This is a genomic window from Exiguobacterium sp. UBA7533, assembly GCF_002479335.1.
In the GTDB taxonomy this organism is placed as follows: domain Bacteria; phylum Bacillota; class Bacilli; order Exiguobacteriales; family Exiguobacteriaceae; genus Exiguobacterium_A.
The window spans coordinates 264158-321828 of the sequence record NZ_DLMP01000001.1 but is presented as its reverse complement, the minus strand read 5'-3'; the positions used below and the strand labels follow the sequence as shown (position 1 = coordinate 321828).

At 46.1% G+C, this 57671-nt stretch carries 53 protein-coding genes, 1 other RNA gene, 1 pseudogene and 3 other annotated features (1 of these 58 cut by a window edge); of the genes and pseudogenes, 47 read left to right on the top strand and 8 right to left on the bottom strand.

Going from position 1 to position 57671, the window contains the following annotated elements; all coding sequences use genetic code 11:
* The 14 genes and pseudogenes from queA to B2U10_RS01590 all read left to right on the top strand — a co-directional run.
* A protein-coding gene (gene queA, locus B2U10_RS01655; RefSeq protein ID WP_290751785.1) for a tRNA preQ1(34) S-adenosylmethionine ribosyltransferase-isomerase QueA crosses the window boundary here: on the top strand, nt 1-154 show its end. 887 nt of this gene lie to the left of the window's left edge; only the last 154 of its 1041 coding nucleotides appear in the window; its start codon lies off the left edge, out of view; it ends in the stop codon at nt 152-154.
* Nucleotides 154-1299 carry a tRNA guanosine(34) transglycosylase Tgt gene (gene tgt / locus B2U10_RS01650; RefSeq protein ID WP_035406513.1) on the top strand — a complete coding sequence of 382 codons (1146 nt, stop codon included), beginning with the start codon at nt 154-156 and terminating at the stop codon, nt 1297-1299. Before queA ends, tgt begins: the two co-directional genes overlap by 1 nt.
* Before the next feature lie 71 nt (nt 1300-1370).
* On the top strand, nt 1371-1664 hold the full coding sequence (yajC, locus tag B2U10_RS01645) for a preprotein translocase subunit YajC (protein WP_056062498.1): 294 nt from the start codon (nt 1371-1373) through the stop codon (nt 1662-1664).
* Nucleotides 1665-1820: 156 nt separating this feature from the next.
* A pseudogene (gene secD, locus B2U10_RS01640) lies at nt 1821-4029 on the top strand (protein translocase subunit SecD).
* Between the two features lie 72 nt (nt 4030-4101).
* Complete coding sequence (gene recJ / locus B2U10_RS01635) at nt 4102-6411, top strand: single-stranded-DNA-specific exonuclease RecJ (RefSeq protein WP_290785234.1); 2310 nt, start codon at nt 4102-4104, stop codon at nt 6409-6411.
* Nucleotides 6390-6908: an adenine phosphoribosyltransferase gene (locus tag B2U10_RS01630; RefSeq protein ID WP_035406521.1), complete on the top strand. Its 519-nt coding sequence runs from the start codon at nt 6390-6392 to the stop codon at nt 6906-6908. Before recJ ends, B2U10_RS01630 begins: the two co-directional genes overlap by 22 nt.
* Before the next feature lie 141 nt (nt 6909-7049).
* Nucleotides 7050-9248, top strand: a complete 2199-nt coding sequence (locus tag B2U10_RS01625) for a RelA/SpoT family protein (protein ID WP_056062492.1) — start codon at nt 7050-7052, stop codon at nt 9246-9248.
* A 14-nt stretch (nt 9249-9262) separates the two neighbouring features.
* A complete protein-coding gene (gene dtd, locus B2U10_RS01620) occupies nt 9263-9712 on the top strand; it encodes a D-aminoacyl-tRNA deacylase (RefSeq protein WP_290751773.1) in 450 nt (149 codons plus the stop codon).
* 45 nt (nt 9713-9757) lie between these two features.
* Nucleotides 9758-9979: a binding site (T-box leader), on the top strand.
* 42 nt (nt 9980-10021) lie between these two features.
* Nucleotides 10022-11302 carry a histidine--tRNA ligase gene (gene hisS, locus B2U10_RS01615; protein ID WP_035406530.1) on the top strand — a complete coding sequence of 427 codons (1281 nt, stop codon included), beginning with the start codon at nt 10022-10024 and terminating at the stop codon, nt 11300-11302.
* Nucleotides 11299-13065, top strand: a complete 1767-nt coding sequence (gene aspS, locus B2U10_RS01610) for an aspartate--tRNA ligase (protein ID WP_035406533.1) — start codon at nt 11299-11301, stop codon at nt 13063-13065. The genes hisS and aspS overlap by 4 nt, the downstream gene beginning before the upstream one ends.
* 62 nt (nt 13066-13127) lie before the next feature.
* Nucleotides 13128-13712 carry a DNA-3-methyladenine glycosylase gene (locus B2U10_RS01605; protein ID WP_035406536.1) on the top strand — a complete coding sequence of 195 codons (585 nt, stop codon included), beginning with the start codon at nt 13128-13130 and terminating at the stop codon, nt 13710-13712.
* Between the two features lie 289 nt (nt 13713-14001).
* The gene (locus tag B2U10_RS01600) at nt 14002-15186 is read left to right on the top strand and encodes a DASH family cryptochrome (protein WP_290785232.1); all 1185 of its coding nucleotides are present in this window, start codon (nt 14002-14004) and stop codon (nt 15184-15186) included.
* Nucleotides 15187-15259: 73 nt separating this feature from the next.
* Nucleotides 15260-15449, top strand: a non-coding RNA gene (ssrS, locus tag B2U10_RS01595) — 6S RNA.
* A 93-nt stretch (nt 15450-15542) separates the two neighbouring features.
* Nucleotides 15543-16307, top strand: a complete 765-nt coding sequence (locus tag B2U10_RS01590; protein ID WP_023468920.1) for a tRNA threonylcarbamoyladenosine dehydratase — start codon at nt 15543-15545, stop codon at nt 16305-16307.
* A gap of 12 nt (nt 16308-16319) precedes the next feature.
* Here the strand turns inward: B2U10_RS01590 and B2U10_RS01585 are convergent, their stop codons facing one another.
* Entirely contained in the window at nt 16320-17657 is a 1338-nt protein-coding gene (locus B2U10_RS01585; protein ID WP_290751758.1) for a replication-associated recombination protein A, read from the bottom strand.
* A 60-nt stretch (nt 17658-17717) separates the two neighbouring features.
* Between B2U10_RS01585 and cymR the strand changes: the two genes are divergently transcribed.
* From cymR to B2U10_RS01565, 4 genes are read left to right on the top strand one after another with little or no spacing between them, the layout of a single operon-like run.
* Complete coding sequence (cymR, locus tag B2U10_RS01580) at nt 17718-18125, top strand: cysteine metabolism transcriptional regulator CymR (RefSeq protein WP_056062801.1); 408 nt, start codon at nt 17718-17720, stop codon at nt 18123-18125.
* Between the two features lie 13 nt (nt 18126-18138).
* Nucleotides 18139-19266, top strand: coding sequence for a cysteine desulfurase family protein (locus tag B2U10_RS01575; protein WP_035406543.1), 1128 nt, complete (start codon nt 18139-18141; stop codon nt 19264-19266).
* 16 nt (nt 19267-19282) lie between these two features.
* Nucleotides 19283-20404, top strand: a complete 1122-nt coding sequence (mnmA, locus tag B2U10_RS01570) for a tRNA 2-thiouridine(34) synthase MnmA (RefSeq protein ID WP_029342234.1) — start codon at nt 19283-19285, stop codon at nt 20402-20404.
* A gap of 13 nt (nt 20405-20417) precedes the next feature.
* On the top strand, nt 20418-21083 hold the full coding sequence (locus B2U10_RS01565; RefSeq protein WP_058703823.1) for a tetratricopeptide repeat protein: 666 nt from the start codon (nt 20418-20420) through the stop codon (nt 21081-21083).
* A 47-nt stretch (nt 21084-21130) separates the two neighbouring features.
* Here B2U10_RS01565 and B2U10_RS01560 read toward each other — a convergent pair whose 3' ends face one another.
* A complete protein-coding gene (locus tag B2U10_RS01560) occupies nt 21131-21679 on the bottom strand; it encodes a VOC family protein (RefSeq protein ID WP_290785229.1) in 549 nt (182 codons plus the stop codon).
* A 116-nt stretch (nt 21680-21795) separates the two neighbouring features.
* On the opposite strand from B2U10_RS01560, the gene B2U10_RS01555 reads away from it, so the two are divergent.
* The 15 genes from B2U10_RS01555 (at nt 21796) to B2U10_RS01485 (ending at nt 37956) form a co-directional block, all read left to right on the top strand.
* Nucleotides 21796-24021, top strand: coding sequence for an ATP-dependent RecD-like DNA helicase (locus tag B2U10_RS01555; RefSeq protein ID WP_290785227.1), 2226 nt, complete (start codon nt 21796-21798; stop codon nt 24019-24021).
* 42 nt (nt 24022-24063) lie between these two features.
* Nucleotides 24064-24274, top strand: a binding site (T-box leader).
* Between the two features lie 57 nt (nt 24275-24331).
* Nucleotides 24332-26974 carry an alanine--tRNA ligase gene (gene alaS, locus B2U10_RS01550; protein WP_290785225.1) on the top strand — a complete coding sequence of 881 codons (2643 nt, stop codon included), beginning with the start codon at nt 24332-24334 and terminating at the stop codon, nt 26972-26974.
* Nucleotides 26975-27008: 34 nt separating this feature from the next.
* The gene (locus B2U10_RS01545) at nt 27009-27278 is read left to right on the top strand and encodes an IreB family regulatory phosphoprotein (RefSeq protein ID WP_029342229.1); all 270 of its coding nucleotides are present in this window, start codon (nt 27009-27011) and stop codon (nt 27276-27278) included.
* Nucleotides 27275-27697: a Holliday junction resolvase RuvX gene (gene ruvX, locus B2U10_RS01540; protein WP_056062458.1), complete on the top strand. Its 423-nt coding sequence runs from the start codon at nt 27275-27277 to the stop codon at nt 27695-27697. The genes B2U10_RS01545 and ruvX overlap by 4 nt, the downstream gene beginning before the upstream one ends.
* Before the next feature lie 15 nt (nt 27698-27712).
* Nucleotides 27713-28000 carry a DUF1292 domain-containing protein gene (locus B2U10_RS01535; RefSeq protein ID WP_023468909.1) on the top strand — a complete coding sequence of 96 codons (288 nt, stop codon included), beginning with the start codon at nt 27713-27715 and terminating at the stop codon, nt 27998-28000.
* Nucleotides 27987-28280: a DUF1292 domain-containing protein gene (locus tag B2U10_RS01530; protein ID WP_023468908.1), complete on the top strand. Its 294-nt coding sequence runs from the start codon at nt 27987-27989 to the stop codon at nt 28278-28280. The genes B2U10_RS01535 and B2U10_RS01530 overlap by 14 nt, the downstream gene beginning before the upstream one ends.
* A 78-nt stretch (nt 28281-28358) precedes the next feature.
* The gene (mltG, locus tag B2U10_RS01525; RefSeq protein WP_035406563.1) at nt 28359-29507 is read left to right on the top strand and encodes an endolytic transglycosylase MltG; all 1149 of its coding nucleotides are present in this window, start codon (nt 28359-28361) and stop codon (nt 29505-29507) included.
* Nucleotides 29508-29578: 71 nt separating this feature from the next.
* Nucleotides 29579-30217 (top strand): O-methyltransferase, encoded by a 639-nt coding sequence (locus B2U10_RS01520; protein ID WP_081780346.1) that lies wholly within the window; start codon nt 29579-29581, stop codon nt 30215-30217.
* Between the two features lie 16 nt (nt 30218-30233).
* Nucleotides 30234-30881, top strand: coding sequence for a uridine kinase (gene udk / locus B2U10_RS01515; protein WP_035406565.1), 648 nt, complete (start codon nt 30234-30236; stop codon nt 30879-30881).
* A 56-nt stretch (nt 30882-30937) separates the two neighbouring features.
* Nucleotides 30938-31411: a transcription elongation factor GreA gene (gene greA / locus B2U10_RS01510; RefSeq protein WP_029342224.1), complete on the top strand. Its 474-nt coding sequence runs from the start codon at nt 30938-30940 to the stop codon at nt 31409-31411.
* A 52-nt stretch (nt 31412-31463) separates the two neighbouring features.
* Nucleotides 31464-32162: a 5'-methylthioadenosine/S-adenosylhomocysteine nucleosidase gene (mtnN, locus tag B2U10_RS01505; RefSeq protein ID WP_029342223.1), complete on the top strand. Its 699-nt coding sequence runs from the start codon at nt 31464-31466 to the stop codon at nt 32160-32162.
* 106 nt (nt 32163-32268) lie between these two features.
* Entirely contained in the window at nt 32269-33213 is a 945-nt protein-coding gene (locus tag B2U10_RS01500; RefSeq protein ID WP_290785222.1) for a beta-ketoacyl-ACP synthase III, read from the top strand.
* Between the two features lies 1 nt (nt 33214).
* Nucleotides 33215-34453: a beta-ketoacyl-ACP synthase II gene (fabF, locus tag B2U10_RS01495; protein ID WP_035406574.1), complete on the top strand. Its 1239-nt coding sequence runs from the start codon at nt 33215-33217 to the stop codon at nt 34451-34453.
* A gap of 97 nt (nt 34454-34550) precedes the next feature.
* Nucleotides 34551-36107 (top strand): peptide ABC transporter substrate-binding protein, encoded by a 1557-nt coding sequence (locus tag B2U10_RS01490; protein ID WP_290785220.1) that lies wholly within the window; start codon nt 34551-34553, stop codon nt 36105-36107.
* A gap of 205 nt (nt 36108-36312) precedes the next feature.
* The gene (locus B2U10_RS01485; RefSeq protein ID WP_035406580.1) at nt 36313-37956 is read left to right on the top strand and encodes a peptide ABC transporter substrate-binding protein; all 1644 of its coding nucleotides are present in this window, start codon (nt 36313-36315) and stop codon (nt 37954-37956) included.
* 100 nt (nt 37957-38056) lie between these two features.
* Here the strand turns inward: B2U10_RS01485 and trpS are convergent, their stop codons facing one another.
* Both trpS and B2U10_RS01475 read right to left on the bottom strand, forming a co-directional pair.
* Nucleotides 38057-39058, bottom strand: a complete 1002-nt coding sequence (gene trpS / locus B2U10_RS01480) for a tryptophan--tRNA ligase (protein ID WP_290785218.1) — start codon at nt 39056-39058, stop codon at nt 38057-38059.
* 51 nt (nt 39059-39109) lie between these two features.
* Nucleotides 39110-39316 (bottom strand) — a binding site (T-box leader).
* A 56-nt stretch (nt 39317-39372) separates the two neighbouring features.
* Nucleotides 39373-39753: a DUF3899 domain-containing protein gene (locus B2U10_RS01475; RefSeq protein WP_290772597.1), complete on the bottom strand. Its 381-nt coding sequence runs from the start codon at nt 39751-39753 to the stop codon at nt 39373-39375.
* Between the two features lie 272 nt (nt 39754-40025).
* On the opposite strand from B2U10_RS01475, the gene B2U10_RS01470 reads away from it, so the two are divergent.
* The 5 genes from B2U10_RS01470 (at nt 40026) to B2U10_RS01450 (ending at nt 45989) form a co-directional block, all read left to right on the top strand.
* On the top strand, nt 40026-41639 hold the full coding sequence (locus B2U10_RS01470) for a peptide ABC transporter substrate-binding protein (RefSeq protein ID WP_290785216.1): 1614 nt from the start codon (nt 40026-40028) through the stop codon (nt 41637-41639).
* Nucleotides 41640-41972: 333 nt separating this feature from the next.
* Nucleotides 41973-42899, top strand: coding sequence for an oligopeptide ABC transporter permease (gene opp3b / locus B2U10_RS01465; RefSeq protein ID WP_035406592.1), 927 nt, complete (start codon nt 41973-41975; stop codon nt 42897-42899).
* On the top strand, nt 42899-43930 hold the full coding sequence (opp3C, locus tag B2U10_RS01460) for an oligopeptide ABC transporter permease (protein ID WP_035406596.1): 1032 nt from the start codon (nt 42899-42901) through the stop codon (nt 43928-43930). Before opp3b ends, opp3C begins: the two co-directional genes overlap by 1 nt.
* A gap of 32 nt (nt 43931-43962) precedes the next feature.
* Nucleotides 43963-45036: an ABC transporter ATP-binding protein gene (locus B2U10_RS01455; RefSeq protein ID WP_035406599.1), complete on the top strand. Its 1074-nt coding sequence runs from the start codon at nt 43963-43965 to the stop codon at nt 45034-45036.
* Entirely contained in the window at nt 45036-45989 is a 954-nt protein-coding gene (locus B2U10_RS01450) for an ABC transporter ATP-binding protein (RefSeq protein WP_035406602.1), read from the top strand. Before B2U10_RS01455 ends, B2U10_RS01450 begins: the two co-directional genes overlap by 1 nt.
* 46 nt (nt 45990-46035) lie before the next feature.
* Here B2U10_RS01450 and B2U10_RS01445 read toward each other — a convergent pair whose 3' ends face one another.
* The gene (locus tag B2U10_RS01445) at nt 46036-46569 is read right to left on the bottom strand and encodes an HD domain-containing protein (RefSeq protein WP_035406605.1); all 534 of its coding nucleotides are present in this window, start codon (nt 46567-46569) and stop codon (nt 46036-46038) included.
* 223 nt (nt 46570-46792) lie between these two features.
* Here B2U10_RS01445 and B2U10_RS01440 point away from each other — a divergent pair, with 223 nt between their 5' ends.
* From B2U10_RS01440 to mecA, 3 genes are all read left to right on the top strand, one after another.
* Nucleotides 46793-46930: a hypothetical protein gene (locus tag B2U10_RS01440; protein WP_023468890.1), complete on the top strand. Its 138-nt coding sequence runs from the start codon at nt 46793-46795 to the stop codon at nt 46928-46930.
* Nucleotides 46931-47102: 172 nt separating this feature from the next.
* Nucleotides 47103-47501 (top strand): transcriptional regulator SpxA, encoded by a 399-nt coding sequence (gene spxA, locus B2U10_RS01435; protein WP_012370920.1) that lies wholly within the window; start codon nt 47103-47105, stop codon nt 47499-47501.
* A 171-nt stretch (nt 47502-47672) separates the two neighbouring features.
* On the top strand, nt 47673-48299 hold the full coding sequence (gene mecA / locus B2U10_RS01430; protein WP_035406608.1) for an adaptor protein MecA: 627 nt from the start codon (nt 47673-47675) through the stop codon (nt 48297-48299).
* 62 nt (nt 48300-48361) lie between these two features.
* On the opposite strand, the gene B2U10_RS01425 is transcribed toward mecA, so the two are convergent.
* On the bottom strand, nt 48362-49084 hold the full coding sequence (locus tag B2U10_RS01425; protein ID WP_290751705.1) for an SDR family NAD(P)-dependent oxidoreductase: 723 nt from the start codon (nt 49082-49084) through the stop codon (nt 48362-48364).
* 70 nt (nt 49085-49154) lie between these two features.
* On the opposite strand from B2U10_RS01425, the gene cls reads away from it, so the two are divergent.
* From cls to pepF, 3 genes are all read left to right on the top strand, one after another.
* Entirely contained in the window at nt 49155-50666 is a 1512-nt protein-coding gene (gene cls, locus B2U10_RS01420; RefSeq protein WP_035406614.1) for a cardiolipin synthase, read from the top strand.
* An 18-nt stretch (nt 50667-50684) separates the two neighbouring features.
* Complete coding sequence (locus B2U10_RS01415) at nt 50685-51635, top strand: competence protein CoiA family protein (RefSeq protein WP_290751698.1); 951 nt, start codon at nt 50685-50687, stop codon at nt 51633-51635.
* Between the two features lie 64 nt (nt 51636-51699).
* Nucleotides 51700-53502, top strand: coding sequence for an oligoendopeptidase F (gene pepF, locus B2U10_RS01410; RefSeq protein WP_035406619.1), 1803 nt, complete (start codon nt 51700-51702; stop codon nt 53500-53502).
* A gap of 212 nt (nt 53503-53714) precedes the next feature.
* Here the strand turns inward: pepF and B2U10_RS01405 are convergent, their stop codons facing one another.
* Entirely contained in the window at nt 53715-54506 is a 792-nt protein-coding gene (locus tag B2U10_RS01405) for a DsbA family protein (protein ID WP_035406622.1), read from the bottom strand.
* Between the two features lie 94 nt (nt 54507-54600).
* Nucleotides 54601-55182, bottom strand: a complete 582-nt coding sequence (locus tag B2U10_RS01400) for a CYTH domain-containing protein (RefSeq protein WP_290785213.1) — start codon at nt 55180-55182, stop codon at nt 54601-54603.
* Nucleotides 55183-55278: 96 nt separating this feature from the next.
* Here B2U10_RS01400 and B2U10_RS01395 point away from each other — a divergent pair, with 96 nt between their 5' ends.
* The 3 genes from B2U10_RS01395 to B2U10_RS01385 are packed head-to-tail and all read left to right on the top strand — an operon-like array spanning nt 55279 to nt 57647.
* Nucleotides 55279-55923, top strand: coding sequence for a GTP pyrophosphokinase (locus tag B2U10_RS01395; protein WP_035396676.1), 645 nt, complete (start codon nt 55279-55281; stop codon nt 55921-55923).
* 10 nt (nt 55924-55933) lie between these two features.
* Entirely contained in the window at nt 55934-56737 is an 804-nt protein-coding gene (locus tag B2U10_RS01390) for an NAD kinase (RefSeq protein WP_035406625.1), read from the top strand.
* Between the two features lie 25 nt (nt 56738-56762).
* Nucleotides 56763-57647 (top strand): RluA family pseudouridine synthase, encoded by an 885-nt coding sequence (locus tag B2U10_RS01385; RefSeq protein ID WP_035406628.1) that lies wholly within the window; start codon nt 56763-56765, stop codon nt 57645-57647.
* The last annotated feature ends 24 nt before the right edge of the window (nt 57648-57671 follow it).

The window sequence follows — 57671 nt, the reverse complement described above, 5'->3', positions numbered from 1 at the left end:
CTTCCACTTACCGAAATCAACATTGATCATGCTCGTGTCCGCGTTATCGACACGGGAACACATTCTGCATGCCTACGAAGAAGCTGTAGCGAATGGCTATCGTTTCTTTAGCTTCGGTGATGCGATGTTCTTAACGAGAGAGGAACGAAACTAATGACAAAACACGCGGTAACATACGAACATATCAAAACATGTAAACAATCCGGAGCGCGGTTAGGAATCGTCCATACGCCGCACGGTAGTTTTGAGACACCGGTCTTCATGCCGGTCGGAACACAAGCGACGGTCAAGACGATGGCACCAGAACAAATCAAGGATATGAACGCGAACATCATCCTCGCGAACACGTATCACCTATGGGTGCGTCCTGGACACGATGTCATCAAGGAAGCAGGCGGTCTGCATAAATTCATGAACTGGGATGGCGCGATTCTCACGGATTCAGGTGGCTTCCAAGTCTTCTCACTCGCTGATCTCCGGAATATTTCGGAAGAAGGCGTTCATTTCCGTAACCATTTAAACGGTGACAAACTGTTCTTATCACCGGAAAAAGCAATGGAAATCCAAAACGCACTCGGTTCAGACATCATGATGGCGTTTGATGAGTGCCCCCCATATCCTGCTTCTCACGAGTACATGAAAGCATCTGTCGAACGAACAAGCCGCTGGGCAGAACGTTGTCTTGCAGCGCACGAACGTCCGCAAGACCAAGCACTGTTCGGAATTATCCAGGGTGGCGAATACGAAGACTTACGTCGCCAAAGTGCGAAAGATCTCGTAGCGCTTGATTTCCCAGGGTACGCGGTCGGTGGTCTCTCGGTTGGTGAACCGAAAGATGTCATGTACCGAGCACTCGAATTCACGACACCACTCATGCCAGAAGATAAACCACGTTATTTAATGGGCGTTGGTTCACCGGATGCATTGATTGAAGGCGCGATTCGTGGAATCGATATGTTCGACTGTGTCTTACCGACACGGATTGCACGCAATGGTACATTGATGACATCACAAGGACGTCTTGTCGTCCGAAATGCAAAATATGCACGTGATTTCCGTCCACTCGATGAGAAATGTGATTGCTACGCATGTAAGAATTACTCGCGTTCGTACATCCATCACTTGATCCGCGCGCAAGAAACGTTCGGACTACATCTTTGTTCGACACACAATCTTCACTTCCTCGTCAAGTTGATGGAAGGCGTTCGCCAAGCGATTCGTGAGGATCGTCTGCTTGATTTTAAAGAAGAATTTTTCGAAGAATACGGTTACAATTTACCGAACGCAAAGAATTTCTAACAAATCGTCTGACAAATCAATCCTTTCACGGTATAATGAACGTGATTTGAATGATAAAGGAGTTGGTACAAATGGGAAGTAATATCCTTGCATTCCTCCCGATGATCTTGATCTTCGTGGTGTTCTATTTCTTGTTGATCCGTCCACAGAACAAACGCCAGAAGCAAGTGCGTCAGATGCAAACTGAACTTTCACGCGGCGATTCGATCGTAACGATCGGTGGTCTTCACGGGGTTGTCCAAAAAGTTGACGACACGACGGTGACATTGAAGTCAGGAAACGCACAATTGACATTCAACCGAAGTGCTGTGGCAGAAGTGACGAAAAAATCAACAACTGTCATGGGCGACGAAACGGTCGAATAAGGCATTGAAAAGACGCTTTCCGGATTCCGGAGCGTCTTTTCTGTTTATATATGAGAAAAACGTTTGCTAAGATTACCATTTCTTTTGTAAGCTAGGGTAGGAGAACAAAGTTGTCTGAAAATATACTGGGAACTAGAGAAAGGACAATGTAGCATGATCAAGAAAGGGAAACTTGCCACATTCTTCATCGTCGTCATCGCGTTGCTCGTGCTGATCGGTACGACATCGTCATGGTTGCTGAAGGATACGAAGCTTGGCCTTGACCTTAAAGGTGGCTTCGAAGTCTTGTATGAAGTACAACCACTGAAAGAAGGAGACGTCATCGACCAAAATGCGATGAGTGCCACATTGACGGCAATTGAGAACCGTGTCAACGTTCTCGGTGTCTCTGAACCGGATATTCGGATCGAGGGTAACAACCGGATTCGTGTTCAACTTGCTGGCGTCAAGGATCAGACGGAAGCGCGTCAAATCCTATCTTCGACGGCACAATTGTCATTCCGTGACATCAACGATAAGTTGTTGCTTGACGGTTCAGACTTAAAAGCTAAAGGAGCAAAAGTCGGATATGATCCGAATACGAATGAACCACTCGTCGAATTGACGATGAAGTCAAAACAGAAATTTTATGAAGTAACTCAAAAAGTCTCACAAATGCAAGCACCGGCGAACCGCCTTGTCATCTGGCTCGATTACGAAAAGGGTGATACGTACGAAAAAGAGATTCAAAAGAAGAATTCGAAAATCGTTTCGGATGCATCGGTCACTCAACCAATCAACTCGGATAAGGCAATCATTTCCGGTGGCGATATCGATGCCGAGTATGGTAAACAATTGTCCTCAATCCTTAACGCAGGAGCACTGCCGGTCAAACTCGAGGAAATCTACTCGACGTCGGTCTCGGCTGCTTTTGGACAGGATGCACTTGATCAGACACTTTTCGCGTCAGCTATCGGTGTAGCTGCTGTCTTCTTGTTCATGCTAGTGTTCTACCGGATCTCTGGATTAGTTTCGATTATTACCTTGTTGTTCTACATCTATCTCGTCATGATTTTCTTTAACGGGATTAATGCCGTCCTTACATTACCGGGGATTGCGGCACTCGTTCTTGGTGTCGGTATGGCGGTTGATGCGAACATCATCACTGCAGAGCGGATCAAGGACGAATTACGAAGTGGCAAATCCGTCTTATCCGCATTTAAAGCCGGAAACCGTCGTTCGTTCGGTACGATTCTTGATGCCAACTTAACGACATTGATTTCTGCTGGTGTCTTGTACTACTTCGGTACAAGCACGGTCAAAGGATTCGCCATCATGTTGATGGTCTCAATCGCCGTCACTTTCGTCACGAATGTCTTTGTCTCACGTTACCTGATGCAACTCCTTGTCAGTAGCCGATGGTTCGATAAGAAGAAATCATGGTTCGGTGTAAAGGAGAGTGAAATCCGTGAGCTTTAATCCTACGAAATTCGATTACGTCAAACATCGCAAAATCTATTTCGCGATCACGATTGCCCTCGTCATCATTTCGGTACTTTTGCTGTCGTTCCGCGGTCTTAACCTTGGGATCGACTTCTCGCAAGGTACACGCGTCGAGATTTCTTCTGAGAATCAAATCAAGGAAGCCGATGTCCGCTCTGTCATTGAAGAGTCAGGCATTGATGCTGCGGAAATCGATGGCATCCAATTTGCTCAAGGTGGAAAACTAGCGAACGTCACGTTCGTTGGGGAATTCAGCCAAGATCAAATCTCTAAAATGAAACAAACGATTGAAACGGAATATAAGAAAGAACCGAGTATCTCGACGGTTTCGGCGCAAGTTGGTCAAGAAATCGCGCGTAACGCGATTTATGCGGTCTTACTCGCGTCACTTGGGATCGTCATCTATGTCTCGTTCCGATTCCAACCGTTATACGGGATTGCGACAGTGCTTGCACTATTGCATGATGCGTTAATGATCGTCGCCTTCTTCTCGTTGTTCCAAATTGAGGTCAACTTGTACTTCATTGCAGCGATCCTGACGATCATCGGGTATTCTGTCAACGATACGATCGTTACGTTCGACAGGGTTCGAGAAAATCTCGGACTTGCCGAAAAAGGGGGACGAAAAGTTTCGTTCGATGAGTTGGCGCATATCGTCAATGAATCGATTCAACAAACAATCGTCCGTTCGATCAACACCGTCGTGACGGTCATCATGACGGCAGCAGCGCTCTACATCTTCGGTAGCGAAGCGATCCGTGGATTCAGTCTTGCGTTGCTCGTCGGGTTGATCATGGGGATGTTCTCTTCGATCTTCATCGCTGCTCAGCTCTGGCTCGTCATGAAGGGTCGGACACTTGGTCGGACAAAACGTGCTTCCTAAAAGAGTATCCGCATCAGCTATCGCTGATGCGGATTTTCAATTATAATGGGGAAGTTGATTGGAGGGTTTGAGATGTACCATGCTAAAAAAACATGGCTTGATAAAGTCATTGATCCAGAACAAATCGAACAATTGACGGCGGATGGCTCGATCTCTCCGCACGTCGCACAACTACTTGTCCAACGGGGGTTCACAACACGTGAAGCAGCCCGTGAATTTCTAGAAACCGATCAAATGGCATTCCACGATCCATTTGCTTTTAAAGACATGCCGAAAGTCGTTGAACGGATTCAACGTGCCGTCAACGAAGGTGAGATGATTTTAATTTACGGTGATTATGACGTCGATGGTGTGAGTTCCGCGGCGATTCTCTGGCACGCCTTGATTGAAATCGGAGGGATGGCAGAGTGTTATATCCCAAACCGATTCACAGAAGGCTATGGACCGAATGAAGCAGCATTTCGCTGGGCAGCGGAAGAAGGGTTTAGTCTCGTCATCACCGTCGACTGTGGGATTTCCGGTATCCACGAAGCAGATGTCCTGAAAGAACTCGGGGTCGATTTAATCATCACCGATCATCACGAAGCAAAAGAAACGTTACCCGATGCCTTTGCCTTGATCCATCCAGGTGTCGATTCGGCGTATCCGTTCTCGAAACTCGCAGGCGCAGGAGTTGCCTTTAAAGTCGCGCATGCTCTTCTTGATCGTGAACCAGTCGAATTACTCGATCTTGCCGTGCTCGGAACGATTGCCGATCTTGTTCCGCTCGTCGGCGAAAACCGCTTGCTTGCGATTCGTGGCATCGAAGCACTGAACGCAAGTGAACGTCCAGGTATCCTTGCGTTACGTGACGTCTGCAGTTTAACTGAGGACGAACTAACGGAAGAGTCGGTCGGATTTGCGTTCGGTCCACGGATCAATGCAGCAGGTCGTCTTGATTCTGCGATGCCAGCGCTCGAGATGTTGTTAGCAGAAAGTAAAGATGAAGCACTTCATCTCGCGAAACAGCTCGACCAACAAAATAAGCAACGTCAAGATATCGTCAAGCAGATTGCGGAAGAAGCAACGGCGCTTGTCGAGGAACGCTTCAAGGATGACCGCGTCCTCGTCGTCGATGCGGCAGACTGGAACCCAGGTGTCGTCGGCATCGTCGCCTCGCGACTCGTTGAAAAATATCATCGCCCCGTCATCATGCTGTGTCATGATGCTGAAAAAGGAACAGCCAAAGGTTCTGGGCGATCGATTCCAGCCTTTGACCTCTTCGCTGAACTGACGAAATGTGAAGATATCTTACCGCATTTCGGCGGACATCCAGCTGCGGCTGGGATGACTTTATCTTCTGATGACGTTGAGACGTTACGTCAACGCTTGAATGAACAAGCGAGCACGTTACCGGATGACGCGTTCATCGCGACAATCGATGTCGACCTACGTCTACACGTCAGTGATGTCTCGATTCAGTTGATTGAAGACATTCAGCGACTGGCACCGTTCGGGATGGGAAACCCCGCACCACGGATCGTCATTGAGCAGGCGAAGATTCGCGATATGAAACGGATCGGTCGTGATCTGACGCATGTCAAGGCACTCCTATCAGGCGACGGGAAGGAACTCGATGCAATTGGCTTCGGCTTCGGCGACCTCGTCGATGAAGTTTCAACCTTATCGGAGATTCACTTGATGGGCAGTCTGAACATCAATGAATGGAATGGTTTCCGTAAACCACAATTGATGATTCAAGACGTCGCTGTCGAAGATGTTCAAGTGTTTGATTACCGTGGAGGTAAGCGGCCGCTGAGCGATCTATTCGCCTTACCGCACGAGACGACGACATTCGTCGCCTTTACCGATGAGATGAAGGAGAAATACACTGAACGTTCGTTAAATGGTCCGATTCGACAAAACATCGTCTTTCTTGACCTGCCGGAAGAGGAAGCAGCATTTTATCCATATGTGCAACAGGCAGAGCGGATTTATTGTGCCTTTAAGGATGAAGGCTATTATTTCGAGACGATTCCATCTCGTGAGGACTTCAAACAGTACTTCCAGTATTTTGCGAAATGTCCACGGGATGAGCTCCGGATGGGTCTCGTACGTTTGTCGAAATCGCGAAAATGGACGAAACGATCGATTAACTTTATGCATTCGGTATTCTCGGAACTTGATTTTCTTGTTACAATGGAGGACGGGCTGCCGGGTGTGAACCCAAATGCTGCAAAACGAGATCTGACGGAAGCACCGACGTACCAGCGTCATGAAGCGCGTCAAGAGCTCGAGCAACAATACATTTATTCGTCACTCGCTCAGTTGAAAGAGCGTTTTGATACTTTGGTAGAAGCGGCGAAGCAGGAGGAAAAGACATGGAGTTCAAACAGCATATAAAAGAGGTCGAGAATTGGCCGAAAGAAGGAATCAGTTTCAAGGACATCACATCACTCATGCAAAACGGACCGGCGTATAAACAATCGGTCGATGCGCTCGTTGAGTATGCACGTAGTAAAGGCGCAGATGTCATCGCAGGTCCAGAAGCACGTGGATTCGTCGTTGGTTGCCCAGCAGCTTACGCGATGGAAATCGGATTCGTTCCTGTTCGTAAAGAAGGAAAATTACCGCGCGAGACAGTCCGTGTCGAGTATGGTCTTGAGTACGGAAAAGACGTCTTGACGATGCACGAAGATGCAATCCAACCGGGACAACGCGTCGTCATCCTTGACGATTTGCTTGCGACAGGTGGTACGATTGAAGCAACGATCCAAATGATCGAAAAATTAGGCGGAACAGTTGCCGGAATCGGATTCTTAATTGAACTCGATGGTCTTGGCGGACGTGAGAAACTCGAAGGATATGACATTCTTTCATTGATTCGCTACGAAGACTGAAGACACTATACTCTCTTGGTACTTGATGACCAAGGGGGTATTTCTTTTTATTTTGACATCTTCTCAAGATTTCACGATAATAAGAATTATATATTAGGGATTCCGTTGCAGACGATCCCGGGGACTGGGTGAGGAAAAGGGATGACAAATAAACAAATCGTAAATGTAGAAGACCTTCTCGCTCGATGTGCGGAATACATGACGCAAGTTGAAGTCAAAGACATCGAACGTGCTTACCAATTCGCGAAAGACGAACATGATGGGCAATTCCGCCGTTCAGGGGAACCGTACATCATTCATCCGGTACAAGTTGCCGGTATCTTAGTCGATATTGGTTTGGATGCAACGACGATCGTCGCTGCGCTTCTTCATGATGTCGTCGAAGATACGGACATTACACTCGAAGAATTATCCGAACGATTCGGATCTGACGTTGCGATGCTCGTCGATGGCGTCACGAAACTCGGGAAAATTAAATATAAATCGAAGCGCGAAGAGTTAGCTGAGAACCATCGGAAGATGTTCATCGCGATGGCGGAAGACATTCGTGTCATCTTGATCAAACTGGCTGACCGTTTGCACAATATGCGGACGTTGCAACATATGGTCAAGGAAAAGCAAGTGCAAAAAGCAGAAGAGACGCTTGAAATCTTCGCGCCACTTGCGCATCGTCTCGGGATTTCGACGATCAAATGGGAACTCGAGGACATCAGTTTGCGCTACATCAATCCGCAACAATACTACCGGATCGTTTCGATGATGAAACAAAAACGGACGGAACGAGAAGCGCTCGTTAGTTCGGTTATTGAAGAGGTCAATGAAGTACTCGATGATGTACAGATTGCAGCGGAAGTCGATGGACGTCCGAAGCATATCTATTCCATTTATAATAAGATGCAAAACTCGAAAAAAGAGTTCAGTGAAATCTATGATTTGATGGCTGTTCGCATCATTGTTGACTCAATCAAAGATTGTTACGCTGTACTCGGAATCATTCATACGCAGTATAAACCGATGCCGGGACGTTTCAAGGATTATATCGCGATGCCGAAGCCGAACATGTATCAATCGCTGCATACGACGGTCATCGGACCGAAAGGCGAGCCGCTCGAGGTCCAAATTCGGACGCGAGACATGCATTTCATTGCCGAGTACGGGATTGCCGCTCACTGGGCGTATAAAGAAGGTAAGGAACAGGAAGCAAAATCTGGGTTTGAGGATAAGATTGCTCACTTCCGCGAGATTTTGGAGTTACAGAAGGACACGGCAGATGCCGAGGAATTCATGGAATCGGTCAAAGTCGACTTCTTCAGTGACATGCTGTACGTCTTCACACCAAAAGGTGACGTCATCGAGTTGCCGAAAGGTTCTGTTCCGATTGATTATGCCTACCGAATTCATACGGAAATTGGTCACCGGACGATCGGAGCGAAAGTCAACGGACGGATGGTACCGATCGACTATAAGCTAAAGACAGGTGACATCATCGAAATCGTCACGTCGAAGCATAGTTATGGTCCAAGTAAGGATTGGCTCAAGATTTGTGTGTCGAGTCAGGCGAAAAATAAAATCCGTCAATGGTTCAAACGTCAGCAACGCGAAGAGAACGTCTCAAAAGGACGGGAACTGATCGAAGCAGAAGTGAAGAAGCTTGGCTTTGAGCCGAAAGAAGTCATCAATGAGAAGACGCTCGAAGACGTGACGCGGAAGTTCAACTTCTCGCAAGAAGAAGACATGTACGCTGCCGTTGGCTATCATGGTCTGACTGCTGCCCAAGTCGCGCATAAATTAACGGAAAAATTACGCAAAGACAAAGAATCCAAAAATCTAGAACTGAACGAAGCAATCAGTGAGATGAAGACGTTCGATCGTCCGAAAAAGGAAAATCCGGAAGGGGTTCGGGTCAAAGGCATCGATAACATGCTCGTTCGCATGAGTCGTTGTTGTAATCCGGTTCCAGGGGACGATATCGTCGGATATATCACGCGTGGGCGTGGCGTCTCAATTCACCGGACGGACTGTTTGAACGTCATTCACGAACAAAATCCGGAACGTCTGCTCGAAGTCGAGTGGGAACATGAAGGTAAAGCCGTCAAGAGTTATAACGTCGAAATCGAAATTTCTGGATTTGACCGGGCAGGATTGTTGAATGATGTCTTGCAGTCGGTATCTGCAACGAATACGAACATCGTCGCTGTCAGTGGGAAGGGCGACGACAGTAAACAAGCCAAAATCACGATGACGATTGCGATCAATAATGTCAATCATCTACAAAAAGTCGTCGATCGAATTAAACAAATCTCTGACGTGTATGCTGTACATCGCGTCATGATGACGTAAGGAGCGGATCCGTCGTGCGAGTTGTATTACAACGAGTCAAAGAAGCAAGTGTCACAGTCGATCAAAAAATCATCGGTCAAATCAAACAAGGATTTCTTTTGCTCGTCGGTGTCACGCACGAAGACACGATCGATCAGGTGAACTGGTTAGCTGATAAAATCGCAGGACTCCGTGTGTTTGAAGATGAGGAAGAACGGATGAATCGCTCGTTACAGGATGTCGACGGTCAGATTCTATCCGTCTCGCAGTTCACGCTGTATGGTGATGTCAAAAAAGGACGTCGTCCAGCCTTCACGGAAGCGGCGAAACCGAATGTTGCCAATGAGTTGTATGAAGCGTTCAATGAACGTCTTCGTGCGCAAGGACTGACGGTCGAGACAGGTCAGTTCGGTGCCATGATGGATATCGCGCTCATTAATGATGGGCCTGTAACGTTGATTCTTGAAAAAGAAGCAAACGCTTGACAGGAACCGAGAGACGAGGCAATATTAGACGTAACCAAATGATTCATACGACCGAAGACGAAGAGGAGTAATCAAGACCTCGTCTGCTTAGAGAGTCGCCCCTTGGCTGAAAGGGCGAACAGACGAACTCGATGAAAGACCCTTCCGAGGTATCTTCCTGAACCGATAGTAGGGAAGGTCGTACGCAGGCGTTAACTGCACCGAGTGGTCAAATGTGATTTGACAACCAGGGTGGTACCACGGGATCTTCAAGTTCTCGTCCCTTTGCGGACGAGAACTTTTTTGTATTCAAAAAAGGAGGAATTTGAGATGAAATTACCACGCGGTACGTTTGATGTCCTTCCAGGAACAGTCGAACGTTGGCAGTACATCGAACAACAATTACGTGAAATTAGTAAGCGTTACAACTATAAGGAAATCCGGACGCCGATTTTTGAGGAGACAGAACTCTTTAAACGTGGCGTTGGTGAGACGACGGATATCGTTCAAAAAGAGATGTTCATGCTTGAGAAACGCGGAAAAGACCAGTTGACGTTACGCCCGGAAGGAACGGCTGCCGTCGTTCGTTCATTCGTGACAAACAAACTATTCGGTTCACCGAACCAACCAACGAAATTATTCTACATCGGCCCGATGTTCCGTTATGAACGTCCGCAAGCAGGACGTTTCCGTCAGCTCCACCAATACGGAGTTGAAGCACTCGGAAGTGAACAACCGGCCATTGATGCGGAAGTAATCAGTCTCGCGATGAGCATCTACCGTTCATTCGGATTGAAGCATCTTAAACTGGTCATCAACACGCTCGGGGATAACGAAAGTCGCGCCGCACACCGGGCAGCACTCGTCGAACACTTTAAGCCAGTCGTTCACGAATTATGCCAGGACTGTCAAAATCGTCTCGAAACGAATCCTCTTCGTGTCCTCGATTGTAAGGTCGACCGCGATCACCCGAGCATGGCAACAGCACCATCGATTCTCGATTACTTAAACCCGGCATCAAAAGCGTACTTCGACGAAGTGTTGCTTCACTTAGATGCACTCGGTATCGAGTACGTCGTTGATCCAACGCTTGTTCGCGGAATCGACTATTACAATCACACGGCTTTCGAAATCATGTCAGAAGCAGAAGGTTTCGGAGCAATCACGACACTATGTGGTGGTGGTCGTTACAACGGTCTCGTCGAACAGATCGGCGGACCGGCAACACCGGGAATCGGATTCGGAATCGGTATCGAGCGTTTATTGATGGCGCTTGAAAATGAGAACGTCTTACCAGCAGTCGACGATCAAATCGATGTCTTCATCGTCGCGCAAGGCAGTGACGAAGTCGAAAAGACAGCGACACGACTCCTACAATTAATGCGTCTTGAAGGACTTGTCGCGGATCGGGATTATCTCGGTCGGAAGTTCAAAGGACAATTTAAGGCAGCAGATCGCTTGAAAGCACGTTACACGGTCATCCTCGGGGATGAAGAAGTCGAGCGTGGTGCAGCTGCCCTCAAAAACATGGCTACAGGGGAACAGACGGACGTTCCGTTATCAGCAGTCGCTGATACGATCGTCGCGAAATTAAAGGAGGAAGCACAATGATCGGACGCACGCATATGAACGGACAGGTGACAGAAGAAGTCATCGGACAACACGTTCAACTTAAAGGATGGGTTCAAAAACGACGTGACTTAGGAGGATTGATCTTCCTTGATCTCCGTGACCGTAGTGGCATCGTCCAAATCGTCTTCCAACCGGAAAACGAGCAGGCACACCGTCTTGCCGAATCGATTCGTTCGGAATATGTCCTCGATATTAAAGGACATGTCATCGCACGTGAGAATCCGAACCCGAACATCCCGACTGGACAAGTCGAGGTCGTCGCGGATGAAGTCGTCATCTTAAACGCAGCGAAGATGACACCGTTTCCGATCAGTGAAGAAGCGGAGCAGACGTCAGAAGATTTACGTCTCAAATACCGTTACCTCGACTTGCGTCGCCCATCGCTCCAAGAGACATTCCGTCTTCGTTCGAAAGCATCGAACATCATGCGGAACTTCCTCGATGAGCAAGACTTCCTGGAAGTCGAGACACCGATCTTAACGAAATCAACGCCAGAAGGCGCACGTGACTATCTCGTCCCAAGCCGGGTTCACCCGGGCGAGTTCTACGCCTTGCCACAATCTCCACAATTGTTCAAACAATTGCTGATGGTGTCTGGTTTTGAGCGGTACTTCCAAATCGCACGTTGTTTCCGTGATGAAGACTTACGGGCAGACCGTCAACCTGAATTCACGCAAGTCGACATCGAGACAAGCTTCATGGACATCGAAGACTTGTATGCCATGATGGAGTCGATGATGACACGCGTCATGAAAGAAACGCTCGGAAAAGATATCGTGACACCATTCCCACGGATGCCGTATGCAGAAGCAATGAGCCGGTATGGTTCGGATAAACCGGATACACGCTTCGGTCTCGAATTGATCGATGTCGCGGATGCCGTCAAAGGAGCAGGATTCAAAGTATTCGATATGGCACTTGAAGCAGGTGGAGAAGTCAAAGCATTGAACGTCAAAGGTGCAGCTGAACGCTTCTCACGAAAAGACATCGATAAGTTACAAGAATTTACGGCGATTTACGGTGCAAAAGGTCTCGCATGGGTCAAAGTGACAGCGGACGGATTGAATGGTCCAATCGCGAAGTTCTTCGACGAAGAAGCAACCGCTCGCTTGACAGCGGCGACAGATGCGGAAGCAGGCGACTTGTTGTTGTTCGTCGCAGCAAAAGCATCGATCGTAGCAGACAGCTTAGGTGCGCTCCGTCAGAAGTTGGCGAAGGAACTCGACTTAATTGATGAGTCGGTCTTCAACTTCCTTTGGGTGACAGACTTCCCACTTGTCACGTACGAAGAAGAAGATGGTCGTTTCTATGCGAACCACCACCCGTTCACGATGCCGCGTCGCGAGGATCTCGAATTGCTCGAGACGGATCCTGGCAAAGTCCTCGCAGTCGCGTATGACCTCGTCTTAAACGGATATGAGCTCGGCGGTGGATCACAACGGATTTATGAACGGGATATCCAGGAGCGGATGTTCAAGTTGCTTGGCTTCTCAGAAGAAGAAGCAAACGAGCAATTCGGCTTCTTGATGGAAGCATTCGAATACGGAACACCACCACATGCGGGGATCGCACTTGGTCTAGACCGTCTCGTCATGTTACTCGCAGGGCGTTCGAACTTGCGTGATACAATTGCCTTCCCGAAAACAGCATCAGCAAGTGATCTGTTGACGGCAGCACCAAGCCCAGTCTCGGATGCGCAATTGAATGATCTCTCAATTCGTACAGCAGTCAAACAATCTTAAGTCACGACAAGCGAATCTTCCGGTATGGGAGGTTCGCTTGTTTCATGAAGGAGGGCGAACGGATGGAACGACACTTTTTTGAACGGTCTCCAGTTGAAGTCGGGCCAGACTTCTTAGGAACACACATCACGGTCGATGAGGTAACGATGCGAATCGTCGAGGTCGAAGCCTATCTCGGTCCTCACGATCAAGCGGCACACTCGTTTTCCGGTAAACCGACGAAACGAACGGCACCGATGTTCGGTCCACCCGGACATTTATATGTTTATTTCACGTATGGTATGCATCACTGTATGAATATCGTTTGTGGACATGAAGGGGAAGGATACGGACTGCTGTTACGAGGTGCCGAAATCATCAGTGGGCACGATCTTGTCGCTGAACGCCGTTTCGGTTGTTCCTACGCAGAATTGACTGCGATTCAACGACGAAATCTCGTCAATGGACCGGCAAAATTGTGCCAAGGATTCGGTCTAACGACTGCTGATTCAGGTCAGGATCTTTATCAAGACCGGTTTCGACTCGTTGCCGACCCAGTCGATGCAATCGTCCAGACGACACGCATTGGTATTCCAAATGCTGGAGAAGCGACGGCCTATCCATGGCGTTTTTATGTCGACGCGAGTGAAGGTGTCAGTAAACGTTAAAAAATGGACGCTCCGATCAGGAAGCGTCCATTTTTTATTTAGGATTGTTGATTGATTTTTTAGCTTGTTGTTTTTTATAGAATTTATAAACGATTGGTCCAACCGTCGTTACAAGCGTCACTAATGTTCTGAGTTTACCGCGTTTTGCAGCCATTGATCCATTCACTCCTCTGATTTGTTGTAGTAATCATATTCCACGAAAACAACGTCTTAAAACCTCGTCGGCACATCCATTGGTTTTCTAAGTCCCTTGGTCGGGTCATAGTATAAGAGAAGGGAGCCGATCAATATGGGAGCAGTCGTCTGGTACCGCAATGATTTGCGTGTCGATGATCATGAAGCACTTCGGAGCGCATGCGAAGAACAAGATACGATTCGGGCAGTATACGTTAAAAATCATAAGGAACAGCTGTTTGAAAGAGGCGCACAACAAACGAAATTCGAAGAAGAAACATTAGTGAATTTAGCCGATCATTTGTCTCAAATCGGAATTGCATTAGATATTTTAGAGGGGAAGGTGAATGAGGCACTTGATTCTTATCTACAAACGGATGATACAGTCTATTTCCATAAGATGACTGGAACAGAAGAAGCGGCAAGTGAGCAGTATGTCAAAGACAGATATACAGTCCGTTCTTTTGAGACACAGACACTACATCGCCGGGAAGATATCGGAAGTGACGAACTGAAGCGCGTCTTTACAGCGTTTCGAAAACGTGTCGAGGCGAAAGGAACCTTCTACGATCCACTTGATCCACCAACGGGTATTCGATTAATAAGGGAGGAATCAGTCAAAGCGGATCCAGAGATTGCGTTCCCGTTCCGTGGTGGAGAATCAGCGGGGAGAGCACGTCTTCAAGAATACTTTGCTGAGCCTGTATTCACCTATAAAGAAACACGTAATGGTTTTTTGCGAGATGATTCTTCGAAGTTATCTGCCTGGCTAGCGAACGGATCGCTGTCACCGCGTCGCGTCATGACTGAATTGCAGAAAGCCGAGCGAAAAAAGGGAGCAAATGAATCGACGTACTGGTTGTATTTCGAACTGTTGTGGCGTGACTTTTTCCATTTAACGATGCGTGAGACAGGAAGTCGTCTGTTTCGATCGAATGGATTAAAGGAAGGACAATACACGTGGAAGACGGATCAGCTAGCTGTCGAACGTTGGATAAAAGGAAAGACCGGTGTACCGTTCGTTGATGCCTTTATGAACGAGATTCGCGAGACGGGATGGATGTCGAACCGGGGCAGGCAGATCGTTGCGAGTTATCTCATTCATGAATTAAAACAGGACTGGCGCATCGGAGCACAGTATTTTGAACAACAATTGATTGATCATGACGTCGCTTCGAACTATGGCAACTGGGCATTCATCGCAGGGGTCGGGAATGCGACACGGACGCCACGATTCGATCCCGTGTTCCAGCAACAACGATATGATCCGAACGAAGACTTCACGAAACGTTGGACTTAAAAAAGCATCTTTTTCTGGAGTGGGAAGTAGTTGCATTTCAGAGGGGAGGATGCTATATTAAATGCATCAGATGGGGTTCCTGAATTGTACGAGAGCCGCCTTTTATCTTTGAGCCACTCTTTTTTGATAGGGAGTTTGACGTTCCAACTAGTAGTACATGCCTCGTAACACAGCAGGAGGACGTACGAATAGGAATCGGATAAGACACCCACCTGCACAGCAGGTTCAAAAATAAGGTATCGACACGGCACTTCGGGTCCCATCGTCTTATTATTTTATTGTTTGACACGTCGCATGACGTTTTTTTTTATGATATAATTCCGAGTAAAACAGTATGAGTATTGTGAGGTTATGAGATGTTACATCAATTTTCGCGTAATGAACTAGCAATCGGTAAAACTGGACTTGACGCATTGGCATCCAAGTCTGTCGCTATTCTGGGAATCGGTGGTGTTGGATCGTTCTCGGCAGAAGCGCTTGCCCGTAGTGGTGTAGGTCGTTTGATTCTCGTTGATAAGGATGATATCGACATCACGAACGTCAACCGACAAATTCATGCCTTGCTTCCGACGGTCGGTCAGCCGAAGGTCGATGCGATGGCTGAACGTCTTGCGTTAATCAATCCAGACCTTGAAATCGTTCGTTTAAAGATGTTCTACAATGAAGAAACATTCGAGTCGTTCTTTGAACAGCAGCCGGATTATGTCATTGATGCATCGGACACGGTCTCGTTCAAAATTCACCTGATTCAAGAATGTAAGAAACGTAACATCCCGATTATCTCGAGCATGGGGATGGCGAACAAAATGGATCCGACACGCATCAAGATCGTTGACATCAAAGATACAAGTTATGATCCATTAGCGAAGGTCATTCGGACGAAACTCCGGAAAGCCGGCATCCATAAAGGTGTTCCTGTCGTCTTTTCCGATGAACCACCCGTTAAGATCATTGAAGAAGTCCGCCAAGTCGTCGGAAACGATGCCGCTGCGATTCGTAAAGCGAAGATGCCACCGAGTTCGAATGCATTTGTTCCATCTGTCGGTGGACTGATTGCAGCGAGCTACGTCATCAATGAGATTGTCCGTGAAGCTGGCGTGACGATCGAACGCGTTCGTTAAAAAAAAGCGACCTTATGGTCGCTTTTTCTGATGTGTGGCTGTTTGTTTGTTCCAAAAATCAAGTCGAGCTTGCAGTTGTTTCTCAAAACCGCGCGGGCTCGGGCGATAAAAGACCGGCTTTGTTCGGGCCAGGTTCTCGGGCCAGTAATTTTGTGGCACATAGGCATGCTCGAACTCATGAGGATATTGATAAGTGACACCATTCCCGAGCGCCGCTGCCCCCGGATGATGAGCATCGCGCAAGTGCGGCGGGACGGGTCCGCCGTCCGAACGACGAACGAGCGTCAATGCTTGATCGATTGCTGAGATGACAGCATTCGATTTCGGTGCCGTCGCGAGATATAAGACCGTTTCAGCAAGCGGGATCCGTGCTTCCGGGAAACCGACGTACTCGCACGCGCGTGCGCAGGCATCGACCATTAATAACGCTTGCGGATCAGACAGACCGATGTCTTCTGCCGCATGGACGTAGAGACGACGGACGATGAAACGTGGACTTTCGCCCGCTTCAATCATGACGGCGAGCCAGTAGAGAGCGGCGTCGGGATCGGAACCGCGAATCGATTTGATGAAGGCGGAGATGACATCATAATGACGATCGCCGTCCTTATCATACTTCAATGCCTTTTGCTGAATCGATTCCTCGGCGACAGCGAGGTCGATCGTGATTTGACCATCGATTTCCGGTGTCGTCAAGACGGCGAGTTCGAGCGCATTCAATAATGCCCGGTAGTCGCCGTCTGACAATTTGACGTAATGATCGATTGCTTCATCCGTGATCGTGATTGGATATTTGCCAAGACCACGCTCCGTGTCCTTCAGGGTCCGATCGAGGACGATCCGTAAATCATCTGCCGTCGGGGGTTCAAAACGAAAGACTGTTGCCCGCGATAAGAGAGCGGCGTTGACCTCAAAACTCGGATTTTCCGTCGTCGCCCCGATCAATGTGATCGTACCCGCTTCAAGCGCTGGCAGTAAGGCGTCTTGCTGCATCTTATTGAACCGATGGATTTCATCGAGAAAAAGGATCGTTTTTTGATCCTCGAACTGAAGACGAGCTTCGGCTGCTTTTAGAATTTCCCGTAATTGTTCCAGTTTCGCCGTGACCGCATTCAATTGCTCGAATGCTGATTTCGTATAACTGGAGATGACACGTGCGAGCGTCGTCTTACCGGTACCGGGTGGACCGTAAAAAATGACGGTTCCGAGACGATCGGCTAAGATGGCACGCCGCAGGAGCGTTGTCTCTCCAATCAGATGACGTTGTCCGACGATTTCATCCAGATTCTGCGGACGCATTCGATTCGCGAGCGGTCCGGCAGGAGACTGGGATTCAAATAAATGTGCCATACACATACGCTCCTTCCACTTTTAGCTACTACTATACTAGAAAGGATGATCCTTCGCATGATGAAAATCTCGACGAAAGGGCGATATGGTCTGACGATCATGATCGCACTCGCGAAAGAAGCTGAATCTAAACCATTGTCCTTAAAAAAAATCGCGCAGATGTATGACTTATCTGAACACTACCTCGAGCAATTGATCGCACCACTTCGTAATGGTGGTCTCGTCAAAAGTGTCCGCGGCGCTTATGGCGGGTATAAGCTCGGTCGTGAAGCACAAAGCATTACGGCGGGTGAAATCATCCGCCTGCTTGAAGGACCACTCGTCGTCGTTGAAGGTGATGCGTGTGACGAGGTCACGAAACGCAAACTGTGGGATAAAATCCAACAAGCAGTCGATCAAGTACTCGATTCAACGACGCTACAAGACTTAGCGGAAGAAGACGATACAGGATACATGTTCTATATTTGAGAGGTGAAAACGAATGAATTACTTTGACCATTCGGCGACGACGCCGATGCGTCCGGAAGTCCTTGAGGCGATGACGCCTTATTTGCTCGAACAGTATGGTAACCCATCGAGTGTCCATGCGGCTGGTCGGTCTGCTCGTGCAGCGATTGACAAAGCACGGCGGCAGATCGCACAAGAATTGAACGCGAAACCAACCGAACTGATTTTCACAAGTGGTGGAACGGAGTCGGATAACTATGCCATCTTCGGTGCGGCAGAGGCAGCGCGTGAAAAAGGACGTCATCTCATTACGACACGTTTTGAGCATCATGCCGTGCTCCGCGCCTTCGAAGAGCTCGAAAAACAAGGCTATGACGTCACGTATCTTGATGTACCAACGACAGGCGTCGTCTCATTGGATGCCTTGCAAGAAGCTGTCCGGGAAGATACGACACTTGTCTCGATCATGTTCGGCAACAATGAAGTCGGGACGATCCAGCCGATTGCGGCAATTGGTCAATTCTTACGGGAACGCGGTATTTTGTTCCATACGGACGCGGTGCAAGTGTTCGGAAAACAAGCAATTGATGTCGAAGCGTTACAGGTCGATCTTTTATCCGCGTCTGGTCATAAAATCAATGGTCCAAAAGGAATCGGGCTATTATATGTACGGACAGGTGTGAAATTAGCGACGCAGACGTATGGCGGAGAACAGGAACGCAAGCGTCGCGCTGGTACGGAGAACGTACCAGGAATCGTCGGTTTAGCGAAAGCGCTCGAACTGATGATCGCAGAGCGCGATCAACAGCAGGACCACATCAAACAACTGCGTAGCGTTTTGCTAACACGCTTGGATGAAAGTGGCGTCACTTACGAAGTCAACGGTGTTGAAGGATTGCCGAATGTCCTCAATCTTTACTTCCCGCAAATTGAAATCGAACCGTTCTTGATCATGCTTGATATGCGCCAGATGGCTGTATCGAGCGGGAGTGCATGTACGGCAGGATCCGTCGAGCCTTCGCATGTCTTGTCGGCGATGTATGGTGAAGATGAACGGACACGGGCATCGGTTCGGATCAGTTTTGGTCACGGAAATGAGCTCGCGCAAGTCGAACTACTCGCACAAGCCTTGCAAGATGTCGTAAAATCGTTTCAGAATTAACTAAGAGGTGAAATGAATGAATACACGAGCGAAAGCCCCGAGTGAAACGACAGTCGTCGTTGGGATGTCGGGCGGTGTCGATTCGTCTGTGACGGCTCATTTATTAAAAGAGCAAGGCTATAACGTCATCGGGATCTTCATGAAAAACTGGGATGACACGGATGAGAACGGCTTTTGTACGGCGACGGAAGATTATGAAGACGTCATCGCCGTAGCCAATCAAATCGGCATTCCGTATTATGCGGTCAATTTTGAAAAAGAGTACTGGGATAAGGTCTTCACGTACTTCCTCGATGAATATAAACTCGGTCGGACACCGAATCCAGACGTCATGTGTAACAAGGAAATCAAGTTCAAAGCCTTCCTCGATCACGCGATGCGTCTTGGTGCCGATTTCGTCGCGACAGGCCATTATGCACGTGCTGTTTATGAAGATGGAGAACATAAATTGCTTCGTGGTGTCGATGCAAACAAGGATCAAACGTATTTTTTGAATCAATTGTCGCAAGAGCAAATCGCGAAGGCGATGTTCCCAATCGGTCACATGGAAAAATCAGAAGTGCGCCGGATCGCAGAAGAAGCGAACCTTGCAACAGCTAAGAAAAAAGACTCGACCGGTATTTGCTTCATTGGCGAGCGGAATTTTAAACAGTTCCTCGGTCAATACCTACCGGCACAACCCGGTGAGATGCGGACGCTTGACGGCAACGTCATGGGTCGTCACGATGGATTGATGTACTATACGATGGGGCAACGCCACGGGCTTGGTATCGGTGGCGACGGAGAACCTTGGTTCGTCGTCGGAAAAAACCTAAAAGAGAACATTCTCTATGTCGATCAAGGATTCCATAACGAATTATTGTATTCGGAAGGATTACTTGCTTCAGATGTCAGTTGGACATCTGAACGTCCAGTCGGTGAGACATTCCGTTGCACAGCGAAATTCCGTTACCGTCAACAAGATACAGCCGTCACGGTTCGTGTCCTTGAAGATGGACTCGATGTTTCGTTTGACGAACGTCAACGGGCGATCACACCAGGACAAGCGGTCGTGTTCTATGATGGAGACATCTGCCTCGGTGGTGCGACAATCGATGCAGCCTATAAAGCAGGCGAACGCCTCGCTTATTTAGCGTAAGGAGCAAAAGAAGATGAACTATAATGAAGTAGGGTTCCGGCATCTGGAAGCTGGAAATTATGAATTAGCAGCGCAAGCTTTTAATGATGCGATCGAACAAAACCCAAAAGATCCGACAGCGTACGTCAATCTTGGAACATTACTCCAATCGATGAACGACGCTGATCGTGCCCTTCGTTTTTATGACCGGGCACTGATGATTGATAATACGTTTGCGAGTGCCTATTATGCGAAAGGCGCTCTGTTCTTTGCTGCAGATCAACTCGTCGAAGCAGAGGAATCATTGCGCGCGGCGTTATTGTACGGACTTGACGACGCGGATCTCCATTTCATGCTAGGGATGACGTATCAAAAACTCGGTGATCCAGTCCGCGGGTTGCCCCGTTTACAGCGTGCGTCAGAACTAAACGGTGTAGATATCGAGATCGCATTCCAATACGGACTTGCCTTAGCGCAAAACGAGAAGTTGGAAGAAGCGGTCGAGATGTTCGAGCACGTCTTGATGCTTGACGAAACGCATACAGATGCACGATACAATTATGCGATTGCTCTTGCCTTCCTCGGTCAACAGGAAGCCTGTTATGCAGAACTTGAAGCCGTTCTTGCCTATCAGCCGGAACACGCGCTTGCACGAGATGCAAAAGCGAAGATGGATGCGTTATTAAAACAAGCAGATTGATCTAAAAAAAGACGATTCCAGGCGGAGTCGTCTTTTTTGTATGGTATTTAATTCCCGATTTCACGGATGACACGAAGCGGAGGTCCGGAAAAGTCTTCATAGGCTTCATCCATGTTTTTCGTATACAGTTCGATGACGTTATTTTCTGTATCCTTGAAATAAGCGGAATACTCTTTTTGGTTCGAGGTCTCCTGTTCATCCCATTCTCTTAGCTTCACGGTGATTGAAGCTTCCCGAAGCTGATTTAAGGCTTGCTGGAACTCGTCTTTCTCAACGTAAAAGGCACAGTGGACATGTACCCCGCCTTCATCGTACAACGTATCCCATTCGGAGACCGGTAAATGTTTAACGGTTCGTTCTTCCATCGTGAAGTCCCGTTTCAGCCAAAGACCGAGTCGGGTGTTGCCGCCAATGTAGAGCCACGTTGCCCAGACCCCATCTTGTTTAGATTGTTCTTTGCTCGGCTCAGCATCCTCAGGTGCCCATTGCTCGACAATCGGAATACCAAGTGTCTCATTCCAAAAACCAAGGGCGCGATCCATATCCTCGACTTCAAGTACTAATTCACACAATCCTGCAATCGGTAAACGTGCCATCCTTGAACTCCTCCTCTTAACGAAATGTTTCACGTTATCTTTCCCTGATTTAAAATCTGGTAAACGAATGCTATGATGAAAGCAGCGAATGAAAAAGAGAGAAAGAAGGTGGAGTGATGGAGCACCCCCATCAAGTCGTCGGGCGCGTCAAACGTGTGCTCTTTTCTTCTGAAGAAGAAGCACACTCCATTGTACTGGTCGCCGTCAAAGAAAAGAACTTTGAATTAAAAGAAACCGAGCTCGTCATTACGGGTACAGGAGTCGGAATCGAACTCGGAGGAACGTATCAAGCATTCGGTCGTCTCATTGATCATCCTCGCTTCGGAAAACAACTGAAGGCGGAGCTGATTCGCCGATCGGTTCCGATGACCAAACATGCGACGATCCGCTTCTTGACGAATGGTTCGTTCACCGGCATTGGTCCGAAAACAGCGAAAAATATCGTCGATGCTCTTGGAGAAGACGCAGTGGATCTCATTTTGAAAGATGAACGGGTACTGAATCAGGTGCCTGGGTTGAAACAAAAACAAGCCGACATCATATTGAATCGACTCGCCACGTTATACGGTGTCGATCAGTTGATGCTGTTCTTAGCACCGTTTGATGTCACACCGAAGCTAGCGGCAAAGATCTATGCCGCGTACGAGGGCGACGCCATGGCACGGATTCGGGAGAATCCGTATTCCTTGATGTATGAAGTAAACGGGATCGGCTTTAAGACAGCCGATCATATTGCCGCGCACCTCGGACTTGTCGGGCTACATCCAGAGCGTGTCGCTGCTTCGATCATGCATATATTAGAACAAGAAGCGGGCGAGGGACATGCCTTCGCGACGGTCGACTCTCTGTTGCAACGGGCACCCCGTCTGCTAGGGGAAGATCCGGGAGAGCGGCTGGAACAAGCGATCGAACTGTTGCTCGCTGAAGATAAGGTCAAGCTTGAAGAAGGTTGCTTGTATTTACCGACGATCTTTTATGCGGAAGTCCGAGCGGCGAAGGAGCTAGCACGCGTCATGGCAAACGGTGCCGAACAGGAAGTCGATGTCGCGACGATTCTTGAAGCAATCGGGCACCTCGAAGAACAGTTTGGCATGGAATATGCCGCGCAACAGCGAGAAGCGATCGAGTTAGCGGTCAAAGCGCCGCTGATGGTCTTGACTGGTGGACCGGGTACCGGTAAGACGACTGTCATCAAGGGAATTTTGCATGCGTTGCAAGAAATTCATGACTGGCCGCTTGAGAAGAGTCGCGTCAAGACAGGGGATGTCTATCCATACGTCCTTGTTGCACCAACGGGACGTGCCGCTAAACGTCTATCGGAAGCAACAGATGTACCGGCGATGACGATTCACCGTCTCTTAAAGTATGACGGAACGAACTTCCAACTGAATGAGGATCAGCCGATCACGGGAAAAGTACTGATCATCGATGAATCGTCGATGATTGATATCTACTTGTTATCGAGTTTGCTTCGCGCCGTCCCGAATGGCATGAAGATCTTGTTCGTCGGTGACCGCGATCAATTGCCATCCGTCGGTCCAGGACAGGTGCTGGCAGACTTGATGGATACGGAAGGAATTCCCGTCGTCCGTTTGAACGTCGTCCATCGTCAAGCAGAAGATTCTTCGATATTGCGTCTTGCGCACGATTTGAAGAACCGGACGACGTCTGCTGATTTGTTATCACCACTTGCGGATCGCCGCTTCTATACTGCGTCTCCGCAAGAGACGTTACGGGGCATCTCGGCCTTCGCGGAAAAAGCACTCGCAAAAGGCTACTCGAAATTCGATGTACAGGTCCTCGCGCCGACCTACCGGGGTCAGGTCGGGATCGACGAATTGAATGTCGCCTTGCAACGCGTCTATAACCCGGAGGAACCGAAGAAACGGGAAGTCAAACAAGGAACGCGGATTTACCGGACCGGGGACAAGATTCTCCAGCTCGTCAACAATGCGGAAGAAAACGTCTATAACGGAGATATCGGCGAAATCGTCAATATCTTCTTCGCTAAAGAGAATGTCGATAAAGTCGATAAAATCATCGCCCGGTTCGATCAGACGGAGGTCGAGTACAACCGGAGTGACTGGGATCAATTCACGCACGCCTATGCGATTACGATCCACAAAGCGCAAGGATCTGAGTTTCCGATCGTCTTGATGCCGGTCTATTTCACGGGGGCGTTCAAACATTCCCGAAATTTAATTTATACGGCAGTTACTCGGGCAAAATCGAGTTTGTTATTATTCGGTGATCCGCGTGCGTTCCATAAAGCGTCGCAAGAAGAGGAACCCCGGCGCCGAACACGATTGATCGAACGACTCGGTGGGGTGACAAAGACTTGACGGATGCTGTTCGATAGGTAATAATCACGATAGATGAATGGACGTAACACGTTGATGGAAGATAAGTAAAAGGAAAACTCGAGTCCAGAGAGAAGTGAGTCTGCTGCAATCACTTTCTCGAGTCCCTTTGAAGCTCCTTCCGGAGTCGGGTGTAAACACCTGCGGGTCATCCCCGTTATCAGATGTTCGAGGTAGGCAATAGGTTGCTTACGAACGAGGGTGGTACCACGGAAGCGATGCTTTCGTCCCTTTTCAGGGATGAAAGCATCGCTTTTTTGCGTCCAAATAAAACCAATGGAGGTAACTGTTCATGAAAGCTCTAAAACCATTAACGGGTGCACAAATCCGTCAGATGTATCTTGATTTCTTCCAAAGCAAAGGGCATGCGATCGAACCGAGTGCTTCACTCGTGCCGGTCGAGGATCCATCGCTCTTGTGGATCAACTCGGGTGTTGCAACACTCAAGAAATATTTTGATGGTCGTGTCATTCCTGATAATCCACGTATCGTCAACGCACAAAAATCAATCCGGACGAACGATATCGAAAACGTCGGGAAAACAGCGCGTCACCATACGTTCTTCGAGATGCTTGGAAACTTCTCTGTCGGTGATTACTTCCGTGAAGATGCAATCAAATGGGGTTGGGAACTCTTGACGAGTGATGACTGGTACGGTCTTGACCCAGAACGTCTTTCGGTCACGATTCATCCGGAAGATGATGCAGCGCGTCAAATCTGGCTTGAACTCGGTGTACCGGCTGAGCGGATCATTCCGCTTGAAGATAACTTCTGGGAAATCGGTGAAGGTCCATCTGGTCCGAATACGGAAATCTTCTTCGATCGTGGTCCAGCTTTCGGAGACGATCCGAACGATTCAGAACTTTATCCAGGTGGCGAAAACGAACGCTATCTCGAGATCTGGAATATCGTCTTCAGTCAGTACAACCACGACGGACACGGCAACTACACGGAACTTCCGCGTAAAAACATCGATACTGGGATGGGACTCGAACGGATGGCGTGTGTCATGCAGGACGTGCCGACGAACTTCGATACGGATCTGTTCATGCCGATCATTCATAAGACAGAAGAAATCAGCGGCAAGATCTACCGTGATGATTCGAAACTTGATGTAGCATTCAAAGTCATCGCAGACCACATCCGTACTGTATCATTTGCGATCGGTGATGGTGCTCTTCCTTCGAATGAAGGACGTGGATATGTCCTTCGTCGTTTACTACGCCGTGCGGTTCGTTATGCGAAAATGCTTGGGATCGAACGTCCGTTCATGTATGAACTCGTTGATACGGTCGGGAACGTCATGGTTGACTTCTACCCACAAGTTCCGGAAAAAGCGGACTTCATCAAACGCGTCATTAAAAACGAAGAAGAACGTTTCCATGAGACGCTTCATGACGGTCTTGCAATCTTGAACACGGTGGCTCAGAATTCTAAAGCAAACGGTGAGCACGTCATCAGTGGCGAAGATGCGTTCCGTCTGTATGACACGTATGGTTTCCCACTCGAATTGACAGTTGAGTATGCGGAAGATCATCAGATGTCTGTTGATGAAGAAGGCTTCAAACAAGCGATGGACGCGCAACGTCAACGTGCGCGGGCAGCACGTGAAGAGAGCGGTTCGATGCAACAACAATCGGAAGTCCTCTCGACACTAAAAGATAAAAGTACGTTCGTCGGCTATACCGACCTTAAGGCGGATGCAAAAATCATCGCATTGTTGCATGATGGAGAACGAGTCACAGAAGTGGCTGCTGGTGAAGAAGCGCAAGTCATTCTCGATATCACGCCGTTCTACGCTGAAAGTGGTGGTGAAGTCGCGGATACAGGAACAATCGAAGGCAAAGACTTCGTTCTTGATGTCAAAGATGTTCAAAAGGCACCAAACGGTCAAAACTTGCATACGGTCATCGTCCGTACAGGAATCGCAACGGAAGCGGCGGATGTCGTTGCAAACGTCGAAGCAGCAGAACGTAAAGCCGTCACGAAAAACCATACAGCAACACACTTGCTTCATAAAGCATTGAAAGACACGCTCGGAACACACGTCAACCAAGCGGGATCACTTGTTTCTCCAGAACGTCTCCGCTTCGACTTCTCACACTTCGGTGCCGTGACACAAGAAGAGTTGACAAAAATCGAACAAGACGTCAACCAAGCGATCTGGGCATCATTACCAGTTGATATCGAAGAGATGAACATCGCTGATGCAAAAGCAAAAGGCGCGATGGCATTGTTCGGTGAGAAGTACGGGGAAACGGTCCGTGTCGTCTCAGCAGGCACATACTCGATCGAGTTGTGTGGCGGAATCCACGTCGGAAACACTGCAGAGATCGGTCTGTTCAAGATCGTCTCAGAGTCTGGGATCGGTGCAGGTACACGCCGAATCGAAGCCGTGACAGGTGCAGGCGCGTATCGTGTGATGAATCAACACTTAGAAACACTCGAACAAGCAGCAGCTGTCTTGAAAACGAAAACGACGGAAGTTCCGGTCCGTATCGAAGCACTGCAACAACAACTTCGTGAGACGGAACGGGCGAACGAATCGTTGCAAGCAAAACTTGCGAACATCGAAGCTGCTTCACTAAAGGACGATGTTGAGGAAATCAACGGCGTACGTGTGCTTGCGAAACGTGTCGACGTCTCAGATATGGATGCCCTTCGCGGTATGATGGATGAGTTGAAGAGCTCACTCGGATCAGCAATCATTGTTCTCGGTAGTGCGCAAGGTGAAAAAGTCAATCTCGTCGCAAGCGTTTCAAAAGATTTAATCGACCAAGGCTATCATGCTGGTAAATTGATCAAGGAAGTCGCAACACGCTGCGGTGGTGGCGGTGGCGGTCGCCCTGACATGGCTCAAGCTGGTGGGAAAGATGCGTCGAAATTAGAAGAAGCACTCGCGTACGCTTCACAATACGTGCAATCACTGGCATAATAGAAACGTAGTGTATATGAAAGAGGTGATGAACGTGAGTCAGATGGATCAAACGATGAAATTCAACTTTCCAGAAGACGATAACAAAGCAGCGACACGGGATGTGTTGTTGACGGTCTATCATGCTTTAGAAGAAAAAGGATATCATCCGATCAACCAAATCGTCGGCTATCTCCTATCTGGAGATCCTGCTTACATTCCTCGTCATAATGACGCACGTAACTTAATTCGTAAGATTGAACGTGACGAATTGCTCGAAGAACTCGTGAAATCTTATTTGGCGGAGAGTGGAAATTCAAAATGAAACGTGCAATGGGACTAGACGTCGGTTCGAAGACGATCGGGGTAGCGGTCAGTGACTTGATGGGCTGGACGGCGCAAGGTGTCGAGACGGTCAAGTGGACGGAACCGGATTACCCAGAAGCCTTCAAACGGCTCGATGTCATCATGGAGACATACAATGTCGAAATCCTAGTCATTGGTCTTCCGAAAAACATGAACGGTTCCATCGGTCCCCGTGCGGAGGCGAGTGAAGCCTTTGCGAAGGAAATCGAACAGCATACTGGGCTTGAAGTCGTCTTCATGGATGAACGGTTGACGACGATGCAAGCAGAACGGATGCTGATCGATGCCGATGTCAGCCGCAAGAAACGAAAACAAGTCATCGATAAGATGGCTGCCGTCATGATCCTGCAATCGTATTTGGATCGGGCGAATCGATGAAGGGGGGAGAAACCGATGGCTGAAGAAAAACGTCAGTATCTCTTTCCAGATGAAGAGGGCGGCGAACATCTTTTCGAAGAATGGTACCGTTACTCAAGTGAACGGACAGGAAAAACCTATCTATTTCTTGAAATGATCGGTAACCCTGACGAAGGAGCGGATGATCTAATCATCTGCGAGATCGATGAATATGGAGAAGGCGAAGATGATTTTGAATTGAGCCTGATCGATGAAAATGATGAGCAAACTTGGGATGAACTCGAGCTTGCGTTAAAGGAGCGGATCACTGATGCAACAGAATGAGCCAACACGTTACGTAATTCCGGACGGCGAAGGAAATGATTTCGAATTCGTAGAACGTCTGCGTTATGAAAGCCCACGTTCGAGCAAGACATACATCTTCCTCGAGCCAATCGGAGCAGATTATGACGAAGCAGAAGAAGTCGATATCTTCGTTTACGAACTCGACGAATACGGTGATGGAGACAACGACTTCAACCTCGTACCAATCGACGAAGACGATACAGCGACTTGGGATGAAATCGAAGAAGTCTTTAACACGCTCGAAGATCAGTTAGACTAACCCGACTCATGACAGGTGACGTCGTAAGAGACTTTCTCTTACGGTGTCACCTTGTTTTAAGAGAAGAAGGAGGAACCGATGGAGAACGAATGGAAGCAAAATGCTGAAATCGAAAAAAGGCGACGCCGGACATCACGCCGGATCACGCTGATCATCCTTTCTGTATTGTTGACGATTTTTCTAGTTACCAGTGCGGTCATCTATGTCTTTTTGAAAAATGCGCTTGAACCGGTCGATGAAGCAGCGACGAAATCCGTCAAAGTCGAAATTCCTTTAGGCGCAGGAACGAGTACGATCGCGTCCTTACTAAAGGAAAAAGATTTGATTGCAAACGAGACGATTTTCCGTTATTACGTCCGTTATAAGAATGAATCGTCATTCCAGGCGGGTACATATACCCTGTCACAAGCCATGTCCCCGGATGAAATCATCAATGAATTGAAAACGGGAACGGTCATGAAGGCAGCGGATGTGAAAATCACGTTACCTGAAGGCATCACGATGGATCGTCAAATTGATTTAATCGCGAAAGCGACGAAGTTCAAAGAAGAGACGATTCGTAAAGAATTGACGGATGCGATGTTCATCGATGCCATGATTGAAAAATATCCGATGTTGACGGATGAAGTGAAGAAGAATGGCGTCTTGTACGCACTTGAAGGATATCTCTTCCCAGCAACGTATGAGTTCGATAAAGGAAAAAGCATTGATCAAATCGTCGAGACGATGCTCGACGAGACAGAAAAAGTCTACGATGAAAATGAGGATGCCATTCGAAAGTCAGGCATGACCTTCCATGAAGTGCTCAGTCTCGGTTCAATGGTCGAGCGTGAAGCCGCGACACCGAAGGATCGTCGTGAAATCGCAGGCGTCTTCAAAAACCGTTTAGATGATGGCATGAAACTTCAGTCGGACCCAACGGTTTGGTATGGCACAGGCGAGAATACGGCATTGACGACGCTGAAGGATCTTGAGAATAACTCGAAGTACAATACGTATAAGTACGAAGGAATTCCGATTGGTCCGATTTCAACGGTCAGTAAGGATTCCGTATTAGCTGTCTTGAACCCGAATAAAACAAAATATGTCTATTTCTTCGCCCGTCCACCAAGTGATACACATCCACGAGGACAGATTCTTTACGAAGAGACATATGAAGAACATCAACGAAACGTCGTTAAGTATAAACCGGAATGGGTGGAATACGAAGCGAGTAAAGAGCAATGAGCAACGGGTTGGGTTGAAGCGGAAATGACGCTTCAAGTCAACCTGTTTATGCGGAAGAGGGAGTGAATGGCGTGAAGGATTTCACGACCTATGTCGAATCGATGATTCATCCTCGTGATGCCCTACTAGAAGAAATGGAGCGTTATGCGGAAGAACATCATATACCGATCATCGAGTTGACCGGTTCCGAAGTCTTGTTGTCGCTCCTGCGATTACAGCAACCGAAGCGTATTTTAGAAGTCGGAACAGCAATTGGTTATAGTGCGATCCGGATGGCACGCGCGTTACCGGATGCGCGTATTACGACAATCGAACGGAATGCAAAGCGGTATGAAGAAGCAAAAACCTTCATCGCCCGGTCAGATGTGGCGGATCGGATTGACATCATTTTTGGTGATGCAGTAGAATTAGCCGAAACGCTTGAAGACCAGTTTGATGCAGTCTTCATCGATGCAGCTAAAGGACAGTATAAAAAATTCTTTGCGGGATATGGGCGACTCATTCCAGAGGGTGGCGTGCTTTATACGGACAATCTCTTCTTACACGGAGATGTCCTTGAGCCTGACCCGAAGACGTTCGATCGAAGAAGACGTCGGCTCGTGCGTCTCGTCAAAGAATTCACGGTCTGGATGATGGAACAAGAACAATATGATACGACGATTTTTCCGCTCGGTGACGGTGTATCCGTCAGTCGGAAAAAGTCGAAATGATGGAGGAACGAATGACATGCAAAAACCGGTAGTAATAGGCGTAGCGGGCGGAACGGGTTCAGGGAAGACGACGGTGGCACGTTCACTTGTCGATGCGTTCCCAAGCGAATCAATCGTCATGATTGAACAGGACGCATACTATAAAGACCAAAGTGAATTATCAATGGAAGAGCGATATCAGACAAACTATGATCATCCATTTGCTTTCGATAATGGTCTTTTGATCGAACACATTCAAGCGCTCCGCGAAAACATTGCCGTTGAAAAACCGGTATATGATTATGTCGCACATACACGTGCTCAAGAAACGATTCGTCTCGAACCACGTGATGTCATCATCGTAGAAGGAATTTTAGCGCTTGAAGACGAACGGTTACGGGAACTAATGGATATTAAGGTGTTCGTCGATACGGATGCGGACGTTCGCATTCTTCGTCGGATGCAACGTGATATCAACGAACGTGGGCGTTCAATTGATTCTGTCGTTGAGCAGTACACGAATGTCGTCCGTCCCATGCATCTACAGTTCTGTGAACCGACAAAACGTTATGCGGATATCATCGTACCAGAGGGCGGCGAAAACCACGTGGCAATCGATTTACTCGTAACGAAAATCCGAGCGATCCTTGATTATCGTTCGGCACTTGATCAAAGAGGATATTGATTCCAAAAAAGATGTGAATATACTATACTAGTGGAATAAAAAGGAGCGTGACAAAAATGGCAGAAAAGCAATACTACATGACGCTTGAAGGTAAAGCGAACATTGAAAATGAATTGAATGAATTGAAGTCAGTCCGCCGGAAAGAAGTCGTCGAGAACATCAAGATCGCCCGTTCGTTCGGTGACCTTTCAGAGAACGCAGAGTATGACTCGGCAAAAGAAGAGCAAGCAATGGTCGAAGGTCGGATTGCTCAACTCGAGGAGATGCTTCGTAACGTTGCGATCATCTCGGAAGAAGAGAAGGATATCTCAGTCGTCGGTATCGGTACGACGGTGACGTTCTTGAGTGTCGAAGACAATGAAGAAGATACGTACACAATCGTTGGTAGTGCGGAAGCAGATCCGTTCACAGGTAAGATTTCGAACGAATCACCAATCGCAAAAAGTTTAATGGGGCACCAAGTCGGAGATCAAGTCTCTGTACCAGCACCAGGCGGCGAATACGCAGTAAAAATTACATCGATCAAATAAAGAACACAGGAGCCGGAGCAATCCGGCTTTCTGTTTGATGGAGGAATGGACCATGCCAATCGCAATCATCGGCGCAATGGAAGAGGAAGTCAACTTATTGCGCAACGAGTTGTCAGAACGTAAAGATACAGTCATTGCAAACTATCATTTTTATGAAGGACTCTTGAATAGCGTTCCTGTCGTCATTTTGAAGTCAGGAATCGGGAAAGTGAACGCTGCGATCGGTACGACATTATTGCTTGACCACTACAAACCAACTGCTGTCATCAATACCGGCTCAGCAGGCGGATTTAAAGAAGGCTTAACGGTTGGGGATGTCGTCGTCTCAACAGAAGTACGTCACCATGACGTAGACGTGACAGCGTTTGGTTACGAATATGGTCAGGTACCTGGAATGCCAGCTGCCTACCAAGCAGATCCAAAGCTCGTAGCAACAGCAGAAGCTGTCATCGAGCGCATGGATGCAATTCGTGTCGTTCATGGATTGATCGCGACAGGTGACTCATTCATCCATGATTCAGAGCGTTCTGCTCAAATCAAGGCGCACTTCCCAGAAGTCGCAGCCGTCGAGATGGAAGCTGCGCCAATCGCACAAGTCTGTCATCAGTTTGGTGTTCCGTTCGTCGTGACACGTTCGATTTCAGATAGCGCTAATGAAGAAGCGTCACTCTCGTTTGATGAATTCCTCGAGATTGCGTCAATCAATTCCGCTAAAATGGTCATGGAAGTCGTTCGGACGTTAGCAGAATGAGGTAGAAGGAAGGGCACGGGAGACCTTGCTCTTCCTTTTTTCTTTGACAAAAGCAAATTAACGCTTTATATTAGTACCAGATACTAATAACAAAAGGGGATGCCTTATGAAGATCGGGATTGTAGGATTAGGAACGTCTTTGCCATCACGTCGCGTAACGAATGATGAGCTAGCAACGACGCTCGACACAAGTGATGAATGGATTCGGACACGAACAGGAATCGGGGCACGACGAATTGCAGCCGATGATGTGGATGTAACAGACTTAGCGACAGAAGCGGCTCAGAAAGCGCTTGATGATGCTGGATTGACAGTAGAGGACATCGGCTTGATCGTTGTCGGAACGGCAACAGGACGTGCGTTCCCTTCTACAGCCTGTATCGTTCAAGAGCGCCTGGGAGCACGAGGGGCGACCGCTTTTGATATCAGTGCGGCCTGTAGTGGATTCATCTTCGCATTACAAACAGCTGCAAGCATGTTATCAACAGTCGAAGGAAAACATGCACTGGTCATCGGTGCCGAAAAAATGTCGAGTATCGTTGACTGGTCAGACCGGTCGACAGCGATTTTATTCGGGGATGGTGCAGGAGCGGTCGTCATCGGACAAACTGAGCAAGAGGGATTAAATGCTTTTGAACTCGGAACAGACGGACGTGGAGCCCATCTGTTGTTTAAGGATATCGATGGACCAATCGAGATGAACGGTCGCGAAGTCTTTAAGTTCGCCGTTCGTAAATTACCGGAAATCGTTGAGAAGGTCATTCAAAAAGCAGACAGCACGCTTGAAGATGTCGATATCTTGATTCCGCATCAGGCGAACCTACGCATCATCGATGCAGCGTGTGAACGACTGCATATTCCGCAAGAAAAGGTCATCGTTACGATCGATGAGCATGCGAATACATCTGCTGCTTCGATTCCACTCGCACTCGAAGAAGCACGTAAGCAAGGTCGTCTGACACTAGGTACGAAACTTGTACTTGCTGGCTTCGGTGCCGGATTGACTTGGGGAGCAGCATATATTACTTGGACTAAAGGAGAGAACACATAAGATGATGAGAAAACGCGTTGTAGTCACAGGAATCGGGGCATTGACACCAATCGGGAATGATGCGAATACATTCTGGGATGCATTAAAAGAAGGAACGAACGGAATTCGTCCGATGGAGCGTCTTGATATCGATGAGTATCCAACGAAGGTTACGGGCGAATTACAGAACTTCGATGTCACAGAATTCATTGAGGCGAAAGAAGCACGGAAAATGGATCGCTTCGTTCATTATTCACTTGTCGCTAGCCTAGAAGCTGTAAAAGATGCTGGAATCGACATTAAAGAAATTGCAGAACGTGCTGGGGTCTGGATCGGATCTGGAATCGGTGGCGTTGAGACGATCGAGAAACAAGCGAAAATCTACTTTGAACGTGGACACCGTCGTGTCAGCCCATTCTTCATTCCAATGATGATTCCGAACATGGCAAGCGGTCAGGTATCGATCTATACCGGAGCCAAGGGACCGAATAACTGTTCCGTCACTGCATGTGCTTCAGGAACGAATGCCATTGGAGAAGCACTGCGTGTCATCGAACGTGGCGATGCGGATGTCATGATCGCTGGTGGAGCGGAAGCACCGATCACGAACTTAGCATTTGCTGGTTTTTGTGCCAACAAAGCGATGTCGACGAATCACGATCCTGAAACGGCAAGTCGTCCATTTGATGAAGGACGTGACGGATTCGTCATGGGAGAAGGCGCAGGTATCCTGATTCTTGAGGAATACGAGCATGCGGTAGCACGTGGTGCAAAAATCTATGCAGAGGTCAGTGGGTATGGATTAACAGCTGATGCGTACCACATCACAGCTCCAGATCCAGACGGAGACGGTGGAGCACGCGCGATGGCGATGGCGATTCAAGATGCGGGCATCACTCCGGAGGCAGTCGGATACATCAATGCTCATGGAACGAGTACACCAATGAACGACATCCTTGAAACAAAAGCGATCCACAGTGTCTTCGGTGAACAAGCGAAACAACTCGTCGTCAACTCGACGAAATCGATGATCGGTCACTTACTTGGTGGAGCAGGTGGCGTCGAGGCGATTGCGACGATTAAATCATTACAAGAACAAACAGTTCACCCGACGATTCATCTCAAACAGCCGAGCGAAGGCTGTGATCTCGACTACGTGACAGAAGGTTCACGTCACGTCGAAATGACTTATGCGCTCAGCAACTCGCTTGGGTTCGGTGGACACAACGCATCACTCGTCTTCAAACGGTATGAAGCTTAAGCTCAAGCGACTCCCTTGAAACATCAAGGGGGTCGCTTTTTTGATGAAATTCTGATTCAATAGAGAAATGCGTGTTTGACGCAGAAAGGAGTCGTTTATGGCTAACATCACAAAAAAGACATCGATCATGGCACTGCTCCTATTTTTACTGATTGCACTTAGTGGCATGCTCATATATCGTCTGTCGTCGTCTCAAGAAACTAAAACAAGTAACGAAACAAAAACAGCAAAAGTCGAACTGATTGAATCATCGCTTCCGAAAACGTCAGATATTGCGCTGGCGACAGATAGTCGTTCACAGACACTTTTAGCGCAATTGTATGAAGGATTATATGTCTTTACTTCCGGAACATCGGTCCGTCGAGGTTTAGCGCAGGATATGTCAGTCTCGAAAGATCGATTGACGTATACGATTCAACTCAAAGAAACGAAGGATGCCAATGGTCAGCCGATTACGGCGCAGCAGTTCGTCGATAGTTTTCGGCGTATCGCTGCTAATCAAACCAATTCACCGTATGGTTTCTTGTTTGAAGTATTTAAAAATGGACGCGCCGTCAATGATGGAAAAATGAAACCAGAGCGTTTAGGAGTCAAAGCCAAAGGACGCAATCAACTCATCATCACGTTGAATCAGCCGGTTTCGAATCTAAAGGAATTACTTGCGATGTCCGTCTTCTATCCACAACCGGAATCAAAGAAGTGGGAAGAACTTGTTGGAAATGGTGCATTTACACTAGAAAAAATGTCGAAAAGCGGATATACGCTTAAGAAAAATGATCAGTATCATCAGCAAAACGTTGTCGCAGTAGCGAAAATAGAAAGCCGTATCATTCCCGATCATCAGACGCAATGGAGTTCGTATGAGAAAAGCAAGGCGGCTATCCTTCCATTACAAGAAAGTGTCGAAACACAAGGTGATCAGGTTTCACGACCGACCTATCAAAAAAAGCGGAGTGGTGTCTTTTATATCGCCTTTAATCAAAAAAATGACACGTTCCGCGATACGACACTCAGAAAGCGGATTGCTCACGCCTTGATGGAAAAAGAATCGGTTCAACTTCCTTTAGGGTATGCAGGTATTCCGACGAATCGATTCGTCGTCACGGATACGAACGTATTGATGTCAGAATCCGTTCAAGAGAAACCTGAAAAATCACAAGAACATAGTAAACAACAAATTGAGATGCTTAATTTTGATGATCCACAAGCAAAACGGATTGGGGAACAACTCGAAACCTATCTTGAGAAACAAATACCTGAGATTGATATCATTCTTAAGCCAGTCGCGATCGAAGAGAAAATCGACAAAGAACAATCATCACGATATGCGATGACTTTGACTGGATGGATGCCAGATTATCCAGGACCGCTAGCCTATTTAAATCAGTTCGTCTCAGACAATCCTTTAAATTCGGTGAATTACCAATCCAAGGTATACGACCAGACAGTTGAAAAAGCAAGAAAAGAAAAAGAGATAAAACGAAAACAAGCACTCTATCATCGAGCCGAAGAACGGTTAATCCATCAGGATGCTGTCGTCGTTCCTTTGTATCAGACGACTGAGAAATTATATGTTTCTGATACGATTCAAGGAATTGAAGTACCGATTTATGGACCGGAATACCTACTCCGCTCGATGAAAATTTTAAAATAATCACTTAACTGGGACCATTATTTCTTAAGGTCCCAGTCTTTTTTGAAAAAATATTTAGAAAAATCGGATAAAAGGTTTGCAAAATTATCAGAACATTGTAAACTATTTGTAACGAAGGGTTTGATTCGAATATAGTAATTCTTTTTTTTTCGGTCAAAAACCTGACAGTATCATTTTTTTAGAAACCTAGGGGGGTCATCGTAACATGAAGAAGAAAAGCTTTGCTTTAGCTACATCGGTAGCACTCGTATCAAGTGCGTTCCTCGCAGCTTGTTCGACAACGGATTCAGGCGACAAATCGGGCGACACAGGTTCAAGCAAAAAATCAAACGATCAAACACTTAATTTGATCGAAGGTTCGGATATCCCGACACTCAACCCGACGACTTCAACAGATGCAGTGTCTTTCAACGTGTTGAACAACACGATGGAAGGTCTTTACCGTCTTGATGACAAGCAGCAGCCGACACCAGGTATCGCTGAAAGCCACACGGTTTCAGATGACAAATTAACATACACGTTCAAATTACGTGATGCGAAATGGTCTGATGGTACACCAATCACGGCAAAAGACTTTGAATATGCATGGAAAGAAGTTCTCAACCCGGAGAACGCTTCACAGTATGCATATGTCTTCTACAATATCGAAGGTGCAGAAGAGTACAACACGAAGAAAGGTGATCGTGATGCTGTCGGCGTTAAAGCGGTTGACGACAAAACGTTTGAAGTTAAATTAAAAGCCCCTGCAGATTACTTCCTCGGACTCACTGGATTCGGACCATTCATGCCGAAATCAGAAGAACTCTCGAAGAAAATCGGGAAAGACTTCGGTTCGACTGCAGATAAATCGCTGTACAACGGACCATTCAAGTTAACAGATTGGACACGTGAGCAAGGCTGGAAAATGGTTAAAAACGATAACTACTGGGATAAAGATGCCGTTAAACTCAAAACGATCAACGTTAAGGTTGTTAAAGAAGTTGCGACAGGCGTTAACTTGTATGAAAAAGGCGACATCGACCGTACAGGTCTAACTTCTGAGTTCGTTGCCCAGTACAAAGACAATAAAGAGTTCAAAACAAAAGGTGAATCAACGATTTTCTACCTTTACCTCAACACAAAGGTGAAAGCGCTTGATAATGAAAAAATCCGTCGCGCAATCGACATGGGTTACAACAAAAAAGGAATCACGGATGTCATCCTTGCAAACGGATCACTTCCAGCGAACTACCTCGTACCAAAAGATTTCGCAAAAGATGCTGACGGAAAAGATTTCCGCGACAAGTATCCGGCATTCAACGAATACAATGCCGATGAAGCGAAAAAACTCTGGGAAGAGGGTCTCAAAGAAATCGGTCAAAAATCGGTTGATCTTGAGCTCTTGAACTACGATAGCGACGATGCTAAGAAAATCGGTGAGTTCTTGAAAGGGGAACTTGAGAAAAACCTTCCAGGTATGAAGGTTACGATCAAACAACAACCATTCAAAAACAAACTTGATCTTGAAAACAAAGGTGACTTCCAGTTCTCATTCGCTGGCTGGGGTCCTGACTACCAAGATCCAATGACGTTCCTCGATCTCTTCGTCACGGGCGGACCATACAACCGTGGTAAATGGTCGGACAAAGAGTACGATAAACTCATCAAAGATGCACAAACACAAACAGATGCAACAAAACGTTGGTCTGAACTACAAGAAGCTGAGAAAATCCTTCTTGATTCAGCAGCGATCTCACCTGTTTATCAGCGTGGACGTGCATTCCTCGTTAAACCATACGTTAAAGGAGTCGTCGAGCATAACTTCGGCGCAGACTTCTCATACAAATGGGCTTCAATCGAAGGAAAATAAGCAAGATAAAAAACGGTTTCCGATTTGATTCGGAAGCCGTTTTTTATCTGTGATATATAAAAAAGACCGGGACATCCCGGTCTTTCGCGTAGAGGACGAATTATCTTTTTACTTTCGCACGTTTCCGTTGTAAGCCCATTGCCTTTTCGATCTTCGCGAGTTTTTTGGCAGCGACTGCTTCTGCGCGATCACGTCCAGCGTCGAGAATTTGATCGAGTTCTTCAGAGTCAATCAAATCATAATAGCGCTGTTGAATCGGTTCGAGTTCCGCAATGATCGCTTCTGCGACATCTGCTTTGAATGTTCCATAATTCGAGCCCTCGTATTTTGCTTCAAGAGCTGGAATCGAGATACCAGCGAGTAGGGAATAGATCTCAAGTAAATTCGACACACCTGGTTTGTTTTCACGATCGAATTTTACGATGCCTTCTGAGTCTGTGACAGCTGACTTTACTTTTTTACGAATGACATCTGGTGCGTCAAGCATCGAGATGAAGCCTTTCGGATTTTGATCAGATTTCGACATCTTTTTATCTGGCGTCGTCAAACTCATGATCCGGGCACCTGATTCAGCAATGATCGGTTCTGGTAATGTGAACGTCTCATAATAGCGGCTATTAAATCGTTGGGCTAAATCGCGCGTTAACTCAATATGTTGTTTTTGATCGTCACCGACCGGAACGAGTTCCGCGTCGTAGAGAAGGATATCAGCTGCCATGAGTGTCGGGTAGACGAACAACCCTGCACCAATCCGCTCTTTTCCTTGTGATTTATCTTTATATTGCGTCATACGTTCTAGTTCACCCATACCGGAAAGACATGTCAACATCCAGCCGAGTTGCGCGTGCGCTTTGACTTCTGATTGAACGAAAATCGTTGATTTTTCTGGGTTCAGACCACTTGCGATATAAAGAGCAGCAAGGGCGCGTGTATTGTTCATCAGTTCAACACGATCGATATCGACCGTGATCGAATGCAGGTCGACGACGCAATAATACGCATCATGACCATCCTGTAAGTTCACGAAGTGCTTCATGGCACCTAAGTAATTTCCGAGTGTGACCGTTCCTGTTGGTTTGATACCTGAGAAAATCGTTTTCATAATGAAATCCCTCCAAATAATAAAATCAAAATAAAAAACGCCCCTTGAAAATCAAGGGACGAGTCATCGCGTTGCCACCCAAGTTGCTATTTACATAGCCGCTCAATTTGCTGTAATGGGCAAACCCATCTGACTCTACTTGTTTTCGAATCAGCCACTCGAAAGTCCATTCACTTAGGCATCACCTGTCCATTTTCAGCACCATGGACTCTCTGAGAGGAGTGGATCTAAGTTACTACTCTTTGTCGTCGTGTTTTCTTGTTTGATTAGCTTGAGTTTACCATACCTTAGGTAGAGCGTCACGTTGATTTCGTTTAAAAATATGAGATGATCAGTGAGACGACGATGAAGATGATACCGCTTGAGACATAGGGTTTCGTCCGTGCTGAAGCACGGCGTTGCTTTTTACGAAGCACTTCTTCCTCCTCGTCTTCATCTTCGTAATAATCGCCATCAATCTCTCGCAACTTCGCTTCCCGCTGCTTTTTGAATCCAGCTGTCATGCCACGGAAGAAACCGTTAGCAGACATATTCGAGAAGAATCCTACTGCAACTAACAAGAATCCTGCTATGAATAAACCACCAGACAGATGATACAAGATGCTGTGTGTTGAATCCGTCATAGTCGCCCAAATCGTGTAAAGCAGAACAAGAACGACCGCAATGATGACCGGTCGGAAATACGTCGATCGCATGAAAATCCCCCTTTACGTACATAGATATTCTTAGTATACGAAACTTTTAATGCTGTTACGAATCGGTAACAAACGAATGATGCAAAATAGCAAATAGTGTGACTATTCACTTGACGTTAATGCTATTCTCACATAAAATCAATTTATCACTTCGTTTAAGTTTTTGAAACTAGGTCAATGTATTTTGGGGAATACATTGCAGTTTCGACGGGACGTTATTGATGTCATAGGCATTATGGCAACTTGGAAATTGAAAAGGAGATGACTTACCGATGAAGAAAAAAACAGTCGGTCTCGCTTTATCAGTCATGCTTGCAGGAAGCGCAGTGCTTGCTGGATGTTCGACAGGTGGCGGAGACAAAGATTCAGGTTCAACAGACGGCAAGAAAAATCTACGTTTGACGGACACTTCGGACATCACGACAGTGGACCCTGCGAAAGCTACGGATTCCGTCGCTTTCAACATGATCGGAAACACGATGGAAGGTCTTTATCGTTTAGACAAAGACGGAAAAGCGATTCCAGCACTTGCAGAAAAAACGGATATCTCAAGCGACAATTTGACGTATACGTTCACGCTTCGTGATTCGAAGTGGTCAGACGGTACACCCGTCAAAGCACAGGATTTCGAATTTGCATGGAAACGTGCTGCTGATCCGAAAACTGGTTCTAGTTACTCATACATCTTTGACACGTTAAAAAACGGCGCTGATGTCACACAAGGTAAAAAGCCTGTTGATGAACTCGGTGTTAAAGCAATCGATGATAAAACGTTAGAAGTAAAACTCGAGCGTCCAGCTCCGTATTTCCTCTCACTGACATCGTTCGGTACGTATACACCAATCAGTGAAGAATTCTACAAGAAAAACGAAAAAGACTTCTCGCTCAAACCAGATAAATTGCTTTATAACGGTCCTTTCGTTTGGGAAACTTGGAAAACGGATTCAAAACGTGTTCTGAAAAAGAACGACAACTACTGGGATAAAGATGCCGTCAAACTCGACGAAGTCACGATCAGTGTCGTTAAGGATAATTCGACAGTCGCAAACCTGTATGATTCAAACGAAATCGATTACGCAGGTCTGACTTCGGAGCAAGTTGAAGCATACAAATCGAAACCTGAATTCAAGACAGCGCTTCGTTCTTCGATCGCTTACTTGAAATTCAATAACGAAGATGCAACGATGAAAGATGTAAATGCACGTAAAGCAATCGCTCGTGCGATTGATCCAAAAGGAATCACGGATACGCTTCTTGCGAACGGTTCGATTCCGACAACAAGCTTCATTCCAAAAGATTTCGTTAAAGATGCATCAGGCAAAGACTACACGAGCGACATCAACTGGTTCGATCGTGACGCGAAAGAAGCAGCAGATCTTTGGAAAAAATCAAATGGCGATAAGAAAACGACGATTGAATTGCTTTCGTTCGATAGTGAAGATGCGAAGAAAATCGGTGAGTACATGAAAGGTCAAATCGAGAAGAATCTTCCGAACGTCACGGTTTCGATCAAACAACAGCCGTTCAAGAACAAACTCGATCTTGAAACAAAAGGAGATTATCAAATCTCTTACTCACTTTGGGGTCCGGATTACCAAGATCCAATGTCTAACCTTTCCATCTTCGAATCAACGAACAGCCAAAACGACGTGAAGTACAAATCAGCAGCGTATGACAAATTGTTAAACGCGGCAAACGACGAGTCAGATTTGACGAAGCGTCTAGATTTGTTCAAACAAGCTGAGGCACAATTGATTGAAAAAGATCAGGCCATCGCACCAATCTATCAATCTGGTTCTGCATACTTGAGCCGTCCGTCGGTCAAAGATTTCAACCGTCAATTGTTCGGAGCAGATTTCCAATACAAATATGTTGATGTGAAGTAATCGAGAACGGGAGCGTCCCTAAGTCAGTTCGGGTGCGCTCCTGTTTTATACTACTTTGAATGAACGGAAACTCATTTTTAGCGGAAATGTGAAATTTTCGTAAAAAAATGGTTCTAATTACTTTGTTAGCAAAGTATAATGGAATCAAACGAAAAATTCTGACTATTGGACGACATTAAAAAAAGCGTCTGATCGAACATCGAATCAAAGCACAATTAAAAAGAATTTTAAATTTTTATAACAAAATTCTTGAATGTTCCGACAATTGTGGGTCATACTGATTTTATTGATGTTTCGAAAAAAACAGAAAATCTTTATAGGGGGTGCCATCTTATGGGCCGTTATTTAGCTCAACGCCTGGTTTACGGCGTACTGACGTTTTTACTCATCGCTTCGTTCACTTTCTTCCTGATGGATCTGCTACCAGGTTCACCATTCCAGAACCAGGAGAAACTTTCTCCTGAACAGTTGAATATCCTTCGGGATAAGTACAATTTGAATGATCCACTACCACAACGCTATGCAGCGTACATGGTTAACTTATTCCAAGGAGACCTTGGTGTATCGTTCAAATATGACAGCCGTCCAGTTACAGATTTAATTTCTGAACGAATTGGACCATCGGCTCAACTTGGAGTTCAAGCACTCGTACTTGGTGTACTCTTAGGTCTCGTACTTGGTGTAGTTGCTGCACTTCGTCACAACACAGTTGTCGACTACGGAGCAATGTTCATCTCGGTTCTCGGGATTTCAGTACCATCTTTCGTATTCGCCTCACTCCTTCAGTATTATGTCGGCGTGAAATGGGGCGCTTTGCCAGTAGCGTTCTGGGAAAGTCCGGCGCATACGATTCTACCAACGATTTCGTTGTCTCTTGGGGTCACCGCCTCGATTGCCCGATTCGTAAGGACGGAAATGCTTGAGGTTACAGGTCAGGATTACGTCACGTTAGCTAAAGCAAAAGGCCTAGATGGTCAATCAATCACTTGGAAACACATGGTTCGGAATGCATTGATTCCTGCTATTACGATTCTTGGACCTATGACTGCTGCATTGATTACAGGTACATTTGTCATCGAAAAAATCTTTGCTGTACCTGGGCTTGGTGAGTTGTTCGTATCGTCAATCACACAAAATGACTATACAGTTATCATGGGTACGACGCTGTTCTTCTCGGCAATCTTCATTCTCATGATTTTAATCGTCGACTTGCTATACGGTGTCGTTGATCCACGGATTCGTTTGGGGGGTAGTAAATAATGGCTGAACAAAATTCAAATGCAAAAGCGGAACAGTTCGATTCATCGTTATTTCAACAAGTTGAGTTCAATGAACAAGCCGGTGAACGAATTGCCGGTAAAAGCTTAAACTTTTGGCAGGATGCTTGGATGCGCTTGCGTAAAAACAAAGCAGCGATCATTTCTCTTGTCTTGATCATCGTGATTGCCATCATGTCATTAGCGGGTCCTGCAATCTCTGGTAAAGATGCTTATACCCAAACAATCACTCAAGCTAAACTTCCACCTAAAGTAACAGGATTAGAGTGGGCTGGCTTTGATGGTATGGCAACACTTGGTGAGACACCAATCGATTTTTATAAACAAAAACAAGTAAAAGAAAATTATTGGTTTGGTACGGACCACCTTGGTCGTGATCTTTGGTCACGTGTCTGGGAAGGGACTAAAATTTCACTCTTCATCGGTTTGATGGCAGCGCTTATTGACGTTCTCGTCGGTGTCACATACGGTGGTATTTCAGCTTATTACGGCGGTCGCGTCGATAATATCATGCAACGGATCGCGGAAATCCTGACAGGGGTACCGAACTTAATCCTGATCATCCTCTTCATCTTGATTCTTGAACCAGGAATCACGACGATCATCCTCGCGATGACGATTACTGGTTGGATCGGGATGAGTCGACTCGTTCGTGGTCAGATCCTGAAACTAAAGAACCAAGAATTCGTTCTCGCAGCACGTACACTTGGTGCTTCTAGCGCACGTTTAGTCTTCAAACATTTGATTCCAAATACCTTGGGTACAATCATCATCTCGCTCATGTTCACGATTCCTGGGGCAATCTTCTTCGAAGCTTTCCTAAGCTTCATCGGTCTTGGGCTTGCACCACCGCAACCGTCGCTTGGTACACTGATCAATGAAGGGTACAAAGAACTTAAGACGTTTCCTTTCTTGCTCGTCGTTCCATCGACAGTGCTCGTACTCCTCATGATCAGCTTCAACATGTTGGCAGATGGATTACGTGATGCGTTCGATCCACGTCTACGTCGCTAACAAATATTAGATTAGAGAGGAGCTCATCCAAAATGGAAACAATCTTGTCAGTCCGCGACCTGAATGTCGCTTTCCATACGTACGCCGGGACGGTTCAAGCCGTCCGCGGAGTATCGTTCGATTTAAAAAAAGGTGAAACACTCGCAATCGTTGGTGAGTCCGGTTCTGGTAAATCGGTTACTTCAAAAGCCATCATGCGTCTGATTCCAAATCCGCCAGGTGAAATCACAAAAGGTGAGATCTTATTCGAAGGTCGCGATTTGGTTAAGCTTTCCGATAAAGAAATGCAAAAAGTACGCGGTCGTGATATCGCAATGATCTTCCAAGATCCAATGACATCACTTAACCCGACAATGACGATCTACAAACAGATTGCCGAAGGTTTAAAACGTCACCAAGGATTGACAGGTGATGCTGCTAAAAAACGTACGCTTGAATTACTGACGCTTGTAGGGATTCCAAACCCAGAAGCACGTCTGAAACAATATCCACACCAATTGTCTGGTGGGATGCGTCAACGGATCGTCATCGCAATCGCACTTGCTTGTAATCCGAAAGTCTTGATTGCCGATGAGCCGACGACAGCACTCGATGTTACGATTCAAGCGCAAATCCTCGAGTTGTTGAAAGACATTCAACAAAAAACGGGTACAGCGATCATCTTCATCACGCACGATTTAGGCGTCGTAGCGAACATGGCCGATCGTGTAGCGGTCATGTATGCAGGTAAATTGATTGAGAAGGGTACAGTCGATGAGATTTTCTACGAGCCACGTCATCCATATACTTGGGGACTCCTTGGTTCAATGCCACGTCCATCGGATGACCGTTCACAAGATTTACCGGCGATTCCAGGAACACCACCTAACTTACTTCATCCACCAGTCGGTGACGCGTTTGCACCACGAAATAAATATGCAATGAAGATTGATTTTGAAAAAGAACCTCCTTTCTTCAAAATTACAGATACTCACGAAGCGGCGACATGGTTGCTCCACCCACAAGCACCGTATGTTGAGCCACCACTTGCAATTCGGGATCTGGCGTTGAAATACCGCCCAGATAGCGTATTCGCGAAATCGCTTCTGAAAGGCGGTCTGAAATAATGGAAAACCGTAATAAATTACTTGAAGTAAAAAACTTGAAGCAACACTTCAACATTGGACGCGGACGTGTCGTTAAAGCGGTTGATGGTTTATCATTCGATATCTATGAGGGCGAAGTACTTGGTCTTGTAGGTGAATCGGGTTGTGGTAAATCAACGACTGGTCGCTCAATCATCGGATTGTATGAGGCGACAGACGGCGAAGTCATGTTCAAAGGTGAAAACGTTCATGGTAAAAAGTCGCGTAAAGATAAACTGAAGTTCAACCGTGCGATGCAAATGATTTTCCAAGACCCTTATGCGTCACTTAACCCACGGATGACAGTCGGTGATATCATCGCTGAGGGAATTGATATTCATGGTCTAGCAAAGTCGAAAGACGAGCGGAATAACCGTGTGTACGATTTACTCGAAACAGTTGGTTTGACGAAAGAACATGCGAGCCGTTACCCACACGAGTTCTCGGGTGGTCAGCGTCAACGGATTGGAATCGCGCGTGCGCTTGCTGTAGAACCGGACTTCATCATCGCGGATGAGCCAATCTCGGCACTTGACGTATCGATTCAAGCGCAGGTCGTCAACTTGATGAAAAAACTGCAACGTGACCGTAGTTTGACTTACTTGTTCATCGCCCACGACTTATCGATGGTAAAATATATCTCGGATCGTATCGGTGTTATGTACCAAGGTCACCTCGTTGAACTATGTAGTGCGGATCGCTTATATGAGAATCCGGTCCATGCTTATACGAAATCGCTCTTGTCTGCGATTCCTCTTCCGGATCCAGAGCACGAGCGTACACGTAAGCGGATCGTTTATGATCGTCCGACGAGTGGACCTGTTGGTAAATCAGATGAAGATTCAAGCATTCCACCACTTCGTGAAATCGAACCAGGTCATTTTGTTTCGATGACGGATGCAGAACTGGAAGCATATCAAGCGCAACTCGTATAATTGTTTAAAACAAAAGGCATTTCCACGTTGATCGTGGAAATGCCTTTTAATTTTCTGATGCAATTCGTGGAAGATGCGCGAAGCGATGAACGACAGAATCAATCGCATCAAGACGGCGCATGGCTTCATCAAAATCGATTTTTTCATAGTGATGTAGTCCGCCTGGTTGTTCTTCCAGCGTATCCGCATCGTGCACAAGTTGTTGAAGTGGTGTCCGGTTGATTGCACCAGGTGGAAGATACGAATCCGTATGCAGGAGAACGGCAAGTGCGATTTCTTTGGCACGAGCTGGTTCTTCACCAAGGCGAATCAAAAGTTTATGAGCGCGTTCAGCCCCTTTAATGGCATGAATATCATTTTGACGATAGAGATCATAGTTCCAAGTGCCATCGGTATACCATTCGTAATGCCCGATGTCATGGAGGAGTGCAGCTTTCGTAGCTGTATCCGCATCTAAACCTCGCTTCGTAGCGAGCGTCAGTGCGCGTTCAGCTACTGAAATCGCATGATTCAAGCCAGAACGGGATAAATATTTTTGAGCGATCGGATGATCGAGAATAGTGACGAGTGTTAATGACATGAATGAAAAACTCCTTCCTGAGCGTTGATATTTCTATACACTCTACAGAAAATTGAAAGAAATTGCAACTATTTTTCATTCCTTAATCGACAATCTCACATATTTAATTGCTTAAAGTAGGAATAGATTTTTGATATACGTGGTATAATTACTAATGTAGAAGATGATTATTTTGCTTTCGTAGGTTGTTAGTTCTGTTTCGGACCGATTGGGGTGTCGGAATATGAAAGAACGTGACAAAAAGAAAAAGCTGAAGAAGCGCCTTTTGCGGGATATTTTAGAGAAAAAACTAAAAGAAATGAAACTTCCTAAAGCAAAAGAAACGATTTCTCAGCCATTTGATCACACGCCAGCTTGTTAAAGCCACGTGGTGGCTTTAACAAGCTTTTTTACGAAAAGTTCTTTCATCTTTATAAAAAAGCTAGGTTTTCTGCTTTATTAGATGTAAACTGTCAAGTAATAGAACCATCATCGATATCTATGTATTCACTTAGGTGTTGAATGATGTTAAATCAGGGGGAGGATGTTTTTCAATGGTAACACTCTATACTTCACCAAGTTGTACTTCTTGTCGGAAAGCACGCGCGTGGCTTGAAGAACATGAAATCCCGTTCGTAGAACGTAATATTTTTTCAGAACCATTATCGCTCGATGAAATCAAACAGATTCTTCGAATGACGGAAGATGGAACGGACGAGATTATCTCAACGCGTTCAAAAGTCTTCTCGAAACTCGATGTTTCCGTTGAAAACTTATCGTTGCAGCACCTATACGATTTAATTCAAGAATATCCTGGATTATTGCGTCGTCCGATTTTGATTGACGAAAAACGTCTTCAAGTAGGATACAACGAAGATGAAATCCGTCGATTCTTACCACGCAAGGTGCGTACATTCCAACTTTTGGAAGCACAGCGTCTTGTAAACGAGTAATTTTAAAAAGCACGCTGCTTCGTGAGCAGTGTGCTTTTTGTTACCGATAAAAAAGGTTAAAATAAAGATAACAAAGGAATAGAAATATATCCTTCGGATTCGAAAGTGTGAATCCAAGTCATGTCCTCGTTCGTATTCTAGATAAGGAACGAGAAGAAAGGAGTGGACAGATTGAAAATCGAACGCGTCAATGACAATACGGTCAAGTTCTTCATCACTTATACTGACATCGAACGCCGTGGTTTTGCCCGAGATGAGATTTGGTATAATCGGGAACGGGGAGAACAGTTATTCTGGCAGATGATGGACGAAGCGAATGAAAAAGAGTCCATCTCCTTCGAAGGTCCACTATGGATACAAGTGCAAGCTTTTGAAAAAGGTCTTGAAGTCACTGTAACGATCGCAAAAAATGCAGTCGATGGTGAGCAAGTCGATGAAGACGAACTCGATTCACTTTTACGATCAGCGATGTCTGAGACAGAAGATAAAGATACAGAATTAAGCCAGGATGTCTTATTCGAAACTCATGATTTCGAGCATATCATTGCGCTTAGTCAATATGCGAATGCTCCTGTCTTCGCAGAACTTGAAACAGCGCTTTACCAAAAGGATGGACTCTATCTACTACATGTTCATTTCGAAGATGATGTGAATGTAGAAGCACAAGAAAATGTCATGAGTTTAATTGCCGAATATCTTCATTTCAGCGAACAAACGATTCATCCTGTCGCTGAATATGGAAAACAAATCATTGCTTCAGACGTCTTTGCCTTTATTCGGAAATACTTTCCGAATTAAAGGAACTAAAAGTGCGAGTAAAAGGAGGATCACGAATCGTGATACCTCCTTTTATTCTGACATTAAGTGAGGGTATAACCACCGTCTACGATAAGGGCTTGCCCATTGATGTAACTCGCTTTATTCGAGAGTAAGAAACAAACGACTTCTGCGATTTCAGAAGGTTGTGCAGGTTCGCCACGAAGATGATGCTTCATCGCAAGATCAAACTTATCTTTCCCGCCATATAATGCGTGGCTCAATGATGTGTCGACCGGTCCCGGACAAATGGCATTAAAACGATACTTGCCATGGAAGCGGGCAGCGTATGTCTTTGTCAGTGTCAATAAAGCGCTCTTAGACGATGCATAGGGTAAGAGCATGGCGGGAAACTTGACGTGACCGACGATCGCGCTATTATTGACGATAGAGGCACCTTTTGAGAAACGTTTCGTCGCGAGCTGGATGATTCGTTCAGGGGCATGATAATTCACTTGGAACACTTCTTTTTGTTGATCGGAGATTCTCTCGGGTGCGACGGGTTTTCCAAATGTCCCTGCATTATTAAAAATCCCGTCGATTTCTGGAAAATCTTCGAGTGTTTCTTCAAAGAACCTGTCGATGGCAGAGGAATCAGTCAAGTCGACAGGGAAGAAATATAAACGTCCTTCTCCGCTAGATTCAAGAGAAGCTCCTTTGTCTTGATTACGACCAATGGCAAGAACGGTATGACCTTCTCGAATCAGTTGGAGGGCAGTTGCTTCTCCGATTCCACTTGTTGCACCAGTAATGATATACGTACCCATTTAAACGCTTCCTTTCTGTCATGAGTTCTTAACTACAATTTTTACAACATACATAAAAGGAGGGGGATTCATGCTACGACGTGTACAACTTCTCATGACCCTCATCTTGACCATCGGTTTAATCGCCTTTTTATCCTACTATTGGAGCGTCTATATGGTAGGCTGGCTGTCCATCGTCATCATTTTGGTCGTCATGAGCGTGTTCGTCATCATTTTGCTTGAAAATCGTAACCCAGAACGAACGCTCGTCTGGGCACTTGTCATGATGGCACTACCTGTTGTCGGCGTGTTTGTTTATTTTACGTTTGGTCAGAACTACCGCCGGAAACGAATGTTTCGATTGAAAGCAATGCTTGATGAAGAGTCTTATATTAAATACCGTACCCAGTTTAAAACAGCAGTACACCAATCAGTGTTCCAAGAAGGACATTATGGAAAAGTTGTCACACTTATCGATTCGATCAGTCGACTTCCAATTTCGTATAATACACATACAAGAATTTTGACGAATGGTCAGGAGAAATTTCCGATTCTTTTAGAAGAGATTCGTCAAGCACAACATCATATTCATTTGGAATACTATATCGTACGGGATGACGAGCTCGCATTGCAGTTACAGGAAGTATTGATTGAAAAGGCACAGCAAGGAATTGAAGTCCGTTTTCTTTATGATGCCGTCGGGTGTTTTTCGACAGATAAGCATTATTTCAAGAAGATGCAGGATGCAGGTGTTGAAGTTCGGGCATTTTTCCCTGTCGTATTACCGTTCATTTCGAGTAAGTCTAACTACCGAAATCATCGGAAGATCGTTGTCATTGATGGAACAGTTGCTTTTACGGGTGGAATTAACGTTGGGGACGAGTATATCGGTCGCGATCAGCATTTTGGATTTTGGCGTGATACGCATCTTCTTGTACGCGGAGAAGCTGTTTCTGAACTTCAATTGATTTTCCTCCAAGACTGGTACTATATGACGGGGGAACGCCTGTTTACACCGTTTTATATGGAACCACTGGAATATGTCGATGAAGCAACGGGAGGCGTTCAAATCATTGCCAGTGGACCTGATGAGCCACATGAGGCAATGAAGTCACTTTACTTCGGACTCATCACAGAAGCGCGTGAATCTGTTTACATTGCATCTCCATATTTAATACCAGATGAAGATTTGATGACAGCACTAAAGACAGCCGCTATGTCTGGAATTGATGTTCGTATTCTTCTGCCAAGCTTTCCGGATCATAAAATCGTATTTTATGCGAGTCGCTCTTACTTTGATGATTTACTCCAGGCTGGTGTGAAAATCTATGAGTATAACAAAGGATTCATGCATTCGAAAGTCATCGTCGTGGATGACGCCATCGCAACGATTGGAACAGCGAATATGGATTTACGGAGTTTTCATTTGAATTTCGAGGTAAATGCTTTTTTATACGGAACAAATTCGGTACATCAATTAACACGTGATTTTTATGAGGATTTTAGCCAGTCTACACAAGTTGATGCTGATTTGTTTCATCGTCGTCCATTACGCCGCCGTTTAGTTGAATCAATTTCACGCTTATTCTCACCGCTACTCTAGCAAAAGGGGACGATGCTGATGTTTGAAGCCATTGATGGGTCAGGTAAACGCATTCTGATTCATAGGTTTTCTGTCCATGAATTAAAAGCGATGTCCTTACGTTGTCCGTATTGTCTGAAGCCATTGCGCGTCAGGCAGGGACGACGACCACATTTTGCACATATCTCAGCATGTTCAGGAGAAAGTAGCTTACATGTATCTTGGAAACGACGAATTGCAGATTCGTTGATGAATGCAGGCGTTCGCGTCGAGACCGAATGGACGATTGGACAGCGACGCTTCGACCTGTGGATTCCGGAAAAAGAGATTGGGATTGAAATTCAGCGTTCTCCGATGTCGGCAGATGAATGGATTAGACGAGCAAGACTTGATGCGAAACAAGGACAAACGGTTCGTTGGATTGGGTTTCATCCGTCACATGGTGTCACATTTCGTTTACAAGGATGGATGCGTCAAGCCTTCTTAGAAAATGAGTATTTGGACTTGATTGTTGACAATCAAATCCGACGGTTTCGACATCCGCTCCCTTTTGCGAAACATTATGTCTATTGTACCGTTCAATCCCTTTCATTATCCGACTTCCTTTCGACGGAACTTCCGTCATTTCCTCGGAAATTTTCAATGGCTCGATGGCAAGGAATCGTCTTGCGCTATCGACAGCGTCCTTTTTATCCTTCGTTACCTCCACGAATGCTTAAACTTCCATTATATGAGGCAGGGTTTCATCTTCTGAATCTGCCGTCATCGGTCTTTCTTCCGATCAGTCACTTATTATCGTATCCCGTTCATCCTTTTGAGTTTCAAATGGCAGTCTTTTTGCGGTTAAAAGGGGTTTATTCCTCTACTGCTTTAGAACAAGCCGTCTTTCATTTACTTCATCGATTGGATATACCGTTTGAACGACCGATGATCGATTTACTTATCACGGAATGGTTAGAGCGGATCGAGGAGGCGAATCGGCTGTTTTAGCAGGAGCACTTCGATTGTTTGTCGAAAAGAAAACAGGTATAACTGAATTAAAGGAGTGAGGGAAATGGCAGAAGTATTAACACGTCAAGATGTTGACGTTTCAGAAACTTGGAATCTAGAATCGATTTATGCATCAAACGAAGCGTGGGAAGAAGAATTTGAATCGGTGAAAGCGATGCTTCCATTACTCGTCGAGTATAAGGGTCGTCTTGGACAAAGTGCGGATACGCTCTATGAAGGGTTACAGTTACGAGACGAAGTCTCAAGACGTCTTTATAAGCTCTATACATACGCGCACATGCGTTATGACGAAAATACAGCGGATAGCTTCTATCAAGCCATGAACGACCGTGCTCGGACGCTTGCGTCACAAATCGGAGCCACACTTGCTTTCATGACACCGGAATTGTTAGCTGTACCTGAAACAACGATAGAAGCGTATCTTAATGAGAATGCAGACCTTGCGATGTACCGTCATGCATTTGATGAGTTGAACCAAGAACGCGAGCATGTGTTGACGGAAGCGGAAGAAGCGATTCTAGCGAAGGCGGGAGAAGTTCTCGGTCAATCCGGTACGACATTCGGTATGCTGAATAATGCAGATTTGACATTCCCGAAAATTAAGGGGGAAGACGGGGAAGAGACAGAATTGACACATGGTCGTTTCATCACATTCCTTGAATCATCTGATCGTTCGGTGCGTGAAGCCGCATTTAAAGCGATGTACGGAACGTATGCGAAATACACGAATACGCTCGCCTCAACTCTTGCTGGGTCAGTTAAGAAAGACAACTTCTATGCAGATGTTCGGAAGTTCCCTTCGGCACGCGCGGCAGCCTTACATGGTAATGCAATCCCTGAATCCGTTTATGATGGGTTGGTTGAAGCGGTACATGAGCACTTACCATTGCTTCATCGCTATGTTGCCTTACGTAAACGGGTCCTCGGTCTTGATGAGTTACACATGTACGATATGTATACCCCCCTCGTTTCTGAGGTCGAGATGAAGGTCTCTTATGAAGAAGCGAAACAATTGATGGTCGAAGGGCTCGCGCCGCTTGGAGCAGAATATAAACATATTCTCGAAGAAGGGTTGTCTGAGCGCTGGGTTGATGTCCGGGAAACGCGTGGTAAACGGAGTGGAGCATACTCTTCTGGTGCTTACGATACACAACCATTCATTTTGATGAACTGGCAAGATAACATCAATAATCTTTTTACGCTCGCACATGAATTCGGACATTCGGTTCATAGCTACTACACGCGGAAATCTCAACCATATCCATATGGCGATTATTCAATCTTCGTCGCTGAAGTCGCTTCAACGACAAATGAAGCGTTGTTAAACGACTATCTATTGAAGAAAGTGACGGATCGTAAAGAAAAACTTTATCTATTAAACAATCAACTTGAAACATTCCGTGGAACATTGTTCCGACAAACGATGTTCGCTGAGTTCGAACATGCGATTCATGATGCAGCGCGTCTTGGACAATCGTTGACACCAGAATTCTTGACGTCAACGTATTATGCCTTGAATCAAAAATACTTCGGAGAAGAGATTGTATTAGATGAAGAGATTGGTTTGGAGTGGGCTCGGATTCCACACTTCTATTACAATTACTATGTCTATCAGTATGCAACAGGCATTTCGGCGGCGGCTGCTTTGACGGATCAAATCCTAGAAGAAGGACAACCGGCTGTAGAACGTTACATCAATAATTTCTTAAAAGCGGGATCAAGCGATTATCCAATCGAAGTACTAAAAGCTGCTGGTGTTGATATGACAACAAAAGCACCAGTTGAAGCAGCACTTCGTCAATTTGAACGTGTCCTAGATGAATTCGAAGCGTTATTAGCAGAGTGACATCTTTGTGACAAAGTGAACAAAGTGTGGAAAAGAAAAAAGACTCACGGTATACTTATATTGTGAAGAGGGTCACATTCCCCAGTCGATTCTCTTTTTCCCCCATCCAATGGTCAAAAGAAGAAGTCCTTCTCGTCATGAAGGACTTCTTCTTTTTCTATGAGTGAATACCAAAAAAGGACAGTGAAGCTTGCTCCACTGTCCTTTTTGTATTAAGCATGTGCTGAATCTTTTAAATGACGCCATACTTTTCCATCACAGTACGATAGAGAAGCACATTTCTGTTGTAAGACCAGTTTTTTTAGTTCGTGTTCAACCTGGGATTCAGGAGCGTCATAAATAAAGGCGATTTCAGCCGTAGTTGCTGTTTCATACCGTCTCAAGAATTGTTCAAGTGGTGGCTTCGATTGTTTTTCAATCGTATGATCTAGCAGTTCACTTAAGATCGAAACATAGACCAAATACTCATAAGGTCCTTCTGCCTTAATGGCTTCCTCATCTCCAACGAAAGCGAGTGTCGGAAGAATTCGGACATCCCATTCCGTGACCAGTTCAGTCTCTTTCTCGAGCATTTGCTGAATCGTGTCCGACGAGACATCACGGTGGAATTCATCTAAATCCAGACCATACTCTGTCAATGCTTCGGCTAACCGCATCAATGATGGACGGCTGTAAGCACTCTCACCTTCGACATTATGAAGCATCCGAAGGCGTCGCATGAACCGCATACCAAACGTTTTTCCTTGAAGCTCGATTGCTTTTAGGATGACGAGTGGTGACATATCGCACGCGGAACGTGAAGGAGCACAAGGAATCGTAGCAATCGTGCGGAGACGAAAAAGATGACCATATTCTAGCTCTAATTTCTTGAGAACGGGTATCAACCGTAAACCGTCCGTTTGTGTCACATCTAAAAAATGATAGATTTCCAGAGGTTTCGTCGGTTGTTGAATCGATGGTTCGTCCAATGAACAATAAGATCCGTTACATTGTGCGTGTTCCATCCGTTCACCCCTTCCTGTTGTTATCGTTACCCTATTTTAGCAACGAAAAAAAAGAAAGAGCAAAGGTTTTGCTTGTTCATTCTTACACGAAAAATCAAGAAAGCGCTTTACGTTCCATGAAGCGAACGATTTTATTTTTAGTTTCACGCTGTGGAATGTCGTGTTCTGAAAGAATTCGCTCGAAATCCTTTTGCCCTTGTTCGAAGTTGCTGACCTCAAATTCTAACTCATAATCGGTATGTCCGAGATAGCGACTTTTATCAAGGACGAGTAAGCCTTCTGGAAGCACCGTCTCGATGCGTTCGGTTTCTAAACGTCCTAAATGTTCCAACGAACCTTGCAAGTCAAAAGACGACAACTGGTGATTCATCTCTTCGGAGTGAATCAGACCGTATTTGAATAGATCTTCCGCTTCACTTGCTGATAGTGTGACATGTGTTTCAAGCAATCCATTTTCATGAGGTTGTTTTAAAGTAAGGACAAGTCCTTGTTTTTTTTCACGTATCCGTAAGGCAGCACCTTTTTTTCGAAGTTCGAAATCAGGCGTATCAAAATAATCATTTGCTTGCCACATGGGTTGTTTAGTTGACGCATAATGGGTAAATAACGATAGATATTCTTGTTCAGACAATAAGTTCTTGAATTCGATTTCCAATTCTTGTCTAATCGGAATCACGCCTTTCTAGTTGAATGTCTGAAAATATGATAACATGAATGAGGTAGGAACAGGCACTGAACCAATACTATTCGATTAAAAGTGGTGACAAATCAGATGACAAAAGAAAATTGGGATTTATTTCTTGCGCCGTATCAAATCGCGGTCGATGAGTTGAAAGTAAAGCTAAAAGCGATTCGTAAACAATTTCAGCAACGGGGAGAGCATTCACCGATTGAATTTGTCACAGGACGGGTCAAACCTGTAAAAAGCATTCTTCAAAAAGCAGAACGAAAAGCAATTGCGCGTGAATCATTGGAACAAGATATGCAGGATATTGCCGGATTACGCATCATGTGTCAATTCGTCGATGATATCATTCATGTTCTTGAACTATTACGTTCGCGCGGTGATTTTAAAATCGTCGAGGAACGTAACTACATCACTCAAAAGAAGGATAGTGGTTATCGATCGTATCATGTCATCATTGCTTATCCAGTACAGACGATCGAAGGTGAAGTACCGACATTAGTCGAGATTCAAATTCGTACGCTTGCGATGAACTTTTGGGCGACGATCGAACACTCGTTAAATTACAAGTACCAGGGGAACATTCCGGAAGAAACACGGGAGCGCCTGCGGCGTGCGGCAGAAGCGGCATTTTTGCTTGACGCGGAGATGAGTCAATTGAAAGTAGAAATTCAAGACGCGCAACTCGTCTTTCAACGCGACGCTAAGGCGTCGGAACGATTAAAAGAGTAGGGGGATGACCATGCGTTTTGCAATCACGGCTCGTGATGATGAGCGTTCTCATGCGCTAAAACAACAACTCGAGCAGGCGTTGACGGAGCGGGGATGTGTGCTTGATGTCAGTCAACCGGAAATCGTCGTTTCAATCGGGGGAGACGGGACAATGTTACAAGCGTTCCATTCGTATCTCGATCAAGTAGAGACGATTACCCTTGTAGGGATTCATACAGGGCACCTTGGTTTTTATGCGGATTGGCGTCCTGAAGAGATGGATGAGTTGATTGATCATATCGCGAAGCAGGATTTAGCGACGGTCGAATACCCGCTGCTTGAACTATCAATTGACTATGCGGATGGCTCACATAATCAACTGCTTGCTTTGAACGAGTGTACGATCAAAAGTTTCAATCAAACACTCGTTTGCGATTTATCGATTCGAGGCGACTATTTTGAGACGTTTCGAGGTGACGGGTTATGTATATCGACACCCTCTGGTTCGACGGCATATAACAAGGCGCTCGGCGGTGCGATTGTCCACCCGGCACTCGAAGCGATCCAAATTACAGAAATGGCTTCGATCAATAATCGTGTTTACCGGACGATCGGCTCACCGATGTTGTTACCGAAACATCATGATGTCGAAATTCGTCCCGTCAATCCGATTGATTTTCAGATGACCTATGACCACTATGCTTCGATTGTCCATCAAAATGTGACATCGATCCGGTGTCGAGTATCAGATAAAAAAGTGAAATTTGCTCGTTTTCGTTCTTTCCCGTTTTGGCAACGGGTGCGGGAATCTTTCCTGGCAGACGAAAGACGTTGACGCAGTATGTAAAGGAAATGGAAACATGAATGGATTTCAGCTACAACAGACGGTTACTGATATCGAGGATGGCTGGCGCGTCAGTCATTTTTGTACGACCCGTCTAGGTATCTCACGAAAAATGTTAGTATCAATCAAAAATCATGGAGATATCACGCGGAACGGTCATCATGTCAACGTCCACGACGTCTTGTGCGCGGGTGACCGTGTCCACGTCTTCTTCCCGGAAGAAACACCAGCACCGGACATGGTAGCGACAGAAGGGGAACTCGATATTTTGTTTGAAGATGATTGGTTACTCGTCGTCAATAAACCACCGGGGATGGCATCGATTCCGTCACGATTGCATCCGGAACACTCATTGTCGAATTATGTTCTTGGTTATTATCGAAAACAAGGAATTCCGTATGCGATCCATATCGTCAATCGACTCGATCGAGACACGAGTGGCCTCGTCTTATTCGCTAAACACGGACTTGCTCACCACCGGATGAGTCTCATGCAACGATCGAACGAATTAGAGCGGCATTATTTAGCCTATGCACCCGGACATGTGCCGGTACAAACGATTGATCAGCCGATTGGTCAAACCGATCATTCCTTCATGGAACGAATGGTACGACCGGATGGTCAACGGGCCATTACGCATATTTTAAATAGTCGACGGGTCCAAGCTTTGGATCGAGAGTTTTCCTTACTGGATATTCGACTAGAGACGGGACGGACGCATCAAATTCGTGTCCATCTTGCCTTTTTAGGACATCCTTTGATTGGTGATACGATGTATCAGGGTGAACCATTGCTCCCGCGTCAAGCACTCCATAGCGCGTCAGCGACGTTCCTTCACCCTGCGACAGGAGAACGTGTCCGATTTGAAGCGCCGCTTCCCGAGGATCTTCGATTGGAATAATGAACATACGATAAAAGGCAGTGG

Coding starts and splice junctions, on each gene's coding strand:
- udk (WP_035406565.1), top strand. CDS start 30,234: ATGCAAAAACCGGTAGTAATAGGCGTAGCGGGCGGAACGGGTTCAGGG.
- B2U10_RS01605 (WP_035406536.1), top strand. CDS start 13,128: ATGGAACGACACTTTTTTGAACGGTCTCCAGTTGAAGTCGGGCCAGAC.
- B2U10_RS01485 (WP_035406580.1), top strand. CDS start 36,313: ATGAAGAAGAAAAGCTTTGCTTTAGCTACATCGGTAGCACTCGTATCA.
- cymR (WP_056062801.1), top strand. CDS start 17,718: ATGAAAATCTCGACGAAAGGGCGATATGGTCTGACGATCATGATCGCA.
- recJ (WP_290785234.1), top strand. CDS start 4,102: ATGTACCATGCTAAAAAAACATGGCTTGATAAAGTCATTGATCCAGAA.
- mltG (WP_035406563.1), top strand. CDS start 28,359: ATGGAGAACGAATGGAAGCAAAATGCTGAAATCGAAAAAAGGCGACGC.
- ruvX (WP_056062458.1), top strand. CDS start 27,275: ATGAAACGTGCAATGGGACTAGACGTCGGTTCGAAGACGATCGGGGTA.
- pepF (WP_035406619.1), top strand. CDS start 51,700: ATGGCAGAAGTATTAACACGTCAAGATGTTGACGTTTCAGAAACTTGG.
- B2U10_RS01565 (WP_058703823.1), top strand. CDS start 20,418: ATGAACTATAATGAAGTAGGGTTCCGGCATCTGGAAGCTGGAAATTAT.
- B2U10_RS01490 (WP_290785220.1), top strand. CDS start 34,551: ATGGCTAACATCACAAAAAAGACATCGATCATGGCACTGCTCCTATTT.
- B2U10_RS01405 (WP_035406622.1), bottom strand. CDS start 54,506: ATGGAACACGCACAATGTAACGGATCTTATTGTTCATTGGACGAACCA.
- opp3C (WP_035406596.1), top strand. CDS start 42,899: ATGGCTGAACAAAATTCAAATGCAAAAGCGGAACAGTTCGATTCATCG.
- hisS (WP_035406530.1), top strand. CDS start 10,022: ATGAAATTACCACGCGGTACGTTTGATGTCCTTCCAGGAACAGTCGAA.
- mnmA (WP_029342234.1), top strand. CDS start 19,283: ATGAATACACGAGCGAAAGCCCCGAGTGAAACGACAGTCGTCGTTGGG.
- B2U10_RS01575 (WP_035406543.1), top strand. CDS start 18,139: ATGAATTACTTTGACCATTCGGCGACGACGCCGATGCGTCCGGAAGTC.
- B2U10_RS01425 (WP_290751705.1), bottom strand. CDS start 49,084: ATGGGTACGTATATCATTACTGGTGCAACAAGTGGAATCGGAGAAGCA.
- B2U10_RS01390 (WP_035406625.1), top strand. CDS start 55,934: ATGCGTTTTGCAATCACGGCTCGTGATGATGAGCGTTCTCATGCGCTA.
- greA (WP_029342224.1), top strand. CDS start 30,938: ATGGCAGAAAAGCAATACTACATGACGCTTGAAGGTAAAGCGAACATT.
- B2U10_RS01385 (WP_035406628.1), top strand. CDS start 56,763: ATGAATGGATTTCAGCTACAACAGACGGTTACTGATATCGAGGATGGC.
- tgt (WP_035406513.1), top strand. CDS start 154: ATGACAAAACACGCGGTAACATACGAACATATCAAAACATGTAAACAA.
- spxA (WP_012370920.1), top strand. CDS start 47,103: ATGGTAACACTCTATACTTCACCAAGTTGTACTTCTTGTCGGAAAGCA.
- trpS (WP_290785218.1), bottom strand. CDS start 39,058: ATGAAAACGATTTTCTCAGGTATCAAACCAACAGGAACGGTCACACTC.
- B2U10_RS01500 (WP_290785222.1), top strand. CDS start 32,269: ATGAAGATCGGGATTGTAGGATTAGGAACGTCTTTGCCATCACGTCGC.
- opp3b (WP_035406592.1), top strand. CDS start 41,973: ATGGGCCGTTATTTAGCTCAACGCCTGGTTTACGGCGTACTGACGTTT.
- yajC (WP_056062498.1), top strand. CDS start 1,371: ATGGGAAGTAATATCCTTGCATTCCTCCCGATGATCTTGATCTTCGTG.
- fabF (WP_035406574.1), top strand. CDS start 33,215: ATGATGAGAAAACGCGTTGTAGTCACAGGAATCGGGGCATTGACACCA.
- aspS (WP_035406533.1), top strand. CDS start 11,299: ATGATCGGACGCACGCATATGAACGGACAGGTGACAGAAGAAGTCATC.
- B2U10_RS01590 (WP_023468920.1), top strand. CDS start 15,543: ATGTTACATCAATTTTCGCGTAATGAACTAGCAATCGGTAAAACTGGA.
- B2U10_RS01455 (WP_035406599.1), top strand. CDS start 43,963: ATGGAAACAATCTTGTCAGTCCGCGACCTGAATGTCGCTTTCCATACG.
- B2U10_RS01560 (WP_290785229.1), bottom strand. CDS start 21,679: ATGGCACGTTTACCGATTGCAGGATTGTGTGAATTAGTACTTGAAGTC.
- B2U10_RS01395 (WP_035396676.1), top strand. CDS start 55,279: ATGACAAAAGAAAATTGGGATTTATTTCTTGCGCCGTATCAAATCGCG.
- B2U10_RS01440 (WP_023468890.1), top strand. CDS start 46,793: ATGAAAGAACGTGACAAAAAGAAAAAGCTGAAGAAGCGCCTTTTGCGG.
- cls (WP_035406614.1), top strand. CDS start 49,155: ATGCTACGACGTGTACAACTTCTCATGACCCTCATCTTGACCATCGGT.
- alaS (WP_290785225.1), top strand. CDS start 24,332: ATGAAAGCTCTAAAACCATTAACGGGTGCACAAATCCGTCAGATGTAT.
- B2U10_RS01415 (WP_290751698.1), top strand. CDS start 50,685: ATGTTTGAAGCCATTGATGGGTCAGGTAAACGCATTCTGATTCATAGG.
- B2U10_RS01585 (WP_290751758.1), bottom strand. CDS start 17,657: ATGGCACATTTATTTGAATCCCAGTCTCCTGCCGGACCGCTCGCGAAT.
- B2U10_RS01450 (WP_035406602.1), top strand. CDS start 45,036: ATGGAAAACCGTAATAAATTACTTGAAGTAAAAAACTTGAAGCAACAC.
- B2U10_RS01600 (WP_290785232.1), top strand. CDS start 14,002: ATGGGAGCAGTCGTCTGGTACCGCAATGATTTGCGTGTCGATGATCAT.
- B2U10_RS01445 (WP_035406605.1), bottom strand. CDS start 46,569: ATGTCATTAACACTCGTCACTATTCTCGATCATCCGATCGCTCAAAAA.
- B2U10_RS01535 (WP_023468909.1), top strand. CDS start 27,713: ATGGCTGAAGAAAAACGTCAGTATCTCTTTCCAGATGAAGAGGGCGGC.
- B2U10_RS01630 (WP_035406521.1), top strand. CDS start 6,390: ATGGAGTTCAAACAGCATATAAAAGAGGTCGAGAATTGGCCGAAAGAA.
- B2U10_RS01475 (WP_290772597.1), bottom strand. CDS start 39,753: ATGCGATCGACGTATTTCCGACCGGTCATCATTGCGGTCGTTCTTGTT.
- mtnN (WP_029342223.1), top strand. CDS start 31,464: ATGCCAATCGCAATCATCGGCGCAATGGAAGAGGAAGTCAACTTATTG.
- B2U10_RS01470 (WP_290785216.1), top strand. CDS start 40,026: ATGAAGAAAAAAACAGTCGGTCTCGCTTTATCAGTCATGCTTGCAGGA.
- B2U10_RS01530 (WP_023468908.1), top strand. CDS start 27,987: ATGCAACAGAATGAGCCAACACGTTACGTAATTCCGGACGGCGAAGGA.
- B2U10_RS01555 (WP_290785227.1), top strand. CDS start 21,796: ATGGAGCACCCCCATCAAGTCGTCGGGCGCGTCAAACGTGTGCTCTTT.
- B2U10_RS01625 (WP_056062492.1), top strand. CDS start 7,050: ATGACAAATAAACAAATCGTAAATGTAGAAGACCTTCTCGCTCGATGT.